This is a genomic window from Planomicrobium soli (genome assembly GCF_003014655.1).
In the GTDB taxonomy this organism is placed as follows: Bacteria; Bacillota; Bacilli; order Bacillales_A; family Planococcaceae; genus Planococcus; species Planococcus soli_B.
In genome coordinates, this window is record NZ_PYAT01000011.1 from 1 (window position 1) to 57364 (window position 57364).

Annotated in this window: 57 protein-coding genes and 1 riboswitch; of the genes, 19 read left to right on the top strand and 38 right to left on the bottom strand. The window is 41.7% G+C overall.

Annotation, left to right across the window (positions count from 1 at the left end):
- Positions 1–118: 118 nt before the first annotated feature.
- The 5 genes from B0H99_RS13435 to B0H99_RS13455 form a co-directional block, all read right to left on the bottom strand.
- On the bottom strand, positions 119–691 hold the full coding sequence (locus B0H99_RS13435; RefSeq protein ID WP_245894538.1) for a ComF family protein: 573 nt from the start codon (positions 689–691) through the stop codon (positions 119–121).
- 83 nt (positions 692–774) lie between these two features.
- Positions 775–2109: an ATP-dependent helicase ComFA gene (locus tag B0H99_RS13440; protein WP_342750517.1), complete on the bottom strand. Its 1335-nt coding sequence runs from the start codon at positions 2107–2109 to the stop codon at positions 775–777.
- A 98-nt stretch (positions 2110–2207) separates the two neighbouring features.
- Positions 2208–2765 (bottom strand): DUF4440 domain-containing protein, encoded by a 558-nt coding sequence (locus B0H99_RS13445; protein ID WP_106534205.1) that lies wholly within the window; start codon positions 2763–2765, stop codon positions 2208–2210.
- A 210-nt stretch (positions 2766–2975) separates the two neighbouring features.
- Positions 2976–3650, bottom strand: a complete 675-nt coding sequence (locus B0H99_RS13450; RefSeq protein ID WP_106534206.1) for a response regulator — start codon at positions 3648–3650, stop codon at positions 2976–2978.
- A gap of 27 nt (positions 3651–3677) precedes the next feature.
- The gene (locus B0H99_RS13455; protein ID WP_106534207.1) at positions 3678–4823 is read right to left on the bottom strand and encodes a sensor histidine kinase; all 1146 of its coding nucleotides are present in this window, start codon (positions 4821–4823) and stop codon (positions 3678–3680) included.
- Positions 4824–4983: 160 nt separating this feature from the next.
- On the opposite strand from B0H99_RS13455, the gene B0H99_RS13460 reads away from it, so the two are divergent.
- Together B0H99_RS13460 and B0H99_RS13465 are read left to right on the top strand one after the other, a co-directional pair.
- Entirely contained in the window at positions 4984–5619 is a 636-nt protein-coding gene (locus tag B0H99_RS13460; RefSeq protein WP_106534208.1) for a YigZ family protein, read from the top strand.
- A gap of 118 nt (positions 5620–5737) precedes the next feature.
- On the top strand, positions 5738–6784 hold the full coding sequence (locus B0H99_RS13465) for an LCP family protein (RefSeq protein ID WP_106534209.1): 1047 nt from the start codon (positions 5738–5740) through the stop codon (positions 6782–6784).
- Positions 6785–6853: 69 nt separating this feature from the next.
- Here the strand turns inward: B0H99_RS13465 and B0H99_RS13470 are convergent, their stop codons facing one another.
- Positions 6854–7918, bottom strand: a complete 1065-nt coding sequence (locus B0H99_RS13470) for a glycosyltransferase family 4 protein (RefSeq protein ID WP_106534210.1) — start codon at positions 7916–7918, stop codon at positions 6854–6856.
- Positions 7919–8327: 409 nt separating this feature from the next.
- On the opposite strand from B0H99_RS13470, the gene B0H99_RS13475 reads away from it, so the two are divergent.
- Together B0H99_RS13475 and B0H99_RS13480 are read left to right on the top strand one after the other, a co-directional pair.
- Positions 8328–8612 carry a hypothetical protein gene (locus tag B0H99_RS13475; protein WP_106534211.1) on the top strand — a complete coding sequence of 95 codons (285 nt, stop codon included), beginning with the start codon at positions 8328–8330 and terminating at the stop codon, positions 8610–8612.
- Positions 8613–8699: 87 nt separating this feature from the next.
- Positions 8700–8891: a CsbD family protein gene (locus B0H99_RS13480; RefSeq protein WP_106534212.1), complete on the top strand. Its 192-nt coding sequence runs from the start codon at positions 8700–8702 to the stop codon at positions 8889–8891.
- Between the two features lie 318 nt (positions 8892–9209).
- On the opposite strand, the gene B0H99_RS13485 is transcribed toward B0H99_RS13480, so the two are convergent.
- Together B0H99_RS13485 and B0H99_RS13490 are read right to left on the bottom strand one after the other, a co-directional pair.
- On the bottom strand, positions 9210–10061 hold the full coding sequence (locus B0H99_RS13485) for a YflT domain-containing protein (protein WP_106534213.1): 852 nt from the start codon (positions 10059–10061) through the stop codon (positions 9210–9212).
- 232 nt (positions 10062–10293) lie between these two features.
- Positions 10294–10869, bottom strand: coding sequence for a YflT domain-containing protein (locus B0H99_RS13490; RefSeq protein ID WP_106534214.1), 576 nt, complete (start codon positions 10867–10869; stop codon positions 10294–10296).
- A 521-nt stretch (positions 10870–11390) separates the two neighbouring features.
- On the opposite strand from B0H99_RS13490, the gene B0H99_RS13495 reads away from it, so the two are divergent.
- On the top strand, positions 11391–12680 hold the full coding sequence (locus tag B0H99_RS13495) for a helix-turn-helix transcriptional regulator (protein WP_106534215.1): 1290 nt from the start codon (positions 11391–11393) through the stop codon (positions 12678–12680).
- 13 nt (positions 12681–12693) lie between these two features.
- Positions 12694–13038, top strand: a complete 345-nt coding sequence (locus tag B0H99_RS13500) for a hypothetical protein (protein ID WP_106534216.1) — start codon at positions 12694–12696, stop codon at positions 13036–13038.
- A 66-nt stretch (positions 13039–13104) separates the two neighbouring features.
- Here the strand turns inward: B0H99_RS13500 and B0H99_RS13505 are convergent, their stop codons facing one another.
- From B0H99_RS13505 to B0H99_RS13555, 11 genes are all read right to left on the bottom strand, one after another.
- Positions 13105–13923: an IS3 family transposase gene (locus B0H99_RS13505; RefSeq protein ID WP_245894541.1), complete on the bottom strand. Its 819-nt coding sequence runs from the start codon at positions 13921–13923 to the stop codon at positions 13105–13107.
- Between the two features lie 5 nt (positions 13924–13928).
- A complete protein-coding gene (locus B0H99_RS13510) occupies positions 13929–14492 on the bottom strand; it encodes a helix-turn-helix domain-containing protein (RefSeq protein WP_181313674.1) in 564 nt (187 codons plus the stop codon).
- Positions 14493–14560: 68 nt separating this feature from the next.
- Positions 14561–15871 (bottom strand): glucose-6-phosphate isomerase, encoded by a 1311-nt coding sequence (locus B0H99_RS13515; protein ID WP_342750518.1) that lies wholly within the window; start codon positions 15869–15871, stop codon positions 14561–14563.
- A 177-nt stretch (positions 15872–16048) separates the two neighbouring features.
- Positions 16049–16369: an MGMT family protein gene (locus tag B0H99_RS13520; protein ID WP_106534219.1), complete on the bottom strand. Its 321-nt coding sequence runs from the start codon at positions 16367–16369 to the stop codon at positions 16049–16051.
- Between the two features lie 38 nt (positions 16370–16407).
- Positions 16408–16881 carry a hypothetical protein gene (locus B0H99_RS13525; protein WP_106534220.1) on the bottom strand — a complete coding sequence of 158 codons (474 nt, stop codon included), beginning with the start codon at positions 16879–16881 and terminating at the stop codon, positions 16408–16410.
- Between the two features lie 45 nt (positions 16882–16926).
- Positions 16927–17940, bottom strand: a complete 1014-nt coding sequence (locus tag B0H99_RS13530; protein ID WP_106534221.1) for a GNAT family protein — start codon at positions 17938–17940, stop codon at positions 16927–16929.
- Between the two features lie 29 nt (positions 17941–17969).
- Positions 17970–18650 carry a YveK family protein gene (locus tag B0H99_RS13535; protein WP_106534222.1) on the bottom strand — a complete coding sequence of 227 codons (681 nt, stop codon included), beginning with the start codon at positions 18648–18650 and terminating at the stop codon, positions 17970–17972.
- Between the two features lie 427 nt (positions 18651–19077).
- Positions 19078–19380 (bottom strand): RPC34 RNA polymerase subunit family protein, encoded by a 303-nt coding sequence (locus tag B0H99_RS13540; RefSeq protein WP_106534223.1) that lies wholly within the window; start codon positions 19378–19380, stop codon positions 19078–19080.
- 166 nt (positions 19381–19546) lie between these two features.
- Entirely contained in the window at positions 19547–20851 is a 1305-nt protein-coding gene (locus tag B0H99_RS13545) for a M20 family metallo-hydrolase (RefSeq protein ID WP_106534224.1), read from the bottom strand.
- A gap of 10 nt (positions 20852–20861) precedes the next feature.
- Complete coding sequence (locus B0H99_RS13550) at positions 20862–21989, bottom strand: amidohydrolase (protein ID WP_425440388.1); 1128 nt, start codon at positions 21987–21989, stop codon at positions 20862–20864.
- A 64-nt stretch (positions 21990–22053) separates the two neighbouring features.
- Positions 22054–23250: a hypothetical protein gene (locus tag B0H99_RS13555; RefSeq protein ID WP_106534226.1), complete on the bottom strand. Its 1197-nt coding sequence runs from the start codon at positions 23248–23250 to the stop codon at positions 22054–22056.
- A 337-nt stretch (positions 23251–23587) separates the two neighbouring features.
- Here B0H99_RS13555 and B0H99_RS13560 point away from each other — a divergent pair, with 337 nt between their 5' ends.
- Complete coding sequence (locus tag B0H99_RS13560) at positions 23588–25012, top strand: NAD-dependent succinate-semialdehyde dehydrogenase (protein ID WP_106534227.1); 1425 nt, start codon at positions 23588–23590, stop codon at positions 25010–25012.
- Between the two features lie 52 nt (positions 25013–25064).
- Here B0H99_RS13560 and thrB read toward each other — a convergent pair whose 3' ends face one another.
- The 3 genes from thrB to B0H99_RS13575 are packed head-to-tail and all read right to left on the bottom strand — an operon-like array spanning position 25065 to position 28317.
- Positions 25065–25970, bottom strand: coding sequence for a homoserine kinase (gene thrB / locus B0H99_RS13565; RefSeq protein ID WP_106534228.1), 906 nt, complete (start codon positions 25968–25970; stop codon positions 25065–25067).
- Positions 25967–27028 carry a threonine synthase gene (gene thrC, locus B0H99_RS13570; protein WP_106534229.1) on the bottom strand — a complete coding sequence of 354 codons (1062 nt, stop codon included), beginning with the start codon at positions 27026–27028 and terminating at the stop codon, positions 25967–25969. Before thrC ends, thrB begins: the two co-directional genes overlap by 4 nt.
- Positions 27025–28317 carry a homoserine dehydrogenase gene (locus B0H99_RS13575; RefSeq protein WP_106534230.1) on the bottom strand — a complete coding sequence of 431 codons (1293 nt, stop codon included), beginning with the start codon at positions 28315–28317 and terminating at the stop codon, positions 27025–27027. The genes thrC and B0H99_RS13575 overlap by 4 nt, the downstream gene beginning before the upstream one ends.
- Before the next feature lie 123 nt (positions 28318–28440).
- Between B0H99_RS13575 and B0H99_RS13580 the strand changes: the two genes are divergently transcribed.
- The 3 genes from B0H99_RS13580 to B0H99_RS13590 all read left to right on the top strand — a co-directional run bounded on the left by B0H99_RS13580 (position 28441) and on the right by B0H99_RS13590 (position 31957).
- On the top strand, positions 28441–29805 hold the full coding sequence (locus B0H99_RS13580; RefSeq protein WP_106534231.1) for an aspartate kinase: 1365 nt from the start codon (positions 28441–28443) through the stop codon (positions 29803–29805).
- Between the two features lie 106 nt (positions 29806–29911).
- Positions 29912–30760: an AhlS family quorum-quenching N-acyl homoserine lactonase gene (ahlS, locus tag B0H99_RS13585; protein ID WP_106534232.1), complete on the top strand. Its 849-nt coding sequence runs from the start codon at positions 29912–29914 to the stop codon at positions 30758–30760.
- A 15-nt stretch (positions 30761–30775) separates the two neighbouring features.
- Positions 30776–31957, top strand: coding sequence for an iron-containing alcohol dehydrogenase (locus B0H99_RS13590; protein ID WP_106534233.1), 1182 nt, complete (start codon positions 30776–30778; stop codon positions 31955–31957).
- Between the two features lie 40 nt (positions 31958–31997).
- On the opposite strand, the gene B0H99_RS13595 is transcribed toward B0H99_RS13590, so the two are convergent.
- Positions 31998–32492, bottom strand: a complete 495-nt coding sequence (locus tag B0H99_RS13595) for a hypothetical protein (RefSeq protein WP_106534234.1) — start codon at positions 32490–32492, stop codon at positions 31998–32000.
- Between the two features lie 271 nt (positions 32493–32763).
- Here B0H99_RS13595 and B0H99_RS13600 point away from each other — a divergent pair, with 271 nt between their 5' ends.
- Complete coding sequence (locus B0H99_RS13600; protein ID WP_106534235.1) at positions 32764–35430, top strand: phosphoenolpyruvate synthase; 2667 nt, start codon at positions 32764–32766, stop codon at positions 35428–35430.
- Between the two features lie 137 nt (positions 35431–35567).
- Here B0H99_RS13600 and B0H99_RS13605 read toward each other — a convergent pair whose 3' ends face one another.
- The 11 genes from B0H99_RS13605 to B0H99_RS13655 form a co-directional block, all read right to left on the bottom strand.
- On the bottom strand, positions 35568–36404 hold the full coding sequence (locus B0H99_RS13605; RefSeq protein WP_106534236.1) for an SDR family oxidoreductase: 837 nt from the start codon (positions 36402–36404) through the stop codon (positions 35568–35570).
- A gap of 11 nt (positions 36405–36415) precedes the next feature.
- Positions 36416–37474, bottom strand: a complete 1059-nt coding sequence (gene uxuA, locus B0H99_RS13610; protein ID WP_106534237.1) for a mannonate dehydratase — start codon at positions 37472–37474, stop codon at positions 36416–36418.
- 14 nt (positions 37475–37488) lie between these two features.
- Positions 37489–38109, bottom strand: coding sequence for a bifunctional 2-keto-4-hydroxyglutarate aldolase/2-keto-3-deoxy-6-phosphogluconate aldolase (locus B0H99_RS13615; protein ID WP_106534238.1), 621 nt, complete (start codon positions 38107–38109; stop codon positions 37489–37491).
- Between the two features lie 11 nt (positions 38110–38120).
- Positions 38121–39140 (bottom strand): zinc-binding alcohol dehydrogenase family protein, encoded by a 1020-nt coding sequence (locus B0H99_RS13620; RefSeq protein ID WP_106534239.1) that lies wholly within the window; start codon positions 39138–39140, stop codon positions 38121–38123.
- Between the two features lie 12 nt (positions 39141–39152).
- Positions 39153–40424 carry a TRAP transporter large permease gene (locus B0H99_RS13625; protein WP_106534240.1) on the bottom strand — a complete coding sequence of 424 codons (1272 nt, stop codon included), beginning with the start codon at positions 40422–40424 and terminating at the stop codon, positions 39153–39155.
- Complete coding sequence (locus tag B0H99_RS13630) at positions 40424–40921, bottom strand: TRAP transporter small permease (RefSeq protein WP_106534241.1); 498 nt, start codon at positions 40919–40921, stop codon at positions 40424–40426. Before B0H99_RS13630 ends, B0H99_RS13625 begins: the two co-directional genes overlap by 1 nt.
- Before the next feature lie 66 nt (positions 40922–40987).
- Positions 40988–41992, bottom strand: coding sequence for a TRAP transporter substrate-binding protein (locus B0H99_RS13635; RefSeq protein WP_106534242.1), 1005 nt, complete (start codon positions 41990–41992; stop codon positions 40988–40990).
- A gap of 50 nt (positions 41993–42042) precedes the next feature.
- Complete coding sequence (allD, locus tag B0H99_RS13640; protein WP_106534243.1) at positions 42043–43053, bottom strand: ureidoglycolate dehydrogenase; 1011 nt, start codon at positions 43051–43053, stop codon at positions 42043–42045.
- 68 nt (positions 43054–43121) lie between these two features.
- Positions 43122–44078, bottom strand: a complete 957-nt coding sequence (locus B0H99_RS13645) for a sugar kinase (protein ID WP_106534244.1) — start codon at positions 44076–44078, stop codon at positions 43122–43124.
- Positions 44079–44098: 20 nt separating this feature from the next.
- The gene (locus tag B0H99_RS13650) at positions 44099–45103 is read right to left on the bottom strand and encodes a LacI family DNA-binding transcriptional regulator (RefSeq protein ID WP_106534245.1); all 1005 of its coding nucleotides are present in this window, start codon (positions 45101–45103) and stop codon (positions 44099–44101) included.
- A 224-nt stretch (positions 45104–45327) separates the two neighbouring features.
- Positions 45328–45618 carry a hypothetical protein gene (locus B0H99_RS13655; RefSeq protein WP_106534246.1) on the bottom strand — a complete coding sequence of 97 codons (291 nt, stop codon included), beginning with the start codon at positions 45616–45618 and terminating at the stop codon, positions 45328–45330.
- A 157-nt stretch (positions 45619–45775) separates the two neighbouring features.
- On the opposite strand from B0H99_RS13655, the gene B0H99_RS13660 reads away from it, so the two are divergent.
- From B0H99_RS13660 to B0H99_RS17875, 5 genes are all read left to right on the top strand, one after another.
- The gene (locus B0H99_RS13660; protein WP_106534247.1) at positions 45776–46435 is read left to right on the top strand and encodes an HAD family hydrolase; all 660 of its coding nucleotides are present in this window, start codon (positions 45776–45778) and stop codon (positions 46433–46435) included.
- A gap of 500 nt (positions 46436–46935) precedes the next feature.
- Positions 46936–47730 carry a transporter substrate-binding domain-containing protein gene (locus tag B0H99_RS13665; RefSeq protein WP_106534248.1) on the top strand — a complete coding sequence of 265 codons (795 nt, stop codon included), beginning with the start codon at positions 46936–46938 and terminating at the stop codon, positions 47728–47730.
- Positions 47731–47763: 33 nt separating this feature from the next.
- Positions 47764–48423: an amino acid ABC transporter permease gene (locus B0H99_RS13670; protein WP_106534249.1), complete on the top strand. Its 660-nt coding sequence runs from the start codon at positions 47764–47766 to the stop codon at positions 48421–48423.
- Positions 48416–49138 carry an amino acid ABC transporter ATP-binding protein gene (locus B0H99_RS13675; protein ID WP_106534250.1) on the top strand — a complete coding sequence of 241 codons (723 nt, stop codon included), beginning with the start codon at positions 48416–48418 and terminating at the stop codon, positions 49136–49138. The genes B0H99_RS13670 and B0H99_RS13675 overlap by 8 nt, the downstream gene beginning before the upstream one ends.
- Before the next feature lie 319 nt (positions 49139–49457).
- Entirely contained in the window at positions 49458–49628 is a 171-nt protein-coding gene (locus B0H99_RS17875) for a hypothetical protein (protein ID WP_181313675.1), read from the top strand.
- An 81-nt stretch (positions 49629–49709) separates the two neighbouring features.
- Here B0H99_RS17875 and B0H99_RS13680 read toward each other — a convergent pair whose 3' ends face one another.
- A complete protein-coding gene (locus tag B0H99_RS13680) occupies positions 49710–50717 on the bottom strand; it encodes an LLM class flavin-dependent oxidoreductase (RefSeq protein ID WP_106534251.1) in 1008 nt (335 codons plus the stop codon).
- 581 nt (positions 50718–51298) lie between these two features.
- Here B0H99_RS13680 and B0H99_RS13690 point away from each other — a divergent pair.
- The 3 genes from B0H99_RS13690 (at position 51299) to B0H99_RS13700 (ending at position 53660) form a co-directional block, all read left to right on the top strand.
- Positions 51299–51727 carry a hypothetical protein gene (locus B0H99_RS13690; RefSeq protein ID WP_106534252.1) on the top strand — a complete coding sequence of 143 codons (429 nt, stop codon included), beginning with the start codon at positions 51299–51301 and terminating at the stop codon, positions 51725–51727.
- Positions 51728–51832: 105 nt separating this feature from the next.
- Positions 51833–52195 carry a GNAT family N-acetyltransferase gene (locus B0H99_RS13695; RefSeq protein ID WP_106534253.1) on the top strand — a complete coding sequence of 121 codons (363 nt, stop codon included), beginning with the start codon at positions 51833–51835 and terminating at the stop codon, positions 52193–52195.
- A 166-nt stretch (positions 52196–52361) separates the two neighbouring features.
- A riboswitch (SAM riboswitch) is annotated at positions 52362–52465 on the top strand.
- A gap of 88 nt (positions 52466–52553) precedes the next feature.
- Positions 52554–53660 (top strand): 5-methyltetrahydropteroyltriglutamate--homocysteine S-methyltransferase, encoded by a 1107-nt coding sequence (locus B0H99_RS13700; RefSeq protein ID WP_106534254.1) that lies wholly within the window; start codon positions 52554–52556, stop codon positions 53658–53660.
- Positions 53661–54176: 516 nt separating this feature from the next.
- Here the strand turns inward: B0H99_RS13700 and B0H99_RS13705 are convergent.
- The 3 genes from B0H99_RS13705 to B0H99_RS13715 all read right to left on the bottom strand — a co-directional run bounded on the left by B0H99_RS13705 (position 54177) and on the right by B0H99_RS13715 (position 57292).
- On the bottom strand, positions 54177–54938 hold the full coding sequence (locus B0H99_RS13705) for an SDR family NAD(P)-dependent oxidoreductase (RefSeq protein ID WP_106534289.1): 762 nt from the start codon (positions 54936–54938) through the stop codon (positions 54177–54179).
- Positions 54938–55888: a 3-hydroxyacyl-CoA dehydrogenase family protein gene (locus B0H99_RS13710; RefSeq protein ID WP_106534255.1), complete on the bottom strand. Its 951-nt coding sequence runs from the start codon at positions 55886–55888 to the stop codon at positions 54938–54940. The genes B0H99_RS13705 and B0H99_RS13710 overlap by 1 nt, the downstream gene beginning before the upstream one ends.
- An 81-nt stretch (positions 55889–55969) precedes the next feature.
- On the bottom strand, positions 55970–57292 hold the full coding sequence (locus B0H99_RS13715; protein WP_106534256.1) for a GntP family permease: 1323 nt from the start codon (positions 57290–57292) through the stop codon (positions 55970–55972).
- Positions 57293–57364 lie beyond the last annotated feature (72 nt).

A 57364-nucleotide genomic window follows, 5' to 3' on the forward strand; every position in this document is an offset into this window, starting at 1 on the left:
AAGGGCAAAAAAAGAGTCGGAAGACAGGAAATCCTGCCTTCCAACTCTTTTTTTAGTCTCCCATTGATTTAAAGGAAGGGTTTTTCAGTGGCCTCCGGAGTACCGGATGCCCTTTTTCTTAACTTCGAATAAGCGTAAAAAATGAAATTTCTGTTGCTCCTGCTCTTTTTAACTCTTTAGCAGCATGGCGTATAGTGGTTCCTGTAGTATACAAATCATCAACCAGCAGAATTTCCTTTGGAACCGGCCGGCCATTCCAAAGAAAAAGATTTTGGGAAGTTATTCGCTCTTTTTTCGTTTTCTTGCCTTGAGTTTGCTCGCTCTTCGTCAAATAATGGGCATAGTCCAGTTTCGCCGCTTCTAACATACAGTCCACTTGAGAAAACGTCCTTTCCCTCATCTTAATTGGATGCATCGGAATCGGAACAATTACCGCTTTTGTTTTGCTCAGTTTATTGTGAAGTTCACTAGCAAACACTTCTGCAAGCACTACATCTTGCAAAAATTTGTATTGGTGCAAGTAATCTTTCATCGGCTTATTATAATAGTAGAAACTTGTGCCGCTTTGCAGAAGGCCTGCATATTCTGTCGTTTCCCAGTAACGGCAATCCATGCACAAATTATCATTTGGCACTCCACAAATTGGGCAGACCGGTCCGCTAATTTTTTCAAAGCCGCTTTTGCATTTCATACAAACCACTTGTTGAATGTCATTTAAAAACATGGTTCTCCAAGAAGGCAGAACAGGGAGCTCATCACTGCACAGGTAACATATCAATTAGACACCATCCTATTATAGGATAGAATTTGTTTTTTTGCTTTATCCATCTGCCGGACAATACCATTATGAAAAAAGACGATGTCGCCTGCAGGAAAATCGATTGACCTGCCAACTCTTCCTGCTATCTGAATTAAAGCCGCAGCGTCAAATATGGTTTCATCCGCTCCAACGACAGCCACTTGAACATTTGGAATTGTAATTCCCCTTTCCAATATAGTGGAAGTAAGAACACCCATAATGTCGCCTTTTCTTAGCTTCATCACCTTCTCCTTCCGCTCAGGATCGGATGCATGTACTGCTTCGATGCGCCTATCCAAGTTCTTGAAGAGCGGCGTGACTTTCTCAATCATTTCAACAGTTGGCAAAAACACTAGAAATGGCTCCCTATTTGCAAGCCGCTTTTGAATCCAGAGAGCCAGCGGTTTTGGTATTTCACTTCCAGAAAATTTTTTCTTGTAATTCCATAACGGTTGAAATTGCGGAACCGGCAAAGGATGGCCATGAAACCTTCTAAAAATCCTGGACTGATTCGGAATATCTTTTAAAAGACGATCCGATGGTGTCGCAGATACGTACACTATCGGTGCTTCCTTTTTCTTTGATTTCATAACGGCACGTTCGAGAGATGGATCGTAAGAATAAGGAAAAGCATCCGCTTCATCTACTATAATAAGATTGAAAGCATCTTCAAACCGGAACAACTGGTGCGTTGTCGCAATTATAATATGAGGAAAACCCGTTTCTTTCGGAGAACCACCATAAAGGGTATGGATAACGGTATCCGGAAAAACCGCTTTTATACGCGGAGCCAATTCTAAAACAACATCGGTCCTGGGAGCTGCAATACAGATGCGCTGCCCTTTTTCTAGTGCTTTAGCAAGCGGAGGAAACAATAATTCAGTTTTTCCTGCTCCGCAGACAGCGTAAACTAGATGGGACGAGTTCTTGGAAAGGCTTTCTAGCACTTCATTGCAGGCCTTTTGTTGCAATTTTGTCAGCGTACCATTCCATGTATACGAATGAGGGGATTGAGGTTTTGGGGATGGGCCCGTCCAGAAAATCAGTTCGGTACAAGAACTGATACGTCCCATTTTCAAGCAGATTCGGCAGTAAGAACAAATAGTCTGGCATTTGGCACAATGAAAAGAAATAATTTTTTGAGGTGATTTCTCTAGACAGCGAGCACATTCCTTGTTTTCGGTGATTCCTTTTTTCACACCAATATTCCCTGCAGCGATGGCAGCATCCACTTCTTCTTGAGCAAATGGCATAAATTCTCTAATCCATATGCGGCCAGTTAAAAACTGTTCTAATTCTGTCAACAGCATCTTCCTTTCTTTTTACTTCGCATTCTTTGTTAGTTTACCAGAACTCTTCCAAAAAATATGCATAATAAAAACTTCTCGCCTAAAAGCGAGAAGTTTTGTTAGTTGCCGATAAAATGAAGGCTAGTAACCTTCCAGTTTCCATCTTCTTTAATAAAGACAACTACTTGCCGTCCGGATTGCTTTGTACTTTTCCCCGATTCAGGTTCTTCCATTAAGACATCGATTTCTGCAAAAACTTCAGCTCGGCTTTCTTTATACCCCACAATAGTTTCATTGGTCGTTGTATAGGTAACATCATAAGTTTCAAACGCTTTTTTTAATGATGCTTCGTCTTCCTTGCGATCAAAGCCTTCTGGATTTGAAGCAATTAGAGCCATATATCGTTCTAAATCTTCCTGATTAAAGGCATCAATGTATTCCTTGTAAGTTGCTAATAACTTATTCGCTTCTTCTTTAGGAACATCTGCTTCTATCACTTTGCCGTCATCACCTAATGTAAATCCAACCGATTTATCTTCTATGCCATGGTCAATAGCATTGTTTTCATTTGCAGAATTGCCGTCTTCGACCGTATTTTCATTTACTGAAGGCTCTGCTGAATCTGAACAAGCAGCAAGCGTCAACGCCAAGCCTATTATTGTAATCAATTTTTTCATCCATCATACCTCCTGCGTTTTATTCTGCCATAGCAGGAAACGTAATTCAAATGAAGAAACTGTGACCGAAGAGAATAAAACCCTCTAGCGAATGAAGCGACTAATGCCATGCCTACAGAAAACGTCCGTTTAAAACGAAATAAAAAAGCCATCGAGAGTTTCTCGACAGCTTAAAATTTCAGAGCTAAAGGTGCACTGTTTTTAATTTATTTAGCGTACTTCTACCCAGCCATTTTTGATAGCAGTTACAACTGCTTGAGTACGATCATTTACCTGCATTTTTTGCAGGATGCTGGAAACATGGTTTTTAACAGTTTTTTCTGAGATAAACAAAGTTTCACCAATTACACGGTTACTTTGGCCGTCCGTCAATAACTGAAGAACTTCACTCTCACGCTTTGTCAATAAATGATATGGACGACGGATTTCTGTCTGATGAAATGATCCTTTGTTTTCCCGTTCGCTTAAACGGCGGAATTCCATCACTAAATTGCGTGTCACTTTCGGGTGCAGATAGGAACCGCCTTTTGCCACGACTTTAATAGCTTGAATGATCGCTTCTGCGTCCATTTCTTTCAGCATATAGCCAAGTGCACCGGTTTTTAGTGCATGCGTTACGTATGATTCATCGTCATGAATGGACAGCATAATGACTTTGGCGTCGGAATATTTCTCCATGAGTTCCCCGGTCGCTTCCACTCCGTTTTTCTGTGGCATATTGATGTCCATCAATACCACATCCGGTTTGTATTCTTCATACAATTTGAGGACTTCGTTTCCGTCTCCGCCTTCTGCGACGACTTCGAAAGAATCTTCAAAATCTAATATCCGCTTTACTCCCTCACGGAATAGTTGGTGATCATCTACAATAATTATCTTTGTCATTATGTTGCCCTCCTTGAATACCGTATCTTATATACCCAATTTCAAAGGTATTTGAAACATCAAAACCGTCCCGTTTCCAGGAGAAGAATTGATGAAAAAATCACCTTCAATTAAATCAATTCTTTCTTTCATGCCTATCAGGCCAAATGACTGGTTTTTCACGATGCTCTGATCAAATCCTGCGCCATTATCTTTTACGATAATAGTAACCCTGTCTTTTAGCCATTCGAATTTCACATCAATCTTAGTTGCCTTTCCGTGCCGAATAGCATTTGATGTGGCTTCCTGTACCAATCGAAAAACTGAAGTTTCATAATTGGCAGGCAAACGGACTTCCATGCCATTGGATTCAAACACAATCTGTATGCCTTGGTTGTAATCTTCAATGGTTCCAAGGTATTTTTTCAATGTCGGAACAAGCCCCAGATCATCCAACGCCATCGGCCGTAAATCATAAATAATTCTTCTGACTTCGGTAAGTGCATCTCGCACCATTTCTTTCAAAGAGGAAATTTCCCGAAAAGCAGCTTCAGATCCTTTTTCCCGGTATGTCCGCTCGATAAGGTCTGAACGAAGCAGAACGTTTGCCATCATTTGTGCAGGGCCATCGTGAATTTCCCGTGACAGCCGCTTCCGTTCTTCTTCCTGTGCTTCAATAATACGCAGGCTATAATCTTGCTTTAGCTTTGTATTGTCAATAGCTTCTCCGACATCTTCCAAATCGGATGTCAGGTAATTAGTAGCAACATTAACTTGATTGACCAGCCGTTCAGCGCGTTCAATTGTTTGAAGCAAAGTTTGCAGACGGCGCTGTAAACCGTCTCTCTTTTTCCGATACTGCTTTTCCTCCAAACGATTTTCCGCTAATTGGTTTTGCAAATCACTTGCTTGCTCGTATGCTTGGCTAACTTGAGTTTCAGTAAAAGAGCTAAACGAACGTGATACTTCCGCAAGCCTCCTGCGGGCCGTTCGAGTTTTTTCTTCTAATAGATCTCCATTTTTTATAACACGGGAAATATTAGTACGCACTTCCTCCAGTTGATCTTTCATTTCTTCATAACTTTGCCGACTTTGTTCACTAATCGAAAAAATTTCCTGTTTTGATTGCTCCAACGTCGCAATCAAGTGATCGAAAATGGAATCTAATGCTTTTCCATCGATTTTATTAGCCATTTTATAACCGCCTTAGCTACACTCCACTATGCTAAAGTGAATAAACTTTATTTCTTTATGCCTGTTATAATGTTAACAAGTATATCACTATATAAGGAAAGTCGTATAATTAAACATATTACTAATTATCTGATTACATTCTACTACAGGAGGCGTTAAAATGCGAGAGAATTACAAAACCGTGGGTGAAAATGCAGATGCGGAAATAATTATTCAAAAATCACGGTTTATTGGCCATGCCGCTAGAGCTGAAACTGAACAAGAAGCCCTTGAATTTATCAACTCCATCAAAAGTATTCACCGCTCAGCCACACATAACTGCTCCGCTTATTTAATCGGCGAACATGACTCGATCCAAAAAGCAAATGACGATGGGGAACCAAGCGGAACAGCCGGCGTTCCTATATTAGAAGTATTAAAAAAACAAGAACTGAAAGATACCGTTGTTGTCGTGACCCGCTATTATGGCGGTATTAAACTAGGTGGCGGCGGGTTAATCCGGGCATATGGAAAAGCAACTACAGAAGCTTTGCATGCGAGTGGACTAGTCAACCGGAAACTTCATCACCTAATGAAAGTATGCATTGATTACACATGGCTCGGAAAAGTTGAAAATGAAATTCGCCAGTCCGATTACCTACTTAAAGAAATCCAATACACCAACGGGGTAGACCTCTTTGCTCATGTTCCTGCAGAAAAGGAATCCCTCTTCATCGAATGGATGAATGAAATCACCAATGGGCAAGCAGCGATTGAATGTGTGGAAAAACAGTTTTTGGAATTTAAAATAACATGAGACTTTTCGTTTACGCCATGGGAAATTGGGTGTATAATAACTTTTAAAAGTTTAAGGACAAATTGGTAAAAATCGAATTGAATACTCGGTTAGCCGGCCTAAAAAAGGAGCTTCCACCATGAACCGTAAAAATTATCGAAAGAATAAGTCGAGCAGAAAACGTACGACTATTAAGGTTCTTTTGACATTGGCTGTTTCACTGCTAATTTGTGGATCTGCTTTTGGAATATATCTTGTAAAAAAAGCGGAGAATGCCGCGAACTTAGCATATGAAGAACTTAAAGACCGAGAAATGTCTGAGCTCCGCGATGAGCAAGTTGAACCGTTGCACGATGATATCTCTATTTTGTTTATAGGGGTCGACAATAGTTCAAAACGGGGAGCTTCAACTGGTAATACACGTTCGGATGCTTTGGTGCTTGCAACTTTGAACAACGCTGATAAGTCAGTAAAGCTCGTCAGTATTCCTCGTGATACGTACACGATGATACCAGACGCAGGACGCAAAGATAAAATTACTCATGCCTACGTCTATAATGGACCTTCATCCACCATTGAAGCTGTTGAAGAATTGTTGGCAGTTCCAGTCGATTATTACGTTAACATGAACTTCGATGCGTTTATCGATGTAGTCGATGCACTTGGAGGCATTACCGCTGAAGTTCCGTATGACTTGAAAGAACAAGACGAAAATGACAAGAAAGATGCGATTGTCCTTGAAAAAGGCATACAGAACCTTAACGGCAGTGAAGCTCTTGCACTTGCCAGAACAAGGCATTACGATAACGATATCGAACGCGGAAAGCGCCAGCAAGTGATTTTGCAAGCGATTATGGATAAAGCTTTGTCCGCCGGTTCTATTACTAAATATGGCGATGTCATTGAAGCGGTCGGCGATAATATGAAAACCAATCTATCTTTCCAAGATATGCAGGCATTCTTTGAATATGCCAAAGGCGGCAAGCCGGATGTGGAAACATTGACTGTCGATGGGTATGACGATATGTCGACAGGCATCTACTATTGGCAGCCTAACGAAGAATCTCTTGAGGAACTTCAAGATATTTTACGTGGCCACCTAGGATTGCAACCTGATACGTCAAGTTTATCCGATAACGGAAATACTGAATTTGCAGAAACATGGAACATGGAAACCTCACAGTAAATTGTGAGGTTTCTTTTTTTGACCAGCAAAAAGCGGATCGGATATAAGCTCTTCGCTTTATCCAATCCGCTATTTCCCAATCATTTTAACTAAATTAATAAGAGGCCGGTAATTCTTTCCTGCTAGCCCGACAACCTCAACAAACAATTCGATGGCAATTAATATAAGGCTGATCAGCAATAGGCCGCCCCACAACGTAGCTTGTGAAAACAATAATGCTGCGAGTCCAAACAAAATGGCAACTCCATATATGATTAAAACAGTCTGGCTATGAGAGAAACCGATATTCAATAAACAATGATGTAAATGCGATTTATCAGCAGCAGAAAGCGGCTGCTTTTCGCGCAAGCGGCGGACAATAGCAAAGAACGTATCGGAAATCGGAACTCCCAGCATGATAATCGGAATAATGAGGGCGACTATCGTAACGTTTTTGAAACCCATCAAGGCAAATACCGAAATCATATAACCTAAAAATAATGCTCCGGTATCTCCAAGAAATATTTTTGCCGGGTAGAAATTATAAAACAAAAAACCAAGCGAGCTAGCTGCAAGCAAGGCCGCGAGTGTCATGACAAAAATGTCCCCCATAATAAAAGCCATTACCGAAAGTGTCAATAGCGCAATAGAAGATACTCCGGTTGCTAAGCCATCAAGCCCATCAATTAAATTAATGGCGTTTGTAATGCCGATGATCCAAAGAAGGGTTAGCGGAATACTGAAATAACCAAAATCCAATTCACCGCCAAAAGGCAAGTTAATGAACGAGATTTCCAAACCGCCGCCGATAACAATGATACTGGCCGCCAGAAATTGGCCTAATAATTTTGCTTTGGCTGTTATCTCAAATATATCATCTAAAACACCTGTAAGGATAATCAGGAAAGCACCGATTAATATCGCTGAATCTAGTTGGATAAACCTCGCTTCCGCTGGTTCTCTTGGGAGCAAAATGAAATATCCGATTAAAAAAGATCCAAATATAGCTAATCCGCCTAAACGCGGCATAACTTTTGCATGTACTTTTCGGAAATTGGGACGGTCGACTGCACCTAAGCGGAAAGCAAGACGCTTAACAATCGGAGTCAGAACAATCGAAGCGATGAATGCCACAACCATAGTTAGGTAGAGCATATTTATCCTCCTTCGAACTCATCAATATACATAAGAATCCATTATTTGATTATACCACCTGAAATTATAAATTAAAACCTTATCTATATTCATTTTGTTTATTATTTTGAGTATTTAGACGTATAACACTGCTAAAGGTTTCGTCATTTAAACGACTTTAAAAGATTCTGCATTGCTAGACTTCAAAAAAATTGCCCCTGGCAATATTGCACACTCCCCTTATTTTCTTGCTTTTAAGTATTCCATCCTTAAATTCTCCTTTTCTACTAAACACCTGGTTACTTAGAATGAAAACCCCTGTCTGGTTACTCCTTTAGCAGCTTAACCATCTAGTATTTTTCTATCATTGTGTTATACTATATGTGTAATTTGAATATTACAATAAATGCGACAAGAGGTGCATACCAGAATGAATGGCGATCTGCAATTTTATGCAGTGAAAACCGAATGGTCTCCTCGGGATGAAGCAATGGTACTTAAAATGGATTACGAATTGCGAGCCGAATTGGCCAAAACGATCACTTGCGTAGGATTATTAGTCGACTTGTCCATGGACCAACATGCAGTAGTGCGAAAAGGGGTAGCGCAAAATCCTTATACTCCGATAACAACACTTAGAAGATTAGCTGAACAAGACCTTTGTATCAATGTACAAGACGTTGCAAAAAACACATTACTTGCTCTGACTTCTTAGCTTCCTATGTAATTTCATTTCTCTAAGTTTAATTATCGCAAAAAACGGTTAAATACTATGTAAGACAATGAAAAGGAGGAAATTATAATGAGCGATAATGGAGGACTTTCTGATAAACTTAAAAGTGCTGTAAGCAAAGGCAAAGGTGAAATTAAAGATCAAGTCGGTAATGCTACCGGCGATCGCCAAAAGCAAAACGAAGGAAAAATGGACAAAGCTAAAGGTGAGTTCCAAAAAACCGTCGGCGAATTTAAAGATGCAACTAAACCTAAACACTAAAACCGGTCCTATGACCGGTTTTTTTATGCCGCTATGAAATCCACATTAATTCTTAGGCTTTTTGAAAGGCAATTTCACTTTACACCCAACTAAATATTTAGCACTTGGTAACCATAATCTGAATAGATTAGAGCTTAAAAGATCCTTTTACTTTAGTAAATAGCCTTTACTTATCACAAAAATAAATCATTCAAATAAATAAAGAAAAACAGCCTCATTTCTGAGGCTGTAGAAAAGTTGAAAAATTCAACATGCGGAGTTGTTCCTGTTTTCATCTACATTTTCATGTTGCAGTTGGGCACTTCAAGAACTTCGATCTTACCGAGAATCATTTCTTCGCTTGTTCAATAAATGCTCTTCTTCTGAATCCCGCCCAAAAGGAGCTGGCCCTAAATTCGGATCTACACCGGGAGACTGTTCGTCTTGTCGGCGGTTGATTCCTTCTTCACGGTTAAGATTATCTTGCCCTTCTGTTGATTGTAAGGCAGGCTCATGGTCCATAATTTTTTCAGCAGGGGCACTCTCATCTTTAGGAGTAGAGCCACCTGTAGGATGAATATTTTCTCCTTTTACACGCAAATCTTTCATCTTTTCACCATAACCAGCATCACCTTGCTGCTCTTCTCTCGAAACCTCACTTGTATAGATTTCATCAGAATAACGGTTAGTGGAGTTATTTGAAGGTATATCTTTATCTATAATCTTCTCATCATTATGTTTTAAATCATCACGTTCAAGGTCTCTTCCCAGTGGCGCAATGGCTGTATTTCGCCCTGCTTTATCACTTTGGATCACTCGAGTATCTTCTGTATGAGTTGTGGAGCTCTGAGAACCTCTTCCCTCAATGTGGCGGTCTGTATAAAGAAGAATCGCCCCACTTTCAAGATCTTGCTGATAAGCTTCTTTTGTTGTGTCGTCCAGACCAAACTTCCCTAACTCCGTACGTATTGCATCTTTCCCGCTAAATATGGACTTTAATCTACTGCCCATTGTATCTGCTTCATGTGTATGAAGATCACTTTCGTCGTCCACCAGATTGATGACGGAAGAATCGTTCACTAAAACATGCAAATCACTCTCATTGTAACCGTGTGATTTTAAGTCTTTCACTTTGTTAATCAGTTCTTCTTGGCTATAAAGCATTTGAAACTCATAATTTGATTGATTCATTTGTTCAGCCTCCTGTAAACTGTCTTAATCTTTATCTACCCGAACATGCAGAACACTAAAACATAGAGTGCCTCTTGTCCAAATTTTTTCTAATTGTTAGAGCGGAAAAAGTTCTGGAAATTTTAATCACGCGTCCTTTATGCGTGTATTTAGATAGCTGTTTTTAATTACAAAGCATAAAAACTATAAAAGCCCTTTCAGAATAACTGAAAAGGCTTCACATCATTATTTATTAATAATTTTCCGCATTGCCTGACCTAGTTATTTTAACATTAGGCTTTTCAGTCGAAGAAAAAGTCAAATGATCTTGGTCCTTCACAAGTTTTGGATCTTCTTGGAAACTTTCTCCTCGTTCGAAGCGATCTTCTTGCTCAACATACTCGTTGTCTACAGAATTTACAAACTCGTTTGTAGAAGGTTCAATTCGGTTTCCTTCCCTGTCCCGAAAACCGCCTTCTTCCAATACGTCCAATGGCCGTTTGCGTTCGTTTTCCACATAAATTAGAATTCCGCCTTGCGAGACATTCTCCGAATAACGTTCTGTCTCAGAATCGCTTAACCCGAATGATTTTATGCCATCCAGAGCATTTGCTCCTCCTTTGAAAATCCCTTTAAAAGAATCTTTAAATGAAGTGGCTTTTTCTACACTCACCTCCGACTCTTGTTCAATGTGGTTAAAACGACTTTCATCTTTCGCCATGATGTGGATGTTATGTTCATCATATCCTTCTAATTTAAGTTCACGAATTTTAGCTATTGCTTCTTGTTCTGAATATACTACAGCAATTACTTGTTTGTTCTTTTCCATCTATAAAACCTCCAATGATAACCTGTATTAAAAATCTAATACCCTTTGCGGAAGTTAATTTAAACTTAAGCCATATATCCTTATTCTTCCAATCAAATAAATAGTACAATGGAAATATTAAAAACCTCTTGTTATATTTACCATACCGTACATATAATATAAAAAAGAGCTTTCTAAATTGCGAAAGATTTTCTTCCCCCTAGATTATTAGTCTATTTGTAATTCATCAATTGGTCTAAATAGAACTTTTTAGTAATTTTGCAGTTGCGCTAAACTAGGTAAAATTTCCTTTTTTTCTATATTTGAAAATATATCCATACGAAAAGCAGTCTATTTTGAAAATTGATGCTATTATGAATTAAAGATATTTTTTAAGTTTATTACGAATTACGGGGGCGAAGAACATCGTACTCAATAAACCTGCGTTTTCTTACATTTCAGAAAAACCATTAACCCCAGACAGTAACTCTCCTACATGGATGATCGACATACTGCCCATGCAAATGGAAAGGAGAGAATCAATGGAAACAGGATCACGTATAAAATACCACCGAATTAAAAAGAGAATAAGCGTTGAAGACCTTGCACATGATATTATGCCAGCAAGGGAACTTAAGAAAATTGAAGCAGGCGTAAAAGCTCCTTCACTTAAAGACTTGCAGGCTTTATGTAAAAAATTAGAAATTCCGTTAGCACCGAAAGATAATCCAATTGGCAAAGTTTTAGTGAAAAATTTTAAAACTTCATTATTGCATCCGCAAAATAAAGGAAAAATAATGGAACAGTATGCCGATATCCATGATCATCCATTACTCCACGTGGATGAAGATATTGAATTAGAGTATTGTATACAGCAAATAAGATACTTCATCATTACCGGCGATTTAGATAGTGCAGAAGAAAAAATAAGAGAAATTGAGCGCTTCAAAGAATTTATGAATCAAGAGCAATTTTATTTATTCCATAAATATAATGGGAATTATAATTATATTTTGAATGATTTTGAAGAAGCCCTAAGAATCTATTTAGTTGCAGAAAAGATAGCTCCACCATCACTCTCTGCTTCTGAAGTAGGAGATTTATATTATTCAATTGGTATCTCAGCAACACAGTGTTGGGAAACTATAATGGCTAGCAAATATTCAGAGATGGCTTTAAAAATCTACCAACAAGAATTTATTCCAAAGAGACTTGTTGAATGTCACTTAAATATTGCCATTAGTGATCGCAGGCTCGGTAATTTCCAAAAAGCGAAAGAACATTTCAAGCATGCATTAACTATTGGTGCTAAATTAGATATCGACATTTTAAAATTTACGACTGAATATAACTATGGTTACTTTTATTACCATTTTCAAGATTATGAATTGGCTATAGAACATTTGAATAATGCTTTGAATTATATTCCTATTGAATATACATCTGATATACTTTTAAATTATTGCGTATTATTAAAATGCTATATTGAATTAAGAGATCTTGAAGCTGCTAGAAAATTATTGGCAAAAGGCCATAAACTGATACAAGATAAGAAACTTAGTCTTGATATGCCTTCTAATAATACATTTAAAGAAGCTTATACAGAATTTATGTGTTTATCTTACTTTATTTATGAAGATATCGAGCATTTTGAAGAATATTTCTTAAATAAGTTGATTCCCATTTTAAGCCAAAATTATAAAGAGTTTGAATTAGGTTTTTATTATAGTACTTTAGGGAATATCTATTTTGAACAAGGTAAGTTTGAAAAATCAGCGATTATGCTGAACAAAGCCCAACAATCTTATAAAAATCTTATGATCATCAAATGAGGAGTGGAAAAGAATGAAAAAATTTGTGTTTTTATCCCTTGCAGCATTAGTTACTGCTACCAGTATTTACGGAACGTCTACTTTACAAAAAAATGATTTAGCTGACCGCGTTCCTGAACCATGGGCTGTACAACACGAACTTGCTGACCGTGTACCCGAGCCTTGGGCTGTGAAATATCAACTTGCTGATCGTGTGCCTGAGCCTTGGGCTGTGAAATATCAACTTGCTGACCGTGTGCCTGAGCCTTGGGCTGTGAAATATCAACTCGCTGACCGTGTGCCTGAGCCTTGGGCTGTGAAATATCAACTTGCTGACCGTGTGCCTGAGCCTTGGGCTGCGCAAAATTTAAACGCTTAACAAAATTTAAAAAGCCCGTCGCTCCTATTTGGAGTAGGTAGTGACCCCTTAAAGTTAGAGTTTTCGTTATGCAGCTAATTGGCTGGCATGCGTCCGGTATTGCACCGGGCTCATGCCGGCCAATTTTCGTTTGATGCGTTCGTTGTTGTAGTAATGGACGTAACGTTCAATTCGCTGTTTTAATTTATCGTAAGAGACCTGTTCTTCTCCGTAATACATCTCCTGTTTGAGTAAGCTGGAGAAGTTTTCCATCGCGGCGTTGTCAGCGCAGGTCGCCTTCCGGGACATGCTTTGGTAAATTCGGTTCTGTTTTAGTGCGTTCACCCAGGAAGGGTGATGATAATGCCACCCCTGATCGGAATGGACGGTCGTCCGGTAAGCCGCCTGCTCGATAACCGGAAGCGCATTCGCAAAAGACTCCATGACGAACTCGAGGGTCGGGCGCTTTGACATGCTCATCCCAATGATCTCGCCATTGTAAAGGTCCATTAAAGGACTGAGGTACAGCTTTTCTTCTCCAGCACATTTGAATTCAGTGACATCTGTAGTGATTTTTTGCAGGGCATACGCTGTATTGAACCTGCGGTTCAGCCGGTTCTTTGCGATGGTGCCCACCTTGCCCTTGTACGATCTGTAGCGGGATTTCCGGATGAACTTCACACATTTCAGTTTTAAGTCAAGCATAAGGCGCTGGACTTTCTTGTGGTTGATGACGTGTCCCTGCGCCTTAAGTGCCGAGTGAATCCGGCGATAGCCGTAACGGCCTTTATGTTTTTCGAACAGCGCCAAGATCCGCGTCTTCCACTCGTGGTCCGGGTCCTCTGAATCGGAACGAGAGCGGTGATAATGATAGGTTGCTTCCGGAAGATCGATGATCTTCAGCACATCCTTCAATCGGAATCCTTCTTCGCGGAGTTCGAACGCCATTTTTGTCTGGGCTTTTCGAGGTAGGCATTCGGATTTTCCCGGAAAGCTTTCAACTTTTTTAGATAAGCCACCTCTAAGCGAAGCAACTCATTCTCGCGTTCAAGCTGCTCTTCCCGAGATGAAAGTTTCTCTTGGTTTTCAGTTCTGTTTTTCGGTTTCTTGGACATGGGTGGCCGTCCTTTCGCTCGCTCCTCCAAGCCGGCTATCCCTTTTTCCAGGAACCGGTGGTTCCAAGTCGTGATCAGGGAAGGGTTGTTCATCTTAAACTGAATCGCCGTATCCTGGTAAGAAGCACCTGTTTGTTTCATAAAGTGTAATACATCCACCTTGAATTGAACAGAATACACCTGGTGCGTCTGCTTCTTCCGCAATCCTTCTTCTCCAAACACCTGATAAGCACGTACCCAGCGTTTAATTGGAGTAGAACTAGGAATTCCGTATTTTTGGGCTAACAGGGTATAACTCAAAGAACCTTCCGCGTATTCTTTGACCATCCGCAGTTTGAACCCCTCACTATATTTCGCCATAGAAAAAACACCCCCAAAGTTAGATTTTGACTCTAACTTTGGGGGTGCACTACCGTAACGGGCTTTTTTCATTCTTTTTTCTCGTATCCCGGTTTCCCGAGCAGCTCAAACATATTTTGTTTGTATAGCTCCACACCTGGTTGGTCAAATGGATTGACGCCAGATAAATAAGCGCTCATGGCACATGATTTCATAAAGAAATAAATTAAGTAACCTACGTGATGGGCATCGATCTTGCCAACGTCCAATGTAATGACAGGTACGCCGCCTTCTACGTGAGCCAATGCTGTAGCTTCCAATGCTTGCATGTTGACTTCATGCAACGTTTTATCGGTTAAGTAGTTCAAACCGTCTTCATCATTCTCGTCAAAAGGAATTTGGGTTTGTTGTTGATCTTCTGTAAAGCGAAGCATTGTTTCAAATAACATTCTACGCCCGTTTTGCATATACTGTCCCATTGAGTGCAGATCAGTTGAGTAAATGACAGAAGCCGGGAAAATACCTTTGCCTTGCTTGCCTTCACTTTCTCCGAACAATTGCTTCCACCATTCATGGAAAGCACTCATCGATGGTTCAAAGCTTGCAAGAACTTCTACAGAAAATCCACGGCTGTTTAAAATTTGTCGGTAAGCAGCATACGCATAGGCAGCATTTGAAGACAAGTCAACGGACTGCAATTCTTGCTCTGCTTGTTCCGCACCTTTCAATAATGCCCGGATATCGACTCCCGCTACGGCTAATGGAAGCAATCCTACTGCAGTCAATACGGAGTAACGGCCTCCAACGTCTCCAGGTATTTCAAAAGAGGTATAGCCGTTAGCATCAACATTTTTGCGAAGTGCTCCCCCTGTTTTATCTGTAGTGGCAAAGATTCTTTCTTTTGCTTCTTCACCATACGTCTCATACATCCAAGTACGGAGCATTCTAAATGCAATGGCAGGTTCCGTAGTTGTACCCGACTTTGAAATAACATTCAAAGCTACATTTTTACCTTTAATATAAGTCAATAGTTCTTCCATGTACTTGCCGCTTATGTTCTGGCCAGCATAAATAATTTCAGTTTGGTTAAAGCCAAATGAAGAGCCCAGCAATTCGTTGACAGCTTTTGTTCCCAAATAAGAGCCGCCAATTCCGATGACGACCAGAACATTGGCTGTTTCCCGGATTTTCTGAGCCGCTTCTTCGATTCTCGTCAACTCTGCATCGTCCATTTTTGATGGCCAATCCAACCATCCTAAATAATCCGATCCTATAGCTGTTTTGGTATGCATATTTTTATGTGCTACCTCAACAAAAGATTGCAATGCAGCCAACTCTTCATTTTCTACAAAACCTTTAACATACTTATCGTTTAAAGTTACTGTTTCTATGTGGACCACCGCCTTTTTTTTAGTCTCCTTATTTTAACATGAAATGTCGATGATACTCTTATAAAAACTAAAATACCAAAAAGCCACAGCATTCCTCACTTTTTTCTTTAAAATATTTGAATTAAAAAAGCCCATAAAAGGATGGGCTTTAAAAACTAGTTTTTTAGACTGTTGATAGGAAATTATCTAAACCATACTATCGTCTGGATTATGCCGATACATTTCCAGATCGATCAGCCCTGACCGATTAATTTCTACACCTTCTTGCTCGAGCAACGTGCGTTGAAGGTGCCGGGCCTCTTCATCAGCAAGAACCAGTTTCCCTTGGGAATTGACTATTCGATGCCAGGGCAATCCATGCTTTTCGCTCATACTGTGCAGCAATCTGGCAATTTGCCTTGCGCCTCTAGGACTTCCAGCGCATCTTGCCACTTGGCCGTAGGTCATCACTTTTCCGGCTGGCACATTCTGTATGACTTGCAGTGCTTTTTCAGTGAACGGTTGCATGCACTTTCAATCCCCACTTTTAAAAATTTCGAACATTCCTACGATCTTATTGACTGCTTCAATTCATTTTCTAAAACACCTTCACGATACGTGTGCACAATATCTTTACTGAATTCATATAACGGCAATTTCGCTGTTTCAAGAGACAATCCTTCACTTCTAAAGTGAAGATATTTATAGTAATCGACTGTTCGTTCAATCACCTCTTCTAATCCTTGAAGCGATTTTTCTCCTTGATAAAGAAGAGGGCGATTCATATCCAAGCCTTTTACATCGTCGGCATAAAGAGATTGAAGATTATCTAAATCTTCTACTGTTTGATCAAATAAGATTTGTCTTTTTTCTAGTCTATAATATTTGCGCCAATATACAAACACTTCTTTTGCTACTCCTAATTTTTTAGCACCTTGAGAAGCATTTAGTTCTTCGACGATACACGTTTCGTACATAATCTTCTTTAAGGATTTTTTATTTTCTCTTTCCAGCAACCCTTTATATTGCAAGTATCTCATATATGTACCTCCTCGGCATTTTTAAGTGCTATGGCAATTGTTGATTTATCCATACCTATATCGCTTAACCAAATCCGTTTCTTTTGAAGAAACCAATTTACTATAAACAGGAACATCATGTACATGTTGTCCGATAAAAAATGTGGCAGGCTCCATATTGCTTATTTCTTGCTTTAAATTCTTGCGAGGCTCGTGATCACCTTTAAAATCGCCCCCTAAATGCAAATAGGAGAAATGATTTTCTTCTCCCCATTCGGCAATTTTCCACAAAAGAGATTGACAAGCATTCTCGTCTCTTTGTCCACTAACACTTCCTTCTAAATGGTAAAAAATAGTGTCTCCCATTGCTAATACATAACAAGCAGAAACCAATTTCTCTTCTTGATATGCCCCAAACAAATGCAAGCTTGGCCCTAACGAGCTAATCAGCGCTTCAAAATAGTCGTTTGTGAAAAAGTAATAACTGTCGGCTTCTTCCCTTCTTCTGGCAGCTGAATAATACAGAACAAGGAAATCGAAGAGATGACGTACGGTACCTAGTTTTTTTATAATTACTTGATTGTCAGAGTTAGGACTATTATTGGTATAGGATTTATTTGTTTTAAGCTGTTGAACATGCTGTTTAATGTCTAAAGTATATGTGGCATACATCGGATATAGCGGTAGTTGGTTTATGAAAAAAGAAGCATTATTCGCTATAGGGTGAAACCGGATCAGCTCTACTATAATTTTTTCATCTCGGCAAAATCTTTCGAAAGCCCTTCTGAAATTCTTTGTTAATTTCTCCCCATCCCCTTTGATTTTTAACAAGGGTCCTCCATATCCGAAAGGTGTAGTAATATCAAAGTAAGAAGCATCTTCCTCGTTGATCAATCTTTTTATGAACGGATAAGCAACTTCTCCTTCGTCATCTACATAGTAGAAAAGCAGAGGCTCGCCAGGATCTAGTTTGATGGCACTTAAAAAATACTGGGCCGTGTAGTAAATATCCGAGAATTGAAACAAATCCAGAATTTTTTGCCACCGCACATGTTCCCGTACGGACACTAGCTCGTACATATTCTTCACCCCTGTTTTCAGCTGAGAAATCATTTAAACACTGTTTGCAATTTCACTTCGTCGTTGGCCTTCTTTTTTCTTCTTCGGCCGCGTTCATTATTTTTAAAAGCGATATTCAGCATTTCAGTAATAAAAGCTACTAAAATTCCGACAATAAAGCCAAAGGCACCTGCCAGCCCTAAATCAAAAATTAGATTCTCACCTAATGAAGAATTGACAGTTTCTTCGGAAGCTTGAGTAATAACAGTGATATTATCGGTTTCAAACCAGTCCATTAAAACATTTTGTAAAACACCAGTTAGCGTGTTTGCAATTTCCACCGCTTCCTTACTGTTGCTGTTGCTTACTGTGATATTAATAACTTGCGGATTCGACGCATGCGTAATAGTAATCATTTCATGCAGCTCGTGCACTGAATATTGAAGATTCAGTTCCGTAAGAGTTGCATCAAGTACATCTTCACTTTTCAATATTTTCCCATAGGCTTCTATAATCATAGAATCGGACTGATCGCTGGCAATATTCCCCTCAGGCGTTTCACCCACTATCTCTTCCACCCAGATTTGAGTAGTAGCTTCAAAATCAGGTGTTACAATAAATTCAAGCAAAAACCAAACCGTCGCTATTGAAAAGAAAGTGATAGAAACAATTAAACTTAACCGTTTTCTTAAGTTCTTTAAAATATTTAGAACGGTTACCTCTTCGCTCATGCAGGTTGCCTCCTTATAAACAGAATGATAATTGATTAGTATTTCTAAAAATTCAGATAATTGTAGTACCTTTATATCATATATTTTTAGTTCAATCTACTCTTTTTCAGAAAAATTAGAAATTTTTTTCATCTTAAATAAGCATATAGTCTGCCAATATATTTACTTTCATTACAAATATTACAAGTATGGTTCTTTTGACTTATTTCGCCTTTTTTAACAGAATTTTTTAGAAAAAGCTAAAATGCTTTAATTGCTTGATATATCAGAAGATGTTTTATATAAATTTTCTTTCTTAATATTAATTAGGTATTTTGTACTGCAACACGAAAATTCTTCTATATTTTTTTGTTTTTAAAAATCATATGTTTCTATAATATAAAAAAATATATAAAAAAAAGCCTCACTCGGGGAGTGAGGCTTTCTTTTACTCTTTCCATAATCCTATAATTCCATTCCGGCGATAAATTATTTTTTGGTCTTCCAGTGTTTTTAATATTTTAGATAACGTTTGGTGCGGCATATTCAATTCCCCTGTAATTTCTTTGATAGTTTTAAAAAGCACACCCTCCTTTGTGGCATTTTTCATAAAATATCGCATAAATTTTTCTCCTAATTCAGCTATTCGTTCAGACTCAGAAGAAAAACATTCTTTCCATACATCAATGGTTTTCGTATCCGATAAAGACAGAGTCCCATAATCACTATTTCTCTTAACCGATATCACCATGAAAACCTCCTATTTTTTTACTTTTCAACATCTTATATTTACATATATACCCACGAATTTATTATATATACATAAATCTGTAAATTTATCTAATAATTCTAAAAGCGTCTCTTCTTCTCTTTTGTTTTGCACAAAAAAACCGCTCCTTTAGAAGGAGCGGACCAGTTTATTGTTCCATTTTTTTTTCGATAAAATCTTTTAATACATGAATACCAGCTATACAATCATTTAACGAAGACCATTCTTTCGGATTATGGCTGATTCCGTCTTTGCTTCTGACAAAGAGCATAGCCACCGGGATATGCCGACCAAGAATCATGGCATCATGTCCAGCGCCGCTTGGTATGTATACCGGCACAATATCAAATTTTTTTAACGAGTCAGCCAGTTGGGCTTGTAATTCATCATCAATTGGAACAGGTTGGATTTTTGTATTCTGCTTAACGAGTAATTCGATTTGATGGGTGGCTGCAATAGATTCTGCTTCTTGTACAATCCTATCTAAAAGCTGATCACGAGGACTTTCGTAAATATCCCGTATATCCACATGAAGCGTTACCTTTTCCGGAATAACATTAATGCCATTAGGTGATACTTCAAGCTTTCCAACAGTTGCAACAGCTGTTTCGCTTACTAGGCTAGGAAACTCAGGAATTTTTTGAATAAAAGCAGCAGCAGCCACTAACGGATCTTTCCTGCCTATCATTGGCGTATTGCCAGCATGCCCTGCTTCACCGGTAAACTCAACTTCCAGCCATGCCGGCCCCGCAATGCCATTTACAATTCCTACCGGTTGATCCGCCTGCTCCAACTTTTTGCCTTGTTCAATATGGACTTCCACAAACAGTTCCAATTCGGCAACATCTCGTTTCGCTTTCTTAAAAGCCTCTAAAGAACTGCCGTACCGCTCCAGTACCTGTTCTAACGTTTCTCCATTGTAATCCCGTAACTGGTTCATTTCTTCCTCACTGATATCGCCCGTCATTGCACGGCTTCCACTTAAACCGCTATTAAACCGAGAGCCTTCCTCATCAGTGAAAATGATAACTTCATACGGCTTTGGTGGTACATAGCCCGTTTCTTTCCAAGCTTCAACCACTTCTAAAGCGGAAAGCACACCGAGAGGCCCGTCAAAATTGCCTCCGTTAGGTACACTGTCTACATGGGAACCAGAAGCGATTGCGCGGCCTGCACTATCTTTTCCATCAAGTCTTCCTTTTACATTTCCCGCTCCATCTTCCGTCACTGAAAGACCTGCTTCAGCCATCCAAGATTTCACCAATTCTTTTGCCTTTTGCTCTTTGTCTGATAAGCCAGGACGCTTTACACCGCCTACTTGCGTATAACCGATGAACGACAATTCGTGAAGCCGCTTAGCCAAGCGTTCCCCGTTTACTCCTGAATGCGTCAACTCAGCGTTGTAATTTCTCATTAATTCTTCATAAACCGGATTTAGTTCTTCAGAAGCCATGTTTTCCCTCCTATTTGGTTAAGTAAGCCCAAGCATATTGTGCATAAAGTTCAGCACCGGTTTCCAACGCTTCCTCATCAACATTAAATCTGCCGTGGTGGTGCGCCCACTCAGTGTCTTTCTCCGGATTGCCACTTCCTACAAGAGCAAAGCTTCCAGGAACTTCATCTAAATAAAAAGAAAAATCTTCTCCGCCCATTGTCGGTTTCTCCTCATATAATCGGTTTTCACCAAAAGCTTCAATTGCAACTTGCTGAACAAGTTCCGCACTTTCACTACCGTTAATAACTGCTTGTGTGCCTCTAATATATTCCAATTCAGCAGTTCCACCGTAAATGGAAGCTGTATGGTCCGCATAAACCTGGAGCTGCTTTTCAATGTGGTCCCGAACCGCCGGATCAAAACAACGCACCGTTCCTTCAATTTCAGCATTTTCAGCGATAACATTAAATCGGGTGCCAACAATCATTTTGCCTACCGTTATTACTGCCGGTTGTGCTGGATCAATTGTCCGAGAAACAATAGACTGCAGATTCATGACAAACGACGAAGCGATGACAGCTGCATCAATACAAGCTTGCGGCATTGCTCCATGACCGCCTCTTCCCTTAAAATTCACCTTGAAAATATCGGCTGAAGCAAAAGATGGGCCAGGCGTGCAAGAAACGCTATGAGTCGGTGATTGCGACCAAATGTGAATGCCGAATACATTGTCAGCGCCCTCTACAGCTCCTTGTTCCACCATTGCTTTTGCACCCGTTGCCACTTCTTCCGCCGGCTGGAAGATAAAACGGACGGTGCCTGGAAGTTCTTCTTTTACTTCCACTAAAGCTTTAGCGGCTGCAAGAAGCATCGCCGTATGGGCGTCATGGCCGCACGCATGCATTTTTCCTTTTTCTGCGGATTTATAAGGCAAATCCTCATTAAGCTCTTCTACTGACAAAGCATCCATGTCTGCTCGAAGCGCCACGATCTTACCCGCTTTTCCGCCAACAAGTTCGCCGATTACACCGGTCGGTTCTGTTTTGCGGCTTTCGATGCCAAGCTCCTGTAAATAATCATATACAAATTGGGAAGTCTTATATTCTTCCCATGACAGCTCGGGTTCACTATGAAGTTTTTGGCGGATGTTAACCATTTCTTCGCTATTTTCTTTAATCGCTTTTTTGATTGTTTCGTTTATCAAGTTACATACCCCCTATTTATAAGAATCCTACAAATATACCAGCCAGCACGACGGATACGATCGTAACAGTGATAAATCCGGCAACAAGCATTGGCGGCAGCATATGGCTCATCAACACTTCACGCTCTTTTGCATCTTTTGTCAAGGCGTTGATAACTTCTACCGTAATAATATAGTCAGCCGGAAAGCCATATAAAGCCGTTAACGATACCGCAAATGCCATCTCTTTGCTTATTTTCAGGATTTTCCCCATGATAAAGGAAAAAACATACATGCCCGCAACACCAATTACAATACAAGCGATAAGCGGGTAGACAATTTCAAGCATCATGCTTGGAGTAGCATTTTTTAAACCATCGAAGATAAATAGCAAAAGCCCCATGATCGCAAACCCGAAAGCATTCGCTTTTTGCAATGGATGACGCTCCAAAAATCCGATGCTGCGCCCTACTACTCCAAAGAATAGGCAAAGAACAAACGGGCTGATTTCAACAACAGGTGCTGCTAGTGTAGATACAAGATACGCTAAATAACCAACAAATGCCAGGCGGGTAAACTTGAAAAAATCAGTGTTGTATTTTTCCGGCATTCTTGCAAACATTTTCGGCTCCCGCAGTTCTTCTTCAGGACTGGCCGGCTGTTCTTCCACCAATTTCCGCTCTGTCAGTTCATTATTCCGGTATTTCTTCAGTAAGTTCCTACCTTCTCTTTTCAGCATAATAGAGGTTAGTGGATATCCGGCAAAACCTTGCATTACATAAATGACGATTGCAAAGACAGCCAAAGTCGGCAATCCGGCTGCTTGTGCGCCTTCCGACATAATCAAAGCCGATACTACACCACCGACCAATGGCGGAATCGCAACAACAACTGTTTGAAAGTCGAATAGCAGTGTGCCAATACTAAATAAAGCTGCTACAATCCCTGCAATTCCTGCCAATGCAATCAAAATAGTTCTCCATTGGGCTTTTAATTCGTTGAGCGATAACAATGTCCCCATATTTGTAATCAGTAAATAAATTAACAGCACGGCCACCCCGGATGGCACTCCCGCTAACGCTACTATATCTGCCGGGAAGAATGTCCAATATCCAATCAAGAACAAAACTGCGCTTATAAACATGGAAGGGATCCATGCACGTGTCCGTATAGAAACAATTTCCCCAATAAATAAAATTAAGACCAAAATCGAAAAAGCTAACATCTGAGTCATTCTTTCTTCCTCCTCTTTTCCCTATCTAGTTTCTTTTTCACTCTTTCTTTATTGTGATAAAGTGATTGAATAATAGTATCATAGATAAGTTTCATAATGAATAGAATAAAATGACAATTTAGAAATTATGCTTTATTATGAATTCGTCAGCATCTATTGAAAACGTTATCAATAGCTATATATTGCATACTGCCTTAAACTCGAAATAATTTCGAAAGAAGAAAAGAATTTTTAAAAATTTGATTATCTTTATAGCTTGCGAACCTTTTTTGTTTACATTTTCTCGCGAGGAGGTACGTGAGTAGGATAGTAATTTTTCAAAAGGAGGAATTATAAAATGGAAGGCAAACACTATATTAATGGAGAATGGTCAACTTCAGGAAACGGTGTCATTGATGTGATGAATCCTGCAACCGGGGAAAAATACGGCACAGTTCCCAATGGCGGCGAGGATGAAGCAACAGCTGCAGTTGAAGCCGCTTCCGCCGCTTTTGCATCCTGGTCAAAAACAACCGTCTACGAACGGGCTTCCCTCTTAATGAGGTGGCACGATCTCTTAATGGAGCATAAACAAGAAGTAGCAGAGATCATGACAAAAGAAATGGGCAAACCTTTAGCTGAGTCGATTGGGGAAATTGAATATTCCGCTTCATTTATTTCCTGGTTTGCGGAAGAAGCAAAACGTTCATACGGACGGCTTGTGCCGGCAACAAAAGAAGGAAAACGGATCCAAGTCCTAAAACAGCCGGTCGGTATAGTGGTTTCCATCACACCGTGGAATTTTCCTGCTGCGATGATGGCCAGAAAAATGGCTCCTGCTTTAGCCGCTGGCTGCACATTTGTAGCCAAACCTGCAAAACTGACGCCACTAACTGCTGTGCGCATGTATGAACTGGCAGAAGAAGCCGGTTTTCCAAAAGGTGTCATCAATTTAGTGACCGGAAGCGCGAGTAAAATCGGCAAAGTTTTCACGAGCCACCCTGCTGTCCGGAAGTTGACCTTTACAGGTTCTACAGAAATCGGCAAAGAATTGATGAAGCAAAGCGCTGAATCTATGTTGAATCTATCATTGGAACTTGGAGGCCACGCGCCAATCATCGTTTGCGATGACGCCAATATGGATTTGGCGGTTGAAGGCGTCATGGCGTCAAAATTCCGTAACGCCGGCCAAACTTGTGTGTGCGGAAACCGTATTTATGTTCAGCGGACAATCATAGAAGAATTTTCAAAACGGCTCCAAGAAGCAGCCGCTAAGCTAAAGGTCGGAAATGGCATGGATGAAGGGGTTCAAATAGGGCCGTTGGTCGACCAAGATGGTTATGAAAAATCAGAACGTCATGTAAAAGATGCGGTGGAGAAAGGCGCGAAAGTTTTAGTTGGTGGAGATGGAAAAGCGGAAAATGGCGCATTCTTCTATAACCCGACTGTACTGATCGATGCCACACCAGATATGCTTGTAATGCATGAAGAAACATTTGGTCCAGTGGCGCCAATTATGGCCTATGACACAGTTGAAGAAGCCGTACAACTTGCGAATGACACAAGATTCGGCTTGGCAGCTTATTTCTTTACGGATAGCTTATCCCGTGGAACTTATATCTCCGAAAACCTTGAATACGGCATTGTCGGCTGGAACGATGGCGCCCCTTCTACCGCACAAGCTCCTTTTGGCGGAATGAAAGAAAGCGGCATTGGACGGGAAGGCGGACAAGAAGGTTTGGAAGCCTTTTTGGAAACCAAATACGTTTCGATTAAATTATAAGAGATTAGAAAAAGGGGTACAGGAGATTTATTCCTGTACCCCTTTATTTTCTTTAGATTACTTTTTCATTAACTTGAATACCTGAAGAAGATGGGCGCGTAACAAGGCATTCGTAATTGAGGAACTGTTTTTTCAATTTATCGCCTATTTCTCTTTCCTGCCCTTTTGGAACAGCGATAAACAATGAGGGCCCGGCTCCGCTAATGGAAGAACCATATGCCCCATTTTCCCTGCAAGCTTTTCGAATCTTATCAAAATCTGCGAATCGGCTTTTGCGGAAAGGTTCGTGAAACTCATCCCTTTCCATCATCTTGCCAGCTATACTCCAGTCCCCTTGTACAAGTGCCGCTGATAAGACGTTGCTTGCTGCACTTCCGCGAACTGCCACTGGATACTCCAGTGAAAGAGGCAACAGGTTTCTTGCTTCAGTAGTCAAGAATTGCTCAGGCGGCACTAGAATGATTACGCCAATTTCCGCTTCCGGAATATGCACCACTTCCAGGTCTTCTTCTTCAAAATAAGAGATTGTTAAACCTCCTAGGAAAGAGGCTGATATATTATCAGGATGGCCTTCCATTTTTGTGCCGATTTTCACTTTTTCTTGCATAGACAAGCTGAGGCCCAGTAACCGGTCGGCTATCTCAATGCCAGCAGCAATGGCTGATGCACTGCTTCCGAGCCCTCGGCCAAGGGGGATGTCCGTGTCGACAAGCAGTTTGGCAGACGGGAGCTCATGGCCGGATTCTTCGGCCACTTTTTTTGCCGCTGCCAAAATCAAATTGTTGGAGGGGTCCGATAGACCTTGATAGTCATGTTGTTTATACTCAATGGACCATTCATCGGCTTTTTGGACATCTACCGTCAAATGCAAGTCGAGTGCAAGCCCAATCGAATCAAAGCCTGGTCCCAAATTGGCGGTTGAAGCCGGTACGGTCACAGAAAACTCTTTCCAGCTCATAGCTTGACGCCTTCTTTTAAAGTTTGCCAGAAACGCTCCATATCTTCAGGTACGAGCTGTGCTTTATGTTCATTGACCGAAATAGCAGTTTCCGGATCTTTCAGGCCATTGCCTGTAAGTATCGCGACTACAGTAGAGCCTTTTTCCACTAAGCCGGCTTCCACTCTTTTTTTCAGCCCCGCGATTGATGCACATGATGCCGGCTCTGCAAAGACGCCTTCGTAAGATGCCAGCATTTGATAAGCTTCCAATATTTCTTCGTCTGTGACAGCCAAGATCGAACCGTTCGATTCTTCTAACGCATCCAGAGCCAATTGCCAGCTTGCAGGATTGCCGATCCGAATGGCAGTAGCCACTGTTTCAGGGTTTTCCACAACAGCGTTGTTGACGATTGGAGCCGCTCCTGCTGCTTGGACGCCGAGCAAAGAAGGGCGCTTGCTGTTATATTTTGCGGCATATTCACTAAAGCCTTTCCAATTGGCTGAAATATTCCCGGCATTGCCGACCGGCAATGCAAGAACATCCGGCACGCTCCCAAGTTGGTCGATGATTTCAAAAGCAATGGTTTTCTGTCCTTCCAAACGGTACGGATTGACCGAGTTGACCAATGCAATGCCTGCTTCCTGCCCCACTTCACGGACCATTTTCAACGCTTCGTCAAAATTGCCTTTAATCGCTAAAATTTCCGCTCCGTACATTTTCGCTTGCGCCAGTTTGCCAAGCGCAATGCGCCCTTCCGGTATGACAACGATGGTCCGCATGCCCGCTCTTGCCCCATAAGCTGCTGCAGATGCTGATGTATTGCCGGTAGAAGCACAGACCAATACAGTTTTCCCTTCTTCTTTCGCTTTTGCCACCGCCATGACCATGCCGCGGTCTTTAAAAGAGCCTGTCGGATTAGCACCTTCCAATTTCACATGCAGGCTGATTCCCCATTTTTCGGATAGTTTCTCTAGATGCACGAGCGGCGTATTGCCTTCTTGAAGCGTTAATGCAGGGGTTTTTTCCGATACCGGAAGCCACTCTTTATAATGTTCGATCAGTCCTGGCCAATTCATGTAGCACTCTCTCCTTCGATTCTGTAATGACTGATGACGCTCGCCATGCTCTTAATGTCTTTGATGACCTTTAAGTGTTGCTCGCGTGAAATTCTGTGAGTCAATAAAACCAATTCCGCCTGGTCCTCATTTTCAGCAGGATGTTGCATAACTGATTGGAGGCTTGCTCCGTGCTTGCTGTAGATTGCCGTCAATTGTGTCAACACGCCGACTTGGTCGTTGACGAGCAGTCGATGCAAGTATTTGGCGAAACATGATTTGTCTTCCTTGATGACAAGGTCATGCTGTGCTGCATGCAGGCGCTTGCCGTTCACTTCAAGCAATAGATTGCGGCAGGCTGCTATAATATCTGAAACTACTGAAGTTGCAGTAGGCAATGAACCTGCGCCCGGTCCATATAGCATTGTTTCCCCGACAGCTTCTCCGTGTATGTATACGGCATTGAATTCGTTATTGACAGAAGCTAATGGATGCAAATTTGGCAGAAGAATCGGTTCAACAGCCACTTCAATGCCATCTTCGTCTTTATTCGAAGAGCCGACCATTTTAATCGTATAGCCGAATCCTTCTGCAATTTGAAGGTCGCCAGCTTGAATCTCTTTCATCCCTCTCACTAACACGTCCTCTAACCGTACTTCTGTGGAGAAAGCTAGCGAAGACAAAATGACCATTTTTCGGGCCGCATCCCAGCCATCCACATCGGATGAAGGATCCGCTTCTGCAAACCCAAGTTCAGTTGCTTTTACCAGCGCTTCTTCGTAACTCATATTTTCTTGTTTCATTTTGGTTAAGATGAAATTTGTTGTCCCGTTGACGATTCCCATTAACCCCGCAATCCGGTCAGACGCCAAGCCATCTTCCAACGTCCGGATAATCGGGATGCCTCCTGCCACACTAGCTTCATAGAACAAATCGCATTTTTTCTCATCCGCTAATTTCAATAACTCATGGCCATGTTCAGCCATGACGTCTTTGTTGGCCGTTACGACTTGTTTGCCTGCACGCAAAGCGTTTTCAATCGCTTGTTTTGCGCCTTTCATGCCCCCCATTACTTCCACAATGATGTCCAAAGAAGGATCGTTTATCACTTCTTCGATATCAGTTGTAAAAATACTGGAATCCAAAGGAGAAAGACGCTCTTTTGTTGTATCCTTTATTAGAACTTTTTTAATGGCAACTTGGACCCCTAATTTATGCCGCAAATCTTCTTGATGCTGCTGCAAGATTGTAGCCACTCCACTGCCGACCGTTCCTAATCCTAATAATCCAATTGAAATTTCATTGCGCATTGACGACTCCCCCTAAAATTTGTACACTGTGTAAATACAGTTGTTCGTTGCATAGAGACATTATAGTATTGTCTCTCAATTAAAACAACCCTTTAGAAATTACATTAGATGGGATTTGATAAGATGAAAGTAAGTAAATTTGGCGGAACTTCTCTCGCAAGCGCCCCGCAACTTAAAAAAGTCGCTGCTATCATTCAAACAGACAAGTCCAGAAAAATTATTGTCGTTTCTGCGCCAGGCAAGCGGTTCGACACTGATATTAAAGTTACTGACCTGCTGATTTCCCTTTCTTCTGCTGCTCTTTCCGGAGAAGATGTTGAGAAACCGCTTGGTTTAGTAGTGGAAAGATACAAGCAAATAGCAGGCGAATTGAATCTTGGACAAGGCATACTAAAAACGATTGAAAGTGATTTTATAGACAGGCTCTCCTATGATATGGCGAATCCTGTGTTATTCACAGATCAATTAAAAGCGGGAGGAGAAGACAACTCTGCCAAGTTGCTGGCTTCTTATCTTAATTCACTTGGCCTGAATGCTGAATATGTCAATCCGTCAGAAGCCGGTCTTGTTCTGACTGATTTTCCACAACGAGCATCTGTAATGCCGCAATCTTACGAACGTTTGTCTTGTTTGGCTGCTAAAGATAGCATCAGCATCTTCCCAGGGTTTTTCGGATTTACTGAATCCGGAGTGCTTCGGACATTTGAGCGCGGCGGCTCAGATATCACCGGATCGATTTTGGCAGCAGCAATAAAAGCTGAGTTGTATGAGAATTTCACAGATGTGGATTGCGTTTTTGCAGCCAATCCGAAAATTGTTGATAATCCCATTGAAATTCAGCAAATGACCTATCGGGAAATGCGGGAACTTTCCTATGCCGGCTTTTCCGTTTTTCACGACGAAGCCTTAATGCCAGCATTTAAACAATCCATACCGGTATGCATCAAAAACACGAACAATCCGGATGCTCCCGGAACAATGATTGTAGCGGATCGGCAGTATTCCAAACGGCCTGTGACAGGAATTTCCGCCGACAGCGGGTTTTCTACTCTTTACGTAAGCAAGTATTTGATGAACCGGGAAATCGGTTTTGGCCGGAAGCTGTTGCAAATTCTGGAAGATGAAGAAATATCCTATGAACATATACCGTCCGGAATCGATAATCTTTCCGTCATTTTACGCAATCATCAATTGACGCCCGCAAAAGAAGCGCGAATTCTTGATCGTGTGAAACACGAATTAGAAGCAGACGATGTCCATATACGCGGTGACTTCTCAATGGTGGTGCTTGTCGGGGAAGGCATGCATAATACCGTTGGACTAGCCGCAAGAGCTACGGATGCCATTGCCCGGACAGGCGCCAATATTGAAATGATCAACCAGGGATCGTCCGAAGTCAGCCTGGTATTCGGCGTTTTGAAACAAGATGAAAAGAAAATCCTTAAAGAACTGTATAAGGAATTCTTTTCCGCAGTTTATAGTTACTAAAGAACCGCTTGAGGAAATCCTCAAGCGGTATTTTTTTAGAAGGCTATTTGTATATGTTATCAGAAAGTTGTGGTATTATGTTGCTATTCTGGAAGGAGGAGAAAAAATGACAGGAATTATCAAAGCAAATCCGAAGTTGTACGTGATGGACAACGGTACGTTGAGTATGGACAAGAACTATTTGATTTCCATGCACAATCCGGCTAGCAGAGAAAATCCGAATCCGCCTAGTGAAATGGCCACCTTTCCCGTTTATACAGTTTTGATTGATCATCCGGAAGGCAAGATATTGTTCGATACCGCCTGCAATCCGGAATCGATGGGTCCAAACGGCAGGTGGGGCAAGGCAACCCAGTCACTTTTTCCAATTGATATGCCTGAAGAATGCTATTTACACCATCGTTTAGAAGAACTGAATGTCCGCCCTGAAGACATCAAATACGTTGTAGCTTCACACCTTCACCTAGACCACGCAGGATGTCTCGAACTTTTCACCAATGCGACGATCATCGTTCATGAAGATGAACTGAACGGAGCTCTGCAAACTTACGCCCGCAACCAGAAAGAAGGCGCCTACATATGGGGCGATATTGATGCTTGGATAAAAAACAACCTTCAATGGAAGACAGTCAAACGGACCGAAGATGGCTTAAAGCTGGCGGAAGGCATCCAACTTTTGAATTTCGGCAGCGGCCATGCTTGGGGCATGCTCGGACTTCAGATCAATATGCCGGAAACCGGCGGCATCATCCTTGCTTCCGACGCCATCTATACAGCAGAAAGCTACGGCCCGCCAGTCAAACCGCCAGGAATTTTATACGATTCTGTCGGCTATAATGCCACCGTGGAAAAAATCCGCCGAATTGCCAACGAAACAAATTCCGAAGTCTGGTTCGGCCACGACGCAGATCAATTCAAGAATTTCCGGAAATCGACAGAAGGCTATTACGAATAACGGAGGTCGGAATGGATGAGTTTCTCTAAGCTGGTATTTGCCCCTTTAAGCTATACCGGATGGGGCGCGCTTGAACAGCTATTGCCGGAAGTCGGCAAATATACGCCAAAAAAGATTTTGGTTGTAACCGATCCGATGCTTGCAAAAATCGGGTTGACAAATCGGGTGACCGAGCCATTGGAAAGCGAAGGTTATAAGACGACCATATATACAGATGTCGTTCCCGAACCACCGCTTCAAACCGGCGAGAATCTAGTTGCATTTACCCGAGAGAATGGTTTTGATATGGTCATTGGCGTAGGCGGAGGCAGCGCGCTAGATCTGGCAAAACTCGCCGCCGTGCTTGCCACCCATGAAGGGCCGGTAGCAGACTATTTGAATCTGACAGGATCGCGCAGTGTTGAAAATAAGGGGTTGCCGCTTATTTTAATCCCTACCACTTCCGGTACCGGTTCTGAAGTGACCAATATCGCTGTACTTTCCTTGGAAACGACAAAAGATGTTGTGACGCACGATTTCCTATTGCCGAGTGTTGCCATAGTCGATCCGGAATTGACTGTTTCAGTGCCGCCGAAAGTTACTGCAGCTACCGGCATTGATGCCTTGACCCATGCTGTAGAAGCATATATTTCTGTGAATGCAAGCCCTGCTACTGACGCATTGGCGTTGCAGGCTATTCGCCTGATTGCGCGGTCCCTGCGAACCGCCGTTCAAAATGGCGAAGACAAAAGAGCCCGAACCGATATGAGCCATGGCAGCTTTTTGGCCGGTCTGTCTTTTTTTAACGCAGGTGTTGCAGGCGTCCATGCACTAGCTTATCCGCTTGGCGGCCAATTCCACATTGCACATGGCGATTCAAACGCCGTTCTTTTGCCTTATGTCATGAGCTATATTCGTAAAAGCTGCGAAACACGTATGGCAGATATTTTGGACGCCCTTGGCGGAAATTCCAGTTTCATGTCAGATGAAGAAGCTTCCTATAAATGTGTCGACGAACTAAAGCGCATTGTCCAGGACGTCGGAATTCCTTCGACCTTAGCAGGATTCAACATACCGGAAACGGCGCTCGACAGCTTGACTGCTGATGGCGTCAAGCAAAAACGGATTTTAGCCAGAAGCCCTCTGCCTTTGCATGAAGCCGATATCCGAAAAATTTACCAATCGGCTTTTAACGGAGTGGTTACAGAACCCGATTAATTTAAAGAGCCCTGGATCGCAAAGCGATCCAGGGCTCTTCTTATGACCAATTGTTCATGACCGGCCCTTCTTCTCCAAAAACTGGATCTTTTTCAGGCAATGGAGCATCTAAAATAGCTTCCAGTACACCAGGACGCTCTTCCTGCTCTCCCGTTTTGAGATCCGGCTCCGCGCCGTTTGGATACGCACCTACCACCTGAAAGTCATTACTTGCTGAAAGTCTTTTATGTCCGGTCCCAGCAGGCAGCACCAATACATCCCCTATTTCCACATCAAAGGTTTGACCCGCTTCTCCGCCTAGCTGGATTTTAGCAGAACCCGATTTCACACCCAGTACTTCATGCGTTACGCTGTGGTAATGGTGGTAATCAAAAACACCATCTGTCCAGCTGTTTGTCCAATTGTTTCGATTGAAGATCGATTCAATTTCGCCAGGATTTTTGTTGAAAGCCCCCGTATAGATGATAACTGGCAACGTAGGGTTGTTCGGAATTCTACCATCATCTTCAAAATGGTGAAAACTAGCATTTTCCATTTTTTGATCACTCCTTTTTATATAGAAGGTTTCCCCGACAACTGCCCATTCAAACAGAAGTAACGTTTGCAATGGAGCCTTAGGAACTTTGCTGCTTGTACCGTTTCAGAAAGTATTTCAGCTTAAACTGAAATTATTTTAACTGGAAAAGGCATATTTTCTCTAGTATTGAAAAGTTTTTATTCGTTCAGCAATGCTTCCGATAAAGAGGTTTTTCTGTAGGTCAAGTAGAAGAAAACATATGAATAAGTCATACACGGAGGTGCACAGCATGAAACCGTATGTATTGGACTTTAATGAGATTGACAAAACTCACCTTTCTTCCGTTGGCGGTAAAGGAGCAAACTTAGGAGAAATGGTAAAAGCCGGTTTTCCAGTACCTCAAGGATTTTGTGTCTCCACTCTGGCATACCGCACTTTTTTGCAAACCAGCACCATGATGGAGCATTTTTATGAAGAGCTCGATAAACTTCATTTTGATGACTTACAGCAAATCAGCAGCCTAGCACGACAGATCCGAGAACACCTTGCATCCCTCGCCATGCCGGAAGAAGTAAGGAATTCTATTGTTTCTTCCTGGCAAGCAAAAGGAAAGGACAAAGCATATGCTGTACGCTCCAGTGCAACTGCTGAAGATTTGCCTTCCGCTTCGTTTGCCGGCCAACAAGATACGTTCTTAAATATTATCGGACAAGAAGCGCTTATAAAGGCTATTCAGGATTGCTGGGCTTCTCTATTCACTGACCGTGCTGTTTCTTATCGTGCGAAAAACGGATTCGGACACCGCTCGGTTTTTCTATCCGTTGTAGTGCAAGAGATGATTTCCCCAGAAGTATCTGGCATTTTGTTTACAGCAGATCCGATTACCGGACACCGCCATACTGTTGCTATCGATGCCAGCTATGGACTTGGTGAAGCTTTAGTCTCAGGAATTGTTACGGCGGATCTGTACAAAGTTCGTGATGGGCAAATCATCAGTAAGCAAATTTCTAAAAAAGAGTTGGCTGTCTTTTCCCAGCCGGAAGGCGGAACAATAACAAAAACACTTTTCCCGTCGTTGCAAGAAGCTCAAGCGTTAACAGATTCTCAAATAACGGAGCTTGCGGCTATCGGCCAACAGATTGAAAACCATTACGGATCTGAACAAGATATTGAATGGGCTTTAGCAAACAATCAATTTTTCATTCTTCAAAGCCGGCCAATTACATCGCTGTATCCCCTGCCATCTGTTGCTGATCAAGATTTCCACGTCTATATCAATTTTGGCTATATCCAGATGATGACCGCCCCGATGAAACCTTTAGCGATTTCGCTCCTCAGCAACGTGACTGACTTTTTAGTTCCTACTCCTGCCAACTCCAACGAACGGGTTTTTCGTGAAGCAGGTGGAAGAGCTTTTGCCGATTTCAGCCAAGCCCTGTCCCTCCCTCCTATGCGCAGTCGGATTTTAAAGCTATTGGGAGGCATGGATAATGCGATGGCATCCGCTTTATTGGAAGCTACAGGACGAACAGCATTCGAGCGAGTAACCGTGTCGAAAAGAACCGTGGCCCGCACTGTTATCAGAGTCATGCCCCATGTTGTTCCAGTGCTTATAAAAGCCGTGAATAATCTTCTATTCAAAGACCCGGCAAAGGCAAACAATAAGGCAAGTCTGTTTATCGACAAAAAGGTCAAAGAACATGAGTATATACTTTCCAGGCTATCCGGTGCTGAGCGTGCCCGTTTTATCCGGCGCAGCATGCGACGGATGTTTCCAGATATCCTAACCAAAATAGTGCCGTATATTATTGGCGGGATGCTTTCTTCCAGCAGGCTTGAAGATAAGTTAAAGCAGAAATTTGGAGAAGCAGAAGCCTCAGTCCTGCTCAGCAAACTATATAAATCCTTGCCGGGCAATGTGACTACTGAAATGGGAATCGAGCTAGGTGACCTGGCTGACCATGCTAGGAATTATCCAGAACTGATTGCATTATTGCAAACTAATGGCAGCCGCAGCTTTTATAACCAACTATCAAATGTTCCAGGCGGCTATAACTTCAAATTGGAACTTGACCGTTTTTTGTCAAAATACGGCTCGCGCTGTGTGGGGGAAATCGACATCTCAAAACCACGCTGGATTGAAGATCCCGCTCAGCTCTTGCCATCCATCACCAGCAATATCCAATCCATGAAATCTGGTGAGCACCGCCATAAGTTTCATCATGGGCAAATAGAAGCGGAAGAAGCTGCCCGGTACATTTTGTCGCACTTTCGTCCTTTTGAAAAAAGGCATGTTTCCCGCTTATTGAAAGTGTACCGGTATTTGATGGGCATGCGTGAGCACCATAAATTCGCTCTAATCCGACTCATGTATCTTTACAAGTGTTCCATGCTTGAAGATGCACAGATTCTAGTTGAAAAAGGGGTGCTGCAAAAACCGGAAGATATCTTCTATTTAAATTTGGAAGAGTTTATCGTCTTGCTGGAAAATAGCAACGCTATGCTCATAAAAGGCACGATAGAAGCCCGGGAAAAGAAACATCAGTTGGCTCATAAATTAAATTCTCCCCGCATTTTAACAAGTGAAGGCGAAATGCTAAACGGCAAGCGGGTAAATTTGAGCGGCCCAGCTGGAGCATTAGTTGGTTCAGGCGTATCCGCTGGTGTTGTCGAAGGTCGAGCTAGGGTCGTCCTGCAGCCGGAAGATGCCAATATTGGTCCTGGCGATATTTTAGTAGCTCCTTTTACCGATCCGGGATGGACGCCATTATTCACATCGGCGGTTGGATTGGTCACAGAAGTCGGGGGCATGATGACGCACGGATCTGTTGTAGCGCGGGAATATGGGATACCAGCTGTGGTAGGTATTGATGGCGCAACTCAAGCTATAAAGGACGGCGATTGGGTTCGGGTAGATGGAACACATGGTTTTGTAGAAATCATCACTAGCAGATAATGCTGGTATTTTTAAAAGGTCATTTGCCCATTCAGTTAGTACGTGCTCTAAAAAAGGCTGCCTGAATCCAAAACCATTCGGATTCAAGCAGCCTTTATTGTTTTTCGATATGTTACGCATCTAAAGTTGTTCCGCTACTATACCCCTGAATAAGCGAGAAATCCTCCATCAACAGGTACTGTAACACCCGTTACAAATTGAGAATATTCTTCATCCAGAAGCCAGAGCATAGTGCCAACTAAATCAACCGGTTTACCAAACCGCTTCATAGGTGTACTGGCCATGATTTTTTCAGATCTTGGCGTAAGAGAACCATCTGGTTTGGTCAGCAGATCTTTGTTTTGAGCTGTTAAGAAAAATCCTGGCGCAATTGCGTTTACACGCAGGTTTTGTTCTGCAAAATGAACAGCCATCCACATGGTGAAATTATTTATAGCCGATTTGGCAGCACTATAAGCTGGCACTTTTGTCATTGGAGAAAATGCACTCATGGAAGATATATTTAAAATTACAGGAGCGTCCCTCTTTAATAGTTCTTTTCCGAACACTTGGCTGGCAAGGAAAGATCCAGTGAAGTTGCTTGCAAATACTCGGGAAAATCCATCTTCTTGTAAATCGAAAAATGATTTTCCTTGCGCTTCGCCGTCATGGATTTCGGTGTCCGTAATGGCATCCGGATGATTTCCGCCTGCTCCATTGATTAAGATATCGATTTGTCCGTAAGCTTCTAATATCCGGTCTTTTGCACGCTCCAAAGAACCGCGGTCTAATACATCAGCGGCAACTGCTATAGCTTCTCCACCTTGCGCCTGAATTTCTTCTGCTACGTCTTTCCCTTTTTCTTCCGTACGGTTCAAAATAGCGACTTTTACGCCTTGTACGGCTAGCTGCCTTGCCATTTCAGAGCACAACACACCGCTTCCACCCGTAATGACAGCTACTCGCCCTGCAAGATTTTCATGAGAAGAAAACATAAAATCCTCCTTTATTTTGATTGATGGGCATCCCACAGCCCTAATAGGTACATTATTCCGAGCGCACGATCATAAAGTCCATAACCGGGCCTGCATTGCTCGTCCCAAATATGGCGGCCATGATCCGGCCGTGCATACCCTGTGTAATTTTGCTTAGCAAGCTCTTTGACTACTCCATTCAAATCAATGGATCCATCTTGCGTGTAATGAGAAGTCTCGATGAAATCTCCATTATCGAAAATTTTCACATTGCGAAGATGGGCGAAGGGTGAATGCTTGGCATATTTTGCAGCAAGGTCTACCATATTATTTTCAGGATTAGCGCCCATTGAACCAGTACAGAACGTAATCCCGTTTGAAGGTGAATCAGAAATGGCGATTAGCCTTTCCCAGCTCTTTTCACCTGTCATAATCCGCGGCAAACCAAAAATTGACCAAGGCGGATCATCCGGATGAATGGCCATTTGGATGCCGCTTGCTTCTGCTGTCGGAAGGATTGCTTTTAAGAAATAAGCAAGATTTTCCCATAGTTGCTCCTCGTCCATTCCTTCATAAGCAGCGAACAACTCCTGGATGCGAGCCATTTTTTCAGGCTCCCATCCAGGCAACGTCATATCAGAAGAAGAAGCGACAGTTTCGATTAATTCTAAAGGATCCAAGGACTCGATTTTCTGTTTTTCAAAAAACAGCGCAGTCGAGCCGTCTGACAATGGATGATACAAAGAAGTTCGCGTCCAGTCAAAGATCGGCATGAAGTTATAGCAAATCACTTTTACCCCTGCTTCGCCTAGATTGCAGATGGTTTCCTTGTAATTTTCAATATAGCGGTCTCGTTCATCATTGCCTAACTTGATCGATTCGTGTACATTGACACTTTCTACAACGTCTGTATGGAAACCGTATGAACGGATATGTTCCACTTCAGACCGAATATCTTCTTTTGACCAGATTTCTCCAGCAGGTTTTTGGTGAAGCGCCCAAACAATCCCTTTGGTTCCTGGAATTTGCTTGATTTGTTCTAGTTGGACACTGTCATTTCCGCGCCCGTACCAGCGAAATGTGATATTCATTCGACCGCTCCTTTTTAAGTTAGTTTACTGAGATATTCTTTAACTAATTGGCTGACGGCTTCTTCACCTGATACGCGGTATGTCTTTGTCAAATCGCTGCCGATGCCGACAGCCACTGCTCCGGCATCTAACCAGTCATTCATATTATTGATATTGATGCCGCCTGTTGGCATGATGCGTATATTCGGAAGCGGCCCGTTGACTGAACCGATAAATGAAGGCTTAAAGCCATTTGCCGGGAACAATTTCAGAATATCACAGCCCCATTCGCTAGCTTGCACCATTTCTTTAATCGTCATGCACCCCGGAAGATATGGCGTGTTGTAGCGGTTGCATAAGATGGCAATTGCAGGGTCAAAGTGCGGACTGACAATGAATTGGGCACCGTGCAATAACGCGTGGCGCGCCGTCTCTGCATCCAGAACCGTTCCAGCCCCAATTAATGCATTTGAACCGGCCAGTTTTTCAAACACACGCGCAACATTCGGCGTAGTATACGTCAGCTCAATCGCTTCAAGGCCTCCGGCAACAGCAGCTTCTGTGATAGATAATGCTTCTTCCGCATCTTTCCCCCGGATAACTGCAACGATTTTCGAATCAAGTAATTTCTGGTAAATTTCCATTTTTGGTAGCATGTATTCGCCCCTTAGTCAAAGACAACCAATGCTTTACGCACTTTGTCCGGATTTTTTTCAACAAATGTGAAAGCTTCCTGCACATCAGCCAGCGCAAACTTATGAGTAGTAAGGCCGTCTGACTTTAGCTCTCCACTATTCAACAATTCCACTACTTTTCCAAATTGGTTGGTTTGGAGCCTCGAACCAACAATCGTAACTTCTTTCTTTGTAATCGGTAACTGCGGAATTGACGATGGGCGTTCATCAAATCCAAGAACCACCACATAACCAGCAGGCGAAACCAAATCGATGCTTAATTCTACAGTAGCTGGCAGGCCCACTGCGTCAATAACGACGTTCGGGCCTTCCCCATTTGTCAGTTCAAAAATCCGGTCCTTTACAGAATCTTTGCCGGCATCGATGACCACATCCGCACCACTTTCTTTTGCAAAAGCCATGCGCTCTTCACTCAAATCAGTCATATAAACTGTTGCGCCGGCAATTTTAGCAAGCTTTAAAATGCAAATGCCGATTGGACCGCAACCTTGAATCAATACCGTATCGCCAGCTTCTACGTTGCCGCGCCATACCGCTTGAGCACCGATTGAATAAGGTTCTGCCAAAACTATTTCATCCCAGCTCAACTCTTTATTCACTGCATGAAGCTGTTTCTCAGGAAGCACTGCATACTCTCGCATGCCTCCATCTTCGTGGACACCAAATACCGACAGTTTTTCACAAACATTTGGCCGGCCTTTGCGGCACGCATAACATTCGCCACAGTAATTGATCGGTTCCACAACTACATGATCCCCTACTTGCAGGCTTTCTACTGCACTTCCAACTTCAACTACTTCTCCAGCTACTTCGTGCCCGACAATTCTTGGGTAGGTAGCCAGCGGGTTTGTACCGTGGTAAATGTGCATATCAGAACCGCAAATTCCTACACGCTTAATCTTTACTAGTACTTCATCATTTGTTTGGATCATAGGGCGTTCCTGTTCAATAATTTTCAATTCATGCGCAGTGGGAACTTGGACAGCTTTCATCAAATGACCTCCTTATTCAAATAGGCTCGGCAAGAATAATGTCACTTGCGGGATAAATGCAACCAATAGTAAAACAACTAAACTTACGCCCAAGAATGGGACAAGTTCTCTCGCTGTTTTTGCAATAGAAACTCTGCCAATTTGAGAAGCGACAAAGAGACAAACACCGACTGGTGGTGTAACCAGTCCAATAACTAAATTCAGAACCATCATGACCCCGAATTGGATTGGGTCCATTCCCACTGTAATTGCAACCGGAAGAAGTACTGGGAACAAGATGACTAGAGCGGCAATTGTTTCCATGAATGTTCCTACAAACAGCAAAAGCAGGTTAATCAAAAGAATGACAATAATGGCATTTGTCGAAATGCCTAAGATAGATTCTGCCACTAATTGCGGAATTTGTTCACGCACCATAATCCAGCCGAAAAGATTCGCAAATCCCACTAATAGCATAATAGAAGCAGTTGCTGTCATAGATGACAACATAATTTCTGGAATCTTTTTAACCGGTAATTCTTTATAAACAAATATACCAATGACAAAAGCGTAAAGAACGGCAACAATTGATGCTTCAGTCGGGGTAAATAAACCTCCTAAAATTCCATAAAGAATAATAAATGTCATTAAAATTGCCCAAAAGGCTCCGATAAAACTTTTCCAAATAGTTTTTACCGATTGACGTTCGCCTTTCGGATAATTCCGTTTAACCGAAATGATGTATGTTGGAATCATCAAACCTAATCCTAAAAGAATTCCAGGAACTGCTCCAGCCAAAAATAAATCCCCGATTGATAAAGAAGCAAGTGTACCTACGATAATCATCGGCAAAGAAGGCGGAATAATGGGTCCTACAGTAGAAGAACTTGCCGTTACAGCGGCCGAAAAACCGGCTCCGTATCCTTCCTTCTTCATTGCTGGTATCAGAATTGATCCAATGCTTGCAGTATCCGCAAGTGCAGTTCCAGAGATCCCTGCAAACCCCATAGATGCCCCTACGTTTGCTAGTCCAAGACCGCCTCGAACGTGTCCAAAAAGATCATTGGCAAATTTAATAATGCGTTCTGTGATTCCGCCTGCATTCATCAAGTTACCGGCCAGGATAAACCCAGGGATACAAAGCAGAACAAATGAATTCAAGCCGCCGAACATCCGCTGGGGAATGATATTGAGCGGGATTTCGGCAAGGAAAAGATAAATTAGCGATGCGAGCCCCAAGCTAAAAGCTACCGGAACCCCCAAAAAGATAAGGACTATGAAAGATACAAATAGCAGAGTGGCCATTAGTAATCATCACCTCCGTAGTTCTGGCTATAATCTTGCTTGTTCTTTAACAGATCGATAATTTTTATAACCGCATAAAAAACTAAAAATACACCTAAGATCAACAATGATGCATGGATTACCGACATTTGGAATGGCATTGTTGCCGATCTCTGATTATTGCCAAGCAAGGTAAAGTTATATCCTTCTCTAACTATTACCAAGCTCAATAATATAATCGTTAAATAAATAAGCACTTCATAGTATCTCCTGAAATTGTTGGGCATTTTATTGAGGAGCATATCCACATTGATGAATTCATTACGCATTAACGCTAATGGGGCGCCAAAGCTAATGCCGTAAAGGAATAAGTAGCGCGTTAATTCTTCTGTCCAGATAAATGAGAATGGAGCGAAACGCGAGATGATTTGAATAGTGACAATAATGATGACTCCAGAGAAGCTTGCAATCGTCAAGAAAGCGAGCGTCCGGTCTATCAATTTTCGGAACAGTGACATCAGAATTCATCCTTTCCTAATGGAAAGGCACAATTGCCCGTTTGGCAAAAGTGCCTTGCTCACGTATTATTCCACAGCTAAAATTTGTTGATACAGCTCCAATTGTTCAGGGGATAAAGATTCTTCGACAGCAGGAGTCATCGCTTCACGGAATGCATCTTGGTCGACATCTACAAATTCCATCCCTTCATCGATCAATTCCTGTTCAATTTTCGAAATTTCAGATTCATACAGTTCTTCACCCAATGTTTGAGCTTCTGCAGCAGCCTCTTGCACAACTTGTTTCAATTCATCAGAAAGTGCATTATATTGCTCATTTCCTACAAGAACGTAAATCCAAGAGTAAACATGCTCAGTGCGGTTAACATAATCTTGAACTTCAGCCAAACCGCCGCTTTGAATCAAGTCGACCGGGTTTTCCTGTCCATCAATAACACCTTGCTGTAAACCAGTGAATACTTCATTAAAGTCCATTACTTGCGGAGCTGCACCAGCCGCTTGCCAAACATCTAAGAATAACGGTACGTTAGGTACACGCATACTGAAGCCTTTTAAATCGGCCGGTGATTTAATCGGTTTATCTGATGTTAAGTTACGCGGTGCACGTGTATGGTAGTAAAGAGCAGTCAATCCTGCTTTATCACTAACTTCTTGTTTAATCTGTTCACCTATTTCTCCTTCAACCACAGATTTTACGTGATCTAAATCTCGGAAAGCATAAGGGACTGCCATCAATGCTGCATTCGGAGCCCAATTTTGCAAAGTTTCTCCAGAAATAACCATATCAGCTGATCCGGCTTGTATAGAGTTGATGGTGTCAGTTTCTCCGCCCAACGAGTTGTTTGGATAAATCGTGATTTCCATTTGGCCATCTGAATTTGTTTCCACAAGCTCTTCAAATTTCATAGCAGTCTGATGCCAAATATGGTTTTCATCAGCTAAGTGGCCAAATCGCCACTCAATAGTTTCTCCAGATCCAGAACCGCCTTCCCCTTCACTAGCGTTGTTAGATCCGCATGCCCCTAAAACTAAAACTGAAGCAAAAATTCCTGTTAGCCATTTCTTCTTCATTTTATTCTCCCCTTTAAATAATAGTGTGGTATTTAATTCTTCCTGACTTCTTACGATTTTAAATACTCATACGTAGTGACTGCCAGTTGGACACCTATTTCCTTATTACGCTCCTCGTTTCTTTGTTCAATCTCTCCAGGAACTAAGACGTTTGAAAAGCCTTCTGCTGGCGGAACTTCTCGTATTTCTTGTATCATCGAGTCCATTTGAGTTAAAAAGCTATCCAGGTCTGTGAAGAAGGAAGGGTTGATGGCGCAGAAGTAATGGCCTAACTTTCTTTTCTTATCCAAGTCTTCGTACATTTTATTTACATGAGGACCAAATGCCATACCTGCCAGCAATCCAGAAAAAATATCGACAATCATTGACAATCCCGATCCTTTTGGGCCTCCAAATGGCAATAGAGAAACAACTTTAGATGGATTTTTTACGGAATTTCCATCTTTATCCACTCCCCAGCCTATAGGGATTTCCTTGCCTTCTGCTTTGTGTTGCAAAACTTTCCCTAATGCTACATTTGATGTTGCCATATCTAAGATAACCGGTTTTTCCGATTTTGCCGGAACTCCATATGCAATTGGATTTGTCCCAAGAAAAGCTTCCTTACCACCGAATGGGACAACAATTTTGTCAGTATGGGTCATCGCTATACCGATCAAATCGTGTTTTGTTGCATCTTCAACAAAGTAGCTGAGTGCACCGCAGTGGCTGCTATTTATGGCAGTTACCATTCCGACGCCATTCTCTTTCGCCATTTCGATAGCGTGGTGCATTGCGGCATCTGCAATTACGTGTCCAAACCCATCATCGCCATCAACAACACCGGTCACCGGTCCAGTTTGCGAAAAGGTAATTTCTGGTTCCGGGTTTATTCCTCCTGCTTCGAGCCGATTAATATAATGCTCTGTCCGTAGGGCACCATGTGAGTTTACTCCCCGTAAATCGGCATGAATTAAAATTTGAGCCACTTTGATAGCATGTTCAGCACTGACTCCATTATTTTTGAGTTTTGTTTCAACTAAATATTGAACTTCTTCAAAAGGTACTACAACTGTAGTCATGGCTTCTCCCCTACTCTAAGTTGTTCTCCTTTTCATTTTCAACAAATCGCAGCACATGCACCTTACTCTTACCGTTCCACTACTTTTTTATTGTCAATAAAGTCCATGACCTCTTCCAAAGACGGGAGTCCTTCATTATCGCCGGTTACCGTAGTTACAAGTGCTCCGACACCGTTGGCAAAACGGAGCAAGTCTGTTTCGTTCAAATTATTCAATATCCCATAAACATATCCTGCATCAAAACCATCTCCTGCTCCGACTGTATCGATTGGTGTTACTTCAAACCCTGGTGATTCAGTCCAGCGTCCATCTCTATATAACTTTGAACCTTTCTCGCCGTCCTTAACGACAAAATCGCGGATGCCAAATTTTTCTACATATTCCACTAAATCTTCAATCGTTTGCTTTTCAGAAATTAGCTGGATTTCGTCTAGTCCTGTCAATAAAATGTCGACTTCCGGAAATACTGTTTCATAAACTTTTCTAGCTTTTTCAATGCTCCACAGCTTGAGCCTGATGTTCGGATCAAAAGAAACAAGAACCCCTTTTTGCTTTGCAAGGTTGATTATTTTTTGTGCAACTAGCAAGTTTTCTTCACCAATTGCCAAGTAAACACCAGTTAAATGCACTACATTAATGCCTTCGAACATCGCTTCAGAAATATCATCTATTTTAAGTTCCATGATAGGAGATGGATTGCGATAATAAAAAGTTTTTCCAGCTCCGCTTGCATGTATTTCTTTAAAGTTCAAAGATGTTGGGATGCCTTCAATAAAATTGACTGCAGAAACATCAATACCTTCGCCGCGTGCAAAGTTATAAATCACTTTCCCAAATTCGTCTTTTCCAAGGCAGCTAATCCACTTGATTTTCAACCCCAGGCGCGCGCAGCCAATTGCGAAATTTAATTCAGCTCCTCCAACTTTTCGTTCGAATTGGTCAACATAGCGCAATGGACCTGTTGTTTTAGGATTCATCGTGATCATTGCATCCCCAATTGTTAATACGCCAAGTTCTTTTGACAAATTCTTCCCCTCCAATGAATCTAAATTGACTGCCGCTCTATTAAGACGGGTAAATATCTGCGCTCAATGTAGAACTCATTTACTTTTTGGTTTACGATCATTTGAAGCAATAATTCAGCTGCATCTTTTCCCATATCAAAAGTCGGTTGTTTTATGACTGAAATCGGAGTGGTAGCGATTTCAAGAAAAGGCGAATCATCTATTGCGATAATGCTAATATCTTTTGGAATAGCAAGGTCATTTCTTTTAACAAACTTTAATAATTCAATCAACGCCAAATCATTAGTGGCAAAAAAAGCATCTGGACGATTATTCGTTCCCCATAATTCTTGTAATTTTTTTTCAATTAAATGACGTTCTTCTGCAACTATCCACCCCTCTTCATGTACAAGTCCATTTTGCATTATTGCATTCTTGAAACCGTTTATCCGTTCAACTCGCGGTGTTACTTTTTGAGCTATGGAAGTAGATACTAAACCGATTTTTTCCCGTCCTTTTTCCACCAATTTCTCAACAGCCATTTTTGAAGCGCTTACATTATCAAGCAATAACATCGGATAAATCGGTTCACCTATAATACGATCAACAAAAACTATTGGAAACTCTTCTCTCTTCAGTTGTTTATAGTATTCCAAGTTGCCGTTTGTAGGGAAGATAATCAAACCGTCTACTTGCTTTGCAAGCAACATATTAATGTAAAGGCGTTCTTTTTCTGGCTGATCGTCCGCATTACAAACGAACAAATGAAAACCATTTTTTTCACAGACATCTTCTATGGCTCGGATGATTTCTGTAGAGAATGTATGCAGAATATTCGCGACAATTACACCAATAGTTCCCGACCTTTTCTGTTTTAAGCTTTTCGCGACATGATTTGGGATATAGCCCAGTTCTTTAATCGCTTCCTCGATTCTCTGCTTGGTCGAAACACCCATAAATTCATACCGATTGTTGATAAATTGTGAGACTGTGCTTTTTGATACTCCAGCTTTTAGTGCTACATCTCGCATAGTAACTTTTTTCATGTATTCCCCTCACATAAACCGGTTTAGTAAATCGGTTTAGTGCAAGCTTAAATGAAAGATTTTTTATTGTCAATAAATTATTACAATAATCTGATTTTTAACAAAAATTTTATTTCTTTCATCTTTTTATACCGCTCTTATCTAAACGGCTATCAGTTTTTCTAAAACGTCATATTTCCATTGGCAGCAAAAACCCGTTCGAGCATAAGCTCGAACGGGTTTGATTAATCTTGGATAGATGACTTGATGCGATAACGCGAGTCATTTTCCAGCTTGTTGAAAATTTCGATATAACGTTCTGCCGGACCCCCTACTTCTTCAGGCGCTTCTTCAGCCAAAACATCTGCTAGCGGCTTGAATTCAGGTTCAACAATCCGGGAATCGAAGTCATTCATCAAAATCTGAAGTTCGCTGTAATTTTCAACTTCTTTGTCTTTTTGTACTTCTTGAAAAAGTCGATCACTTTCTTCTTCTGTCAACTCTACATACCCTACTGTAATTCGTTGTTTGTGCATGTTTTTGCCTCCCAGTTCCGCTACTTACTAATTTTCTTTTCTATACCCAAAGGCGGAAGCTGGATAAACCTGGATCCAAAGACAGAAGAAGCTAGATGGCCTGGCCTTTTTTCGGTAAGATGATACTAGTAAAACATATAGAACCGGAGTGATCAGGATGCGCGTCGCAATATTTGATTTTGATGGAACGTTATATTCAAAAGAAACTTTTCAGTTAATGATGGACCACCTGAAGAACCATCCGGAGCACAGCAGGCGCTATCGCCAATTTTTCCGGACCATATTGCCGCCTTACATCGGCAGCAAACTGAAACTTTATCCCGAAAAGAAAATGCGGGAGCGTTCAGTTCAAGCCTATCTAGCTGCTCTTGAAACATTTTCGCAAAGGGATCTTGAAAACTTTTTCGGTGAAATCGCTGAAAAGATGCATGGGGACATGAACCAGCGTGTTGTTGCAAGACTCAAACAGCATGTTGCCGACAATGATTACGTGATGCTGGTGTCAGGGGCTTTTACGCCGCTCCTACATGCAGTCACTCACAAAATGCCAATCAAAACGATTATCGGCACTGAAATTCCCTATAAAAATAACATTTTGGACCATAAGGCGCCTATTTCACACATCCAAGGGCCTCTAAAAACAGAAAAGATCAAAGAAGCGCTAAAAGGGCATGATATTGATTGGACTAACAGCTACGCATATGGCGATAGCCATTCCGATTTGCCGGTTTTAGAAATGGTGGGCAATCCTGTAGCTGTCCAACCTGAAGCTCGGCTGTTGACTATAGCAAAGCAGCGGAACTGGGAAATTATATAAAGTTAATAAGAGGGCACTGCATCTGCAGTGTCCTCTTTTTTCTACCCTTTAAATACTTCTTCGAATTTTTATAGTTTAAGCCAAATTGCTATGTGACCGGTTTATGATCTGTCCATGTTGAATCGCCAATTGCTAATTAACGTACATATTAGTAGTGCATAAGTATGCATCAGTACTATTTGAAAACTTTGCAGATAACTGGTTCATTATTGGTCAATCTACCATTTTCGGTATAGGCAAAGCCAAAAAATCACGTTCAAGAATCTGGCATTGAAAATTTAAAATCTACTGCCCTGATTTTATCGGTTCTAGTCTCCCTCCTCCGCCTTTAAAGCTACTTATTCTTTTACAATTACTATTCAATCTTTTCATAGCCGGAATAATTGAAATAGATAAATTTTATTTAACAGCCGTATTAATCTTCACAAACAAAATTACATCTGTTAAAATTCACTTTAACGAATAAATATCCAAAAAACATTTTATTGGGGGAAAAACAAATGAAAAAGAAGAATACTTTTATAGCAATGTGTGCTTCACTGGCTTTATTTTTAGGTGCTTGCGGCGGTGGCGGTTCTGAAGACCAATCAAGCTCAGGCAGCTCTTCGGAAGACAAAGTGTTGGAAATGGGTACTTCAGCGGACTTCGCCCCTTTTGAATCACGCAATCCTCAAGGTGATTTTATCGGTTTTGACATCGACCTTGCCAATCATATTGCTGATGAATTAGGCTATGAATTAAAAATTAACGATATGAAATTTGACGGTCTGATAGGTGCGCTTCAAAACAACCGCGTTGATATGGTTCTTTCCGGTATGTCTGCTACAGAAGAACGGAAAAAGAATGTCGACTTCTCAATCGAATACAACCATTCAGGCGAAATTTTCATTACAAAAAAAGATTCACCGATTAAATCATTGGAAGACTTGGAAGGCAAGACACTTGGTGTTCAGCTTGGTTCAATCCAAGAGGAAGGCGCAAACCAAATCAAAACAGATGAAGGCATCAATTTTGAGATCAAGGCTCTCGACGAGTCAGGGGCGTTAATCCAAGAACTTCTAAGCAACCGTGTAGATGCGGTTTATATGGACAAAGCAGCTGGACTGGGTTACACCGAAGCACAAGACCTGGCCCATTTTGATGACCCGACAACAAGTTCTCCGGGCATGGCGGTTGCCTTCCCTAAAGGCAGCGAGCTTGTGGATGACGTCAACAAAGTTTTGGAAGAAGCGGAAGCAAGCGGCAAGCTCCAAGAATTGAAAGACAAATGGTTATCAGAAGAATTGACTGATTAAGTACAACTAATCTTTGGAAAAGAGATGTAAGCTATGAATTTGGATTTCTCGCAAATAGTACCCTATATCCCTTTCATGCTTGAAGGGATCTGGGTCACATTAAAATTCGTTTTCTTCGCCATCATTTTGGGGTCCATCTTCGGGACTCTTTTGGCGCTTTGTAAAATCAGCCACATCAAACCGTTAAGGTGGCTGGCAGATGCGTATACTTCCGTATTTAGAGGAACTCCGCTCATTTTGCAATTGATGATTATTTATTACTCTATCCCGCAATTAACTGGATATGACATTTCTCCGTTCTTATCAGCCATCTTGGCTTTCGGATTAAATTCATCGGCTTACATTTCCGAAATTATCCGCGCCGGAATCCAGGCAGTGGATAAAGGACAGATGGAAGCCGCTCATGCTCTTGGGATTCCCTACAGACAGACAATGAAAGATATCATTTTGCCACAGGCATTAAAAAACATTTTGCCTGCATTGATGAATGAATTTATTACATTGACAAAAGAATCCGCAATTGTATCTACAATTGGTTATTTGGATTTGATGCGCCGTGCGCAAGTCGTCGGGGCTGATCTATTCCGCAATTTCGAGCCATTGCTGTTTGTCGGCATCATCTACTGGTGCCTTGTCATGGGATTAACAGTGATAGGAAGAATGTTCGAACGGAGGCTGAAAAAAAGTGATTAAGGTAGAGAAGCTGCACAAAAGCTTTGGCAATCATGAAGTATTAAAAAACATCACTACAGAAATTAAAAAAGGCCAGGTGGTTTCGATCATCGGACCTTCCGGCTCAGGGAAATCCACATTTCTGCGCTGCTTGAATCTACTTGAAACCCCGACATCTGGAACGATCCTGATCAGCGGGCAAAATTTAATGGAGTCTAATAAAAACAACCAAAAAATTCGCCAGCAGATCGGGATGGTGTTTCAGCATTTTCACCTGTTCCCGCATATGACGGTTCTTGAAAACTTGACATACGCACCAATCAAAGTAAAAGGCGAGAAAAGGGCTGTTGCCGAAGACAAAGCCCGCGCGTTGCTGAAACGCGTCGGTTTGGCGCCTAAGGAAAAAGCCTTCCCTAGCAGTTTGTCAGGAGGCCAGAAACAGCGTGTCGCCATCGCGCGCGCTTTAGCCATGGAACCGGAATTAATGCTTTTTGATGAACCTACTTCAGCACTCGACCCTGAAATGGTTAAAGAAGTGCTCGACGTTATGAAAGATCTGGCAAAATCCGGCATGACAATGGCAGTTGTGACGCATGAAATGGGCTTTGCGCGCGAAGTGGCGGACCGTGTATTGTTTCTTGACCATGGCATATTGGTCGAGGAAGGCAATCCGGCTGATTTCTTTAGCAGCCCGAAAACCGATCGTGCTAGAGACTTTTTAGAAAAAGTACTGTAAAGATACCCCGTTAAAGAATCCTCTTTAACGGGGTATCTTTGTTTAAAGAAAGGCTGTCAGCTTCTCATTGTGCCATCACTTATTTGAGTTCAAGCATAAATTGGCAGCTTTACTTCTTCCGCTTTCAGTTCAGCCACGGCACAAGCAGCTTAGAAAAGCGCGAATTCCAACTGCTTAAACAGTAGATTAACTTTTAATTTTTTTTAGTCTGATAAGTACTGATCCTTTAAAGAAGAACGAATTTTCTGTATAATAAAGATAGATAGAGATTGTCTTTCTTCTGCATAGCTGCTTAAGTTAAACAAGGAGGTTATCGATCATGGATCGCGTTCGTGCGTTTCCAAAAGAAGTTGTCCTGCAACTAGACGAAGATTTTATTGCTGCTCTCAATATGATCGGTGAAGGCGGGCCAGAATATGCAGCTGTCGAAGAAGATGATTTATTAGAAGAAGTTATACGTGAAGAAGCCAAGGCAAAAGATTTACACTAGCACCTATTTTAACCACCTCCCATTTTTGGGAGGTGCTTTTCATTAAAAAGCCTTCATTCCATGGAACGAAGGCTTTTTCTGTTATTCCATTAATTCGGCAACAATCTCATAGGAGCGCAACCGGTCTTCTTGATGAAAAATTTGGGAGTTAATAATCACTTCATTTGCTCTCGTTTTCAAGATGAAGTTTCTCAATTTTTCTCGGACTACATCCGGTGTTCCGACAATCATCGATTCTGTATCGAGTTTTTCGTGGAACATCGCAATTTCTCGGTCAGACCACACATCTTCCAATCGATCAATCGGCGCTTTCAACATAGTCGGCATACCACGCATAAGCGCAAACATCTGCTGTTGTTGTGAAGTTGCCAACCATTCAGCACGTTCTTGCGTATCCGCTGCAATAACGTTGACACCGACCATTGCGTACGGCTCTTTCAAAACTGCAGATGACTTGAAATTTTGATGATAAAGTTGCAGCGCCTGCATTGTGTAATCCGGGGCAAAGTGGCTTGCGAAAGAAAACGGCAGCCCTTTAAAAGCTGCAAGCTGTGCGCTGAATCCACTTGATCCAAGAAGCCAGAGCGGAATCTTCAAGCCGGCTCCAGGATATGCCCGGACGCGTGCCAAAGTGTTGTCGGAAAAGTATTCTTCAAGTTCTGCTACTTGTTCTGGAAAATCATCCCCGCTGCTTTGAAGCGTTCTGCGCAATGCATAGGCGGTTGCCTGATCGCTTCCGGGAGCACGCCCAAGCCCTAAGTCGATTCTTCCTGGATAAAGAGTTTCGAGCGTACCGAACTGTTCGGCAATGACTAATGGTGCATGGTTCGGCAGCATAATACCACCTGAGCCGACACGGATCGTTTCTGTAGCACCTGCTATATAACCGATCAAAACTGACGTTGCAGAACTGCCAATACCCGGCATATTATGATGTTCAGCAAGCCAGTAGCGATTAAATCCCCATTTTTCTACATGCTGCGCAAGTTCTGCACTGTTTTTAAACGATTGTGCTGTATCGCTTCCTTCATTTACCGGAGCCAAATCAAGAACCGATAACGGTATATGTTCAAATTTCTTTAATTGCATTTTCTTCACTCCTTATCCCTTCCATTGTATCGAGTTTTCCATTTTAATACATGGATTCTGCTTAAGGCTTAAAATTAACTGTATTTTTAAAACTTTTACAAAACTTAGACATTTTTATATACTTTTTAGTAAAAATCAATTAAGCTATAGTTATTCGGGAAACAAAAGTGTTTCCATTCTTATTCAAAATTCATTAAAGACATGAATAGTTCATCTCATTAAACTTTACCTATAGTCTTTGGTTAAATGTTACAGACAGTAGTGCTGCTAGCAAAGCCGAAAAGAATCCAACAAGCTGGATATCTTTTCGGCTTTTATTACTTATTTTAAGAAAGGATGCGATCCTTCTGAACTATTTTGTAGACCACAAAAATAAACGGATTCATAAAAAGCAGCATGCCGGGGATCGCTGTGGATTTTTAGGCACACCAGCAAGCGAAAGAGAGTTTATCGATTGCGAGAAATATATTAAACAGCTAGAAAAACATGAATCCTATAAGAAATGCCCTTTCTGCCAGTCTGTTCAGTTGACTGTCGAAGAACAATCCCGTGTCTAAACATACTGGAAGGAGAAAAAAGACATGTCGGAAAAAGAACGATTTGCACAAACAGCCCAAAAAGTTGCTGCTTTGATGAAAGCAAACTTTGACTTGGTAGCTTATGAATGCCAAATAAAAAAAAATCGGACATTTAGTATTTTAACTAATAAGGCGTCTTATATTTGCACACTGGAATTAGCTATTTCTTTTAAACAATTGGCTGACAACGGCAATGCATGCAACAAAGCTGAAATTCTACTCCTTCCAGAAGAATTTCCTGCTTTTTCCTTTACATTAAAGGAGCATGCCATTCCATTACCGGCTGATAGCTGCCAAAAATTGCTGGCAAATCACCGCCTTATCTCTTATTACATTGAAACACTGGAGCCACCTGAACATTTTGCCGCCCGGCTTTCAGCAGCTTTTAAAACGATCGAACCACTGGACAATCAAAGTATATGGGTTTATTAATTTTTTCTTTTTTATACGTTTAAAACTTACAGATTCGGGAATAGTCTGTATTGGTTATAAAGACAGTGGAAAGATACCTCTTGAGATGGAGATGAAAGTTCATTTATGTTAGTACGATATAAGAAATCATGTGAAAAAATCGCAATGGGGCTGTTGTCTTTTATGCCTGAAGAGCGAGAACTAAAAAAATTGAAAGAAACAATGAATATATATCAAACCAATTCAAACTGGCATTTATTCCTTTGGAAAGAAGGAGAGGCTTTTGTGGGCTTAGTCGGTATTGAATTGGCAGAGGGACATTATACGCTTCAGCATATTTCAGTAAATCCATCGTTTCATGGCGAAGGCATTGGGCATGCAATGGTCGAAAAAGTTCAGCAACTGATACCAGACCTGGAAATGCACGGTACAGCATTCACAGAAGCTTTCTTGGAGAAATGTTCCGAAGCAAAGCTTGCAGTAATATAATCTATATTTTTGAAAAGGCGCTATTTAAACTGGTGGCCTTTTTCTGTTTTTTGTTACATTATTATTCAAAAGCCAGTTTTTTCACTATTTAAAATTTTACTGTTGCGCTTTACTTCAAAATACTGTAAGCTTAATCATATTAACCACAGACAATTTAATAGCTTATTTCTTATCAAGAGAGACGGAGGGATTTGGCCCTGCGAAGTCTCAGCAACCAGCCATTAAAGGCACGGTGCTAATTCCAATAGGTTTACGCCTAAAAGATGAGAAGATGCTTACCTGTACAGGGGCTTTCTTCTTTTGGAGAAAGCCCCTGTTTTATTTTGTCTAAATACAAAAAAGAAAGTAGGAATCATTCATGACAGTCATTGCCACACAAGCACCATTCAAAGCAGATCACGTAGGAAGTCTGCTCCGCCCAGATTCAATACATAAAGCCCGGAAGGAATTCAAAGAAGGTACTATTACAGCAGAGCAATTGCACGAAGTGGAAACAACAGAAATCAAACGGATCGTTGACAAACAAATTGAAGTCGGCCTTCAAGCTGTAACAGACGGTGAATTCCGCCGGACTTTTTGGCATACAGATTTCATGGCACATATTAACGGCTTTGAGGGTTATACTCCCGATCACGGTTATAGATTCAAAAATGTCGAAACTGAAGCATACGATGTACGGAATATCGGAAAAATTTCTTTTAGCTCAGACCATCCTTTCGTTAAAGATTTTATTGAATTCAATGAGATTGTCGCTGGCCGGGCTGTAGCAAAGTTGACAATTCCAAGCCCTAACCAGTTCTTCAACGAAGGTATCCGGGATGTCAACTTATATCCTGATATTGAGGTGTATGCACAAGACGTAATCCAAGCTTACCGTGATGCAATCCAAACTTTTTATGATGCAGGCGCACGCTATATTCAACTGGATGATGTCTACATTGCCGGGCTTTCCTCGCCGGATATTCCTTTCAACGACAAGCAGTATCCTCGTGAATATTTGATTGACTTGGCATTGCGCGTAGCAAATGGCGTATTGGAAGGAAAACCTGAAGACTTAAGCGTGACCACGCATCTCTGTCGCGGCAACTATCAGTCTGACTGGGCTTTTGAAGGCAGCTATGCTTTGATTGCACCGACTTTATTTGCAAAAGAAAATGTGGACGGCTTCTTTCTTGAGTATGATGACGAGCGTTCTGGCAGCTTTCAGCCGCTTGAACATGTTCCTAAAGGCGGCGCTAAAGTTGTGCTCGGAGTCTTTACTTCAAAACACGGCGAATTAGAAGACAAAGAACTAATTAAATCTCGTGTTAAAGAAGCAAGCCAATATGTGCCGCTTGAGCAGATTTGTCTTTCACCGCAATGCGGATTTGCTTCGACACACCATGGCAACCTTTTGACTGAAGAGCAGCAGTGGAACAAATTGAAATACATCGTCGAGCTTTCCCATGAAATTTTAAACGACTAAAGAAAAGGTGAAACTCTTCTAATCTCCTATCTATTCTTTCTAAAAAATTCAAAAGCCCGTGAAGAAAAGCAGTGCTTTTTCTTCACGGGCTTTTAAGTTAGCACTTATATGACAGCCCTGTTTTTTATTTCTGTTTTCTGGTAACAAGAAGCAGGATTGCTCACAACATTGTTTTAGCTGAACTCCAACGCAATCTGTATTGCTATAAAGCTTATATTACATACTTAACTTATTGATCTGATCTCTCTTGGATGCATCTTGCATTCGCAGAAAGGCGGCGGAATAATGAAATCATAACGAAGTTTCAGGTCTTGTGACTTGTAAATCAGCTGTGAAGTGTCATTTTGCAAATTATACATTACCTCATCTCCCTTTTCGTATCTTTCAATTATACCGAAAAAGGATAGAAAGAAAAGAATGTTTACAAAACCTTAAGAATTTTCAGTGTTTTTTAAAAGGCTGTTCATTAATGTTCTACTGGCTATTTCGTAATCAACTAATTTCACTTTTCTTCTATTATATTGCTGTCCAACCGCCATCAACTTTAATTGTTTCTCCAGTTACGAAGTTAGCCAGGTCAGAAGCCAAGTATAAAACAGCACCTGAAATATCACGCGGCTGCGACAAACCATTAAGTAAAATCCGGTTTTCAACATCTTTTTTAAATTCGGCATCTTCAAACATTTTCGATGTTAGTTCGGTTTCTATGAACGTTGGCGCTACAGCATTAACCCGAATCCCTTCTTTCGCCCATTCTACAGCTAAGGCTTTTGTCAGCTGAACCAGGCCGCCTTTACTCGAGCAATAGGCGGCACGTTTAACATAGCCGACAAATGCCATCTGCGAAGCGATATTGATAATGCGGCCGCTTTTTTGGCGGAGCATGTATTTTGCAGCTGCCTGGCTTGCGAAAAACACGCTCTTTAAATTCAAATCCAGGACCGTATCCCAATCTTCTTCCGTTACTTCCATCGCCGGTTTTGCGATATTGACACCGGCATTGTTAACAAGCACATCAATCGTGCCGAAAGTAGAAGCTGCTAAATCAATCAGTTGCTTCACTTTCTCTATATCGCTTAAATCTCCTGCAACAGCGATGCAGTTGCCATTGAATTTCTTCAATTCCAACAAAGCTTCATTCAGCTTCGCTTCGTTACGACCGGAAATCACTACGTTAGCGCCAAGCTGTGCAAACGTCAAAGCAATGTCTTTGCCGATGCCTTTGCTTCCGCCAGTTACAATAACGGTCTTTTGTGCCAGTTCAGTAAAGTATGCCATCATTCTGTGCCCTCTCTTTCTGCTTTTAAATCATTTTTCAAAAAATGGATCAATGTGTGCTCTCGTTCAGCATTCCATTGCTCAGAAACTGATGGTTCCCACTCGTAGAATCCTTCACCGCTTTTATCGCCTAATTTCTTCTCCTCAACTAATCGCGTCAATGTTTTTCCTGACCGCTGATCGGTGCTTAAATCTTCAAACAAGTAATTTGAAATAGCTGAGAAAATGTCCAAGCCGCCCATATCTGCGGTCATTAAAGGACCTGTAACCGGCAAACGCCGGCCAATGCTGTATGTAACCGCCGCATCAATGTCTTCTTTTGTCGCCGCGCCAGCATCAAGCAGCGCCTGCGCTTCACGGAACAATGCATATTGAAGCCGGTTCCCGATAAAACCTGGAATTTCTTTATTCAATAAAATCGGCTTTTTCTTCATTTCGGTCAGTACTTGCATCGCACGCTGAACGGTTTCTTCATCCGTGAGTTTTCCTTTTACGACCTCTACCAATGGGATTAAATGCGCCGGGTTCCAGAAATGTGTTACGACAAAGCGATTAGGATGTGCCATCCCTTCTGCCAGCAAGCTTGGCTTGAAGCCGGATGTATTGCTCGCTATGACGACCTCTTCACCAATCAAATTTTCGATTTTCCGATACATTTCCCGCTTTATTTCAAGTACTTCTGGAATTACTTCAATGATAAATGAAGCGTTGGCAATCGTCTCTTCAAGATTAGTAGAGAACCGGATGTTTCCCCGAATTTGCTCTGCTTCACTAGCATGAAATAAGCCATTATCCACCATGACTTTAAGTTTGTTGATTAAGCCTTTATTAGCATTAATAAGATCCTGATCATTTATCCCGTAAACTTTCACTTGTTTCCCTGCCCATGCCGCCGATAACGCAATCGAATGGCCCATTGTTCCAGCACCGATAATCGAAATGTTTTCCATAAACTACACCTCTCCCAAGTTAGAATGCCTAATAAAATACCCAACAAACGATAAAGTAAAGTTTGTTGGGTTTGTTTTTTCTTATAGTCCTAAACCGATTGAAAACAGGATTACTGCGATAACTGCTCCGATAAGCGGAACAACAACAGTCATGGCCCCAAATGCAGGATAGGCATCTTTATGCGTTTCTCCAGCAATAGAGCGAATGGTCGTGACCACATAGCCGCCTTGCGGCAAGGAATCCAGCGACCCGGATGAAATTGAAACGGTTCTATGCAACGCTTCTGCGTTTACTCCCATATCAAGATAATGGGGCGCTAAAAGCGGCAAGGCAATTGCCTGCCCTCCTGAAGAAGACCCTGTAAGACCGGCGATGATTGCGACAGCCAATGCGCCTCCGATCAGTGGGCTCCCTGGAATTCCTGTCATTACTCCTACTGCCGATTCAAATGCAGGAGTTGCTCTAACGACTCCTCCAAAGCCGACAACTGCAGCCGTGTTTGCAATAGCGATGACTGCTCCTAAAGCTCCTTCACCGAATGCATTTCCGATGTTGCGGAAAAATCTTCTATTGATCAAATAAGTGGCAAGGATACCTCCGCTCAATGCAATAATCAGCGCCGATGTTCCAAGAGAATCATGGAAAATGAATGAAATAATTAGAACCACTAGCAACGGTATCATGCTAAGGAGCGGATTCGGCAATTCCTTGCGAACTTCTCCTGTAACATCTGTATCTCTTGCAACAAAGTGTTCGCCTTTTGCCATTGCTTTATTGATCATTTTCTTTAACCACCAGTAACCGAAAACCATCATGAAGACGGCTACAATTGCACTTACTTCCCAGCCAGCGTACGGCGATGTCCCTAAAAATTCAATCGGAATCCAGTTTTGAATTTCAGGAGACCCTGCTGAAGTCATCGTGAATGTGGTGGAACCGAACGCAAGTGCTGCCGGAATGAATCTTCTCGGAAGGTCTGCCTGCTTGAACAAGCTAAGCGCCATCGGATAAACCGAAAAAGCTACTACAAACAAACTAACTCCTCCATAAGTCAATACCGCACAAGCGATCACCACAGCTAAAGCAGCCCGTTTCATGCCGATTTTGCCGACAATCCATTTCGACACACTGTCAGCTGCCCCACTGTCTTCCATCACCTTACCGAAGATTGCACCAGTTAAAAACATCAAATACCATGATGCGATAAAGCCCGTAAAACCAGTCATATAATTTGTTAAATAATTTGGCGCTCCTTCAGCTGCCAATTGCGGAAAAATCGGCAACCCGTTAAAAACCGCAACTAACAAGGCAGTGAGCGGGGCAGCAATCAAGAGGTTCATCCCTCTCATTGTCAAATAAATCAATAATGCCAATCCACCAAACAATCCAATCAAGCCTAACATGAAATCCCCCCCTAAATCCCTCATGATTTAAATTTCCACCTTTAAGGCAAATAAGCCTTACCTTAGAAGAAA

What these genes read in the sequence shown, in the direction of transcription:
- B0H99_RS13525 (WP_106534220.1), bottom strand. Translation starts at nt 16,881, where the DNA reads ATGAGATACTTGCAATATAAAGGGTTGCTGGAAAGAGAAAATAAAAAA.
- B0H99_RS13575 (WP_106534230.1), bottom strand. Translation starts at nt 28,317, where the DNA reads ATGCGCAATGAAATTTCAATTGGATTATTAGGATTAGGAACGGTCGGC.
- B0H99_RS13580 (WP_106534231.1), top strand. Translation starts at nt 28,441, where the DNA reads ATGAAAGTAAGTAAATTTGGCGGAACTTCTCTCGCAAGCGCCCCGCAA.
- B0H99_RS13595 (WP_106534234.1), bottom strand. Translation starts at nt 32,492, where the DNA reads ATGGAAAATGCTAGTTTTCACCATTTTGAAGATGATGGTAGAATTCCG.
- B0H99_RS13635 (WP_106534242.1), bottom strand. Translation starts at nt 41,992, where the DNA reads ATGAAGAAGAAATGGCTAACAGGAATTTTTGCTTCAGTTTTAGTTTTA.
- B0H99_RS13605 (WP_106534236.1), bottom strand. Translation starts at nt 36,404, where the DNA reads ATGTTTTCTTCTCATGAAAATCTTGCAGGGCGAGTAGCTGTCATTACG.
- uxuA (WP_106534237.1), bottom strand. Translation starts at nt 37,474, where the DNA reads ATGAATATCACATTTCGCTGGTACGGGCGCGGAAATGACAGTGTCCAA.
- allD (WP_106534243.1), bottom strand. Translation starts at nt 43,053, where the DNA reads ATGACTACAGTTGTAGTACCTTTTGAAGAAGTTCAATATTTAGTTGAA.
- B0H99_RS13435 (WP_245894538.1), bottom strand. Translation starts at nt 691, where the DNA reads ATGAAATGCAAAAGCGGCTTTGAAAAAATTAGCGGACCGGTCTGCCCA.
- B0H99_RS13680 (WP_106534251.1), bottom strand. Translation starts at nt 50,717, where the DNA reads ATGCAATTAAAGAAATTTGAACATATACCGTTATCGGTTCTTGATTTG.
- B0H99_RS13670 (WP_106534249.1), top strand. Translation starts at nt 47,764, where the DNA reads ATGAATTTGGATTTCTCGCAAATAGTACCCTATATCCCTTTCATGCTT.
- B0H99_RS13450 (WP_106534206.1), bottom strand. Translation starts at nt 3,650, where the DNA reads ATGACAAAGATAATTATTGTAGATGATCACCAACTATTCCGTGAGGGA.
- ahlS (WP_106534232.1), top strand. Translation starts at nt 29,912, where the DNA reads ATGACAGGAATTATCAAAGCAAATCCGAAGTTGTACGTGATGGACAAC.
- B0H99_RS13540 (WP_106534223.1), bottom strand. Translation starts at nt 19,380, where the DNA reads ATGGTGATATCGGTTAAGAGAAATAGTGATTATGGGACTCTGTCTTTA.
- B0H99_RS13460 (WP_106534208.1), top strand. Translation starts at nt 4,984, where the DNA reads ATGCGAGAGAATTACAAAACCGTGGGTGAAAATGCAGATGCGGAAATA.
- B0H99_RS13625 (WP_106534240.1), bottom strand. Translation starts at nt 40,424, where the DNA reads ATGGCCACTCTGCTATTTGTATCTTTCATAGTCCTTATCTTTTTGGGG.
- B0H99_RS13455 (WP_106534207.1), bottom strand. Translation starts at nt 4,823, where the DNA reads ATGGCTAATAAAATCGATGGAAAAGCATTAGATTCCATTTTCGATCAC.
- B0H99_RS13535 (WP_106534222.1), bottom strand. Translation starts at nt 18,650, where the DNA reads ATGAGCGAAGAGGTAACCGTTCTAAATATTTTAAAGAACTTAAGAAAA.
- B0H99_RS13530 (WP_106534221.1), bottom strand. Translation starts at nt 17,940, where the DNA reads ATGTACGAGCTAGTGTCCGTACGGGAACATGTGCGGTGGCAAAAAATT.
- B0H99_RS13705 (WP_106534289.1), bottom strand. Translation starts at nt 54,938, where the DNA reads ATGGCATACTTTACTGAACTGGCACAAAAGACCGTTATTGTAACTGGC.
- B0H99_RS13480 (WP_106534212.1), top strand. Translation starts at nt 8,700, where the DNA reads ATGAGCGATAATGGAGGACTTTCTGATAAACTTAAAAGTGCTGTAAGC.
- B0H99_RS13500 (WP_106534216.1), top strand. Translation starts at nt 12,694, where the DNA reads ATGAAAAAATTTGTGTTTTTATCCCTTGCAGCATTAGTTACTGCTACC.
- B0H99_RS13695 (WP_106534253.1), top strand. Translation starts at nt 51,833, where the DNA reads ATGTTAGTACGATATAAGAAATCATGTGAAAAAATCGCAATGGGGCTG.
- B0H99_RS13495 (WP_106534215.1), top strand. Translation starts at nt 11,391, where the DNA reads ATGGAAACAGGATCACGTATAAAATACCACCGAATTAAAAAGAGAATA.
- B0H99_RS13485 (WP_106534213.1), bottom strand. Translation starts at nt 10,061, where the DNA reads ATGAATCAATCAAATTATGAGTTTCAAATGCTTTATAGCCAAGAAGAA.
- B0H99_RS13520 (WP_106534219.1), bottom strand. Translation starts at nt 16,369, where the DNA reads ATGCAACCGTTCACTGAAAAAGCACTGCAAGTCATACAGAATGTGCCA.
- B0H99_RS13715 (WP_106534256.1), bottom strand. Translation starts at nt 57,292, where the DNA reads ATGTTAGGCTTGATTGGATTGTTTGGTGGATTGGCATTATTGATTTAT.
- B0H99_RS13440 (WP_342750517.1), bottom strand. Translation starts at nt 2,109, where the DNA reads ATGCTGTTGACAGAATTAGAACAGTTTTTAACTGGCCGCATATGGATT.
- B0H99_RS13490 (WP_106534214.1), bottom strand. Translation starts at nt 10,869, where the DNA reads ATGGAAAAGAACAAACAAGTAATTGCTGTAGTATATTCAGAACAAGAA.
- B0H99_RS13600 (WP_106534235.1), top strand. Translation starts at nt 32,764, where the DNA reads ATGAAACCGTATGTATTGGACTTTAATGAGATTGACAAAACTCACCTT.
- B0H99_RS13650 (WP_106534245.1), bottom strand. Translation starts at nt 45,103, where the DNA reads ATGAAAAAAGTTACTATGCGAGATGTAGCACTAAAAGCTGGAGTATCA.
- B0H99_RS13710 (WP_106534255.1), bottom strand. Translation starts at nt 55,888, where the DNA reads ATGGAAAACATTTCGATTATCGGTGCTGGAACAATGGGCCATTCGATT.
- B0H99_RS17875 (WP_181313675.1), top strand. Translation starts at nt 49,458, where the DNA reads ATGGATCGCGTTCGTGCGTTTCCAAAAGAAGTTGTCCTGCAACTAGAC.
- B0H99_RS13550 (WP_425440388.1), bottom strand. Translation starts at nt 21,989, where the DNA reads ATGGTTAACATCCGCCAAAAACTTCATAGTGAACCCGAGCTGTCATGG.
- B0H99_RS13560 (WP_106534227.1), top strand. Translation starts at nt 23,588, where the DNA reads ATGGAAGGCAAACACTATATTAATGGAGAATGGTCAACTTCAGGAAAC.
- B0H99_RS13465 (WP_106534209.1), top strand. Translation starts at nt 5,738, where the DNA reads ATGAACCGTAAAAATTATCGAAAGAATAAGTCGAGCAGAAAACGTACG.
- B0H99_RS13510 (WP_181313674.1), bottom strand. Translation starts at nt 14,492, where the DNA reads ATGGCGAAATATAGTGAGGGGTTCAAACTGCGGATGGTCAAAGAATAC.
- B0H99_RS13655 (WP_106534246.1), bottom strand. Translation starts at nt 45,618, where the DNA reads ATGCACAAACAACGAATTACAGTAGGGTATGTAGAGTTGACAGAAGAA.
- B0H99_RS13690 (WP_106534252.1), top strand. Translation starts at nt 51,299, where the DNA reads ATGTCGGAAAAAGAACGATTTGCACAAACAGCCCAAAAAGTTGCTGCT.
- B0H99_RS13555 (WP_106534226.1), bottom strand. Translation starts at nt 23,250, where the DNA reads ATGACTCAGATGTTAGCTTTTTCGATTTTGGTCTTAATTTTATTTATT.
- B0H99_RS13665 (WP_106534248.1), top strand. Translation starts at nt 46,936, where the DNA reads ATGAAAAAGAAGAATACTTTTATAGCAATGTGTGCTTCACTGGCTTTA.
- B0H99_RS13445 (WP_106534205.1), bottom strand. Translation starts at nt 2,765, where the DNA reads ATGAAAAAATTGATTACAATAATAGGCTTGGCGTTGACGCTTGCTGCT.
- B0H99_RS13630 (WP_106534241.1), bottom strand. Translation starts at nt 40,921, where the DNA reads ATGTCACTGTTCCGAAAATTGATAGACCGGACGCTCGCTTTCTTGACG.
- B0H99_RS13700 (WP_106534254.1), top strand. Translation starts at nt 52,554, where the DNA reads ATGACAGTCATTGCCACACAAGCACCATTCAAAGCAGATCACGTAGGA.
- B0H99_RS13470 (WP_106534210.1), bottom strand. Translation starts at nt 7,918, where the DNA reads ATGCTCTACCTAACTATGGTTGTGGCATTCATCGCTTCGATTGTTCTG.
- thrB (WP_106534228.1), bottom strand. Translation starts at nt 25,970, where the DNA reads ATGAGCTGGAAAGAGTTTTCTGTGACCGTACCGGCTTCAACCGCCAAT.
- thrC (WP_106534229.1), bottom strand. Translation starts at nt 27,028, where the DNA reads ATGAATTGGCCAGGACTGATCGAACATTATAAAGAGTGGCTTCCGGTA.
- B0H99_RS13615 (WP_106534238.1), bottom strand. Translation starts at nt 38,109, where the DNA reads ATGCTACCAAAAATGGAAATTTACCAGAAATTACTTGATTCGAAAATC.
- B0H99_RS13620 (WP_106534239.1), bottom strand. Translation starts at nt 39,140, where the DNA reads ATGAAAGCTGTCCAAGTTCCCACTGCGCATGAATTGAAAATTATTGAA.
- B0H99_RS13475 (WP_106534211.1), top strand. Translation starts at nt 8,328, where the DNA reads ATGAATGGCGATCTGCAATTTTATGCAGTGAAAACCGAATGGTCTCCT.
- B0H99_RS13660 (WP_106534247.1), top strand. Translation starts at nt 45,776, where the DNA reads ATGCGCGTCGCAATATTTGATTTTGATGGAACGTTATATTCAAAAGAA.
- B0H99_RS13590 (WP_106534233.1), top strand. Translation starts at nt 30,776, where the DNA reads ATGAGTTTCTCTAAGCTGGTATTTGCCCCTTTAAGCTATACCGGATGG.
- B0H99_RS13545 (WP_106534224.1), bottom strand. Translation starts at nt 20,851, where the DNA reads ATGGCTTCTGAAGAACTAAATCCGGTTTATGAAGAATTAATGAGAAAT.